Raw genomic sequence first — 55,045 nt, 5'->3', positions numbered from 1 at the left:
TCATTCCACATCGCCTCAAGACTGGCTTCCAGACGTTCCCATGCGGCTTGTACGTCAACAGCCGCACCGTCTGAGGTGCCTTGGGCAAACGGTCCTGACAGCCCGAAAAGCAGGTTCGTGACCCTCTCGATTGCGGATGCGTGATTAAGAGCGAGGGCGCGCTCCTCAATGTCGCGATAGCCATCGCGGACGGCCCCAATGTCGTCGAACCAGTGCAGTGCCGTCCAAAGCTTCTCGTAGCGCGCCGCGAGGCTGTGTCGGTCCGCTCCATGGCGGTCGGCGAGCCGTATGGCACGCTCAAAGCGCCCGTCAGTCTCATATCGTGGTCGCTCCAGTTCTCGGGACACGATTGCGGCGTCCAGCGCGCATTTCACTACGGCCAGCGGCGCGTCCGCTGCCTGGTCGGGAGCTTCGAGGTCACGATCCAACGACGCCAACCGTTCCCGGCGTTCCCTGTCGCGCGGCCCAATCTTCGATTCCTCGACCTTTTCGCCAATGCCGAGATGGATATAGGCGAGATCGCGGGCATCCTTTTCAATGACGTTGTCGACAATCCAATTCCGGTCGAGGATTTCCACCAAGATGCCATGTTCGGCTGCCAGCGCATCTTGCATCTCAGAGCGATCTTTTGATCGCGCGTAACGAGATGTGACGAAGAATGCCGTCTTGTAGCCTCGCCCAGTTGCGACCATCCCAGCCACATCAGCGCGTGCCTTTGCCTTCCAATCCTTCTTGGTACTGAAAGCAAAACCCCACCTCTCGGTGCCGCGGTCAGCGCGACCATCGAAGTGGCGCTCGACGACCTCCTCGGCAGTCCTGATGCTCTCGGTATCGACCTTGCCATCTCCCCCACCTTCCGGACCCGTTGCCGGCTTGAGGAACGGACAGACAAAGCGCTCGCAGAGAGCCTTCGCGAACCGCTCGAACGCCTGCATGTCGTTGCGTGCAGTAAGGTTCTCCAATCGTTGTTCCAGGACGTCCCGCGACAAACGATAGAGCGAGCGTTCAGAGCTGTCCGAAAACTGCTCTGGGCGCCGCATGCGCATGAACTCCGAAGGAGAGGGCACTTCGTCGGTCATCATGGAGACTTTTTCGCTCGCCACGCCAATACTCGCATTTCCTAACCCTAAAGCCACAACCGGTTGAGGTAAGGCCTTCTTCGGGATCCCAGATATAGTAACAATTGGAGAGGTGTTCGCATACCGGATTTGTCCTTTCTCTCGTGACCGAAGCCGACGAGGCAGCCAGCAGTTTCTGATTTGCCGGCACTCAGACCATCTGCCTGCCTGATTGCCTGTCCCAACCTCCCCGGTGGCCCAACCCTGTCCCAACCTCCCGAGGGGGTTGGGGACACGAAAAGCCGTTCAAAAACAACGGTGTCCCCAACCTCACCCTGTGGTCCCAACCTTTTGCTACACATTCATGTGGGAGAACGGAAAAGGTCGGGAACATGTTTTTCTATACGAAAAGAGAAGGACCCCCGTTGGGGACACCGAGGTTGGGGCCGCATCCGGTCAAATCATTGAAGTAACACGATAAAGGACTGTCCCAACCCCCTCGAAGGTTGGGACCAAGCGGTCGGAGGTTGGGACCGGGACGGGCGGCGCGTCGATCTTCGCAGGCCTCGTCGTCCCTCGTCGTTTTCGCTTTGGCCGAGGACCGGCGGATGCTACATCTTGCGGCGACCAAAGCCGAAGGCCCACAGCTTATGAGCCTTCACGATGAACACACCGATCCCCGCGCAGGACGTCCGCCCCGAGCCGGACGCGATCAACCGGTCCTGCATCCTCGCCCTCGATCTCGGCACCACGACCGGTTGGGCGCTCCGCAGCCATGACGGATTGACCACCAGTGGCACAGTCAGCTTCCGCCCCGGTCGCTTCGACGGTGGCGGCATGCGCTACCTCCGTTTCACCAACTGGCTGACCGAACTCGACCGTCTGTCAGGGCCCATCGCCGCGATCTGGTTCGAGGAGGTGCGTCGCCACGCTGGGACCGACGCGGCCCACATCTACGGCGGGTTGATGGCAACCCTGACCTCGTGGGCCGAGCTGCGCGGCATCCCCTACCAAGGCGTTCCGGTCGGAACGATCAAACGCCACGCCACCGGAAAGGGCAACGCGCCGAAGGAAGCGATGATCGCCGCGGCGCGAGCACGAGGGTTCTCACCCACCGACGACAACGAGGCCGACGCGATCGCCATCCTGCACTGGGCGATCGAGACGAACGGGGGCCTGGGATGAGGTGGCACCCTAAAGGCTACGGCGGTACGCGCCGGGATCCCGACCAGGTGAAGCGCGATGGCTGGCATGACGAGGGTGTGCTGGCCGTCTCCGTCGACGACCACCGCCTGACCTGGCCGGAGCGCGAGCGGGTCCGTCAGCTTGGCGAGAAGCTGTACGGGCCTCGCACGCACGACCGGGAGGCTGCGAATGGCTGATTGGACGCCTACCATGGTCGAAGACCGGCTCGAGAGCGCGGCCGACGTGTTCCGTTCGCTGCCTGAGGTGAAGCCGCAGGGCTACTTCAACGCCTGGCCCGAGTACTTCCACAGCTTCGCCGATCAGGTCGGCCAGGAGCCCCGAACCCGCCGGCCGAAGCCAGGACCGCGCGACATCACGCAGGCCGAGGATGCGCTGCTCTGGCTGCGCTGGCTCGACCCCGCCGACGCGCGCTTGCTCTGGCTCCGGGCGAACCGGAAGCCGTGGAAACCGATCTGTTGGGAGCTCGGCATCAGCCGTGCCACCGCAAACCGGCGCTGGCAGTACGGGATCGCGGTCATCGTCTGGCGGCTGAACGGGAGGCGCGTGCCGCAGAAGCGGTCGATGGAGTTCGTGGTGGCGCACGCGTCGCACTGACTATGTCAAGGCTCGACGGGCGCGTGAGACACTTTTCGGCGAGACACCGGGCGGCGAGACGGATCGCCCTTCTGACGGTATCCATGGCGATATACTCGGGGTCGTGCGCTCGGATGGACCGACGCTGATCCCGAGGTGGACACCGGGGCTGGCTTCCGGGGTCCAGCCGGGGTCCAGGCCGCCAAGCCATTGTTTTCCGGTTCCTTTCCTGGCCGAAACGTATGCTGGCGGGCTTGGCTCGGCATTTCGCTAGCGACAGGGCTGGATTTTTGGGAAGCCACCGGAATCCAGCATCCAGCCACGGCGCCCTGAAAGCATTGTGAATTCAAACATCTGACCGGCCGCCCCGGGTGGATACCCCGCGGATACCGGAGTCCAACCAGAAGCCGGTGGCCCCCTCCGTGCCGGGGTCCACCCGGCGGATGCCGATCGACCATCGACAGGAACCTGCATGACCCTCGCCTTCGCCCCCGAGCGGATCGAGACCTGGCCGCTTGCGCGCCTGCAGCCCTACGCGAAGAACGCGAAGGCGCATGGCGCGGACCAGGTGGCGAAGATCGCCGCCAGCATGGCCGAGTTCGGCTGGACCGTGCCCTGCCTCGTGGCAGAGGACGGTGAGTTGATCGCGGGCCATGGCCGGGTGCTGGCCGCGACGCAACTCGGGCTGACCGAAGCGCCGGTGATCGTGCTGGGGCACCTGACCGAGGCGCAGCGCCGGGCCTACCGGATCGCGGACAACAAGCTGACGGAACTCGGCACCTGGGACGAGGCGCTGCTCTCGGTCGAGCTGCAGGACCTGCTGGCTGACGATTACGACCTGTCGCTGGTTGGCTTCTCCGACGGCGAACTCGACAAGCTCTTGGCCTTCGATCCGGACGGGGGCGGCGAAGAAGAAGGTGGCGCCGGGGGCTCCGTGCCGCCGGTGACCATCCCCGAGCCGCCGCGTAATCCCGCGTCGCGCACGGGCGATCTCTGGATCCTCGGCGATCACCGGCTTCTCTGCGGGGACTCGACCTCGCACGACGACGTGCGCCGCCTGATGAACGGCGAACGCGCGGTGCTGTTCGCGACAGACCCGCCATACCTCGTCGATTACGACGGCTCGAACCATCCGACGCGGAACAAGGACTGGTCGCAGTCCTACGGCGTCACCTGGGACGACAGTAGCCAGGGGGCCGATCTCTACGATGGGTTCATCGCCGCCGCCGTCGCGGAGGCGATCACGGACGACGCGGCCTGGTACTGCTGGCACGCCTCGCGCCGCCAAGCGATGCTGGAGGCCTGCTGGGAGAAGGCCGGGGCCTTCGTCCACCAGCAGATCATCTGGGTGAAGGACCGCGGTGTTCTGACCCGCTCGCACTACCTGTGGAAACACGAGCCCTGCTTCATGGGCTGGCGCCGCCCGAACCGCCCGCCGAAGGTGGCCGAGGAAACGCTGCCATCGACATGGGCGCTGCCCAGCTTCGCCAAGGACGACCGTCCCGATCACCCGACGCCGAAACCGCTCGACGCCTTCGGGATCCCGATGCGCCAGCACGTCGCCCGTGGCGGGCTATGCTACGAGCCGTTCTCCGGCTCCGGCTCTCAGATCATGGCCGGCGAGGCCAACAGCCGTCGCGTCTTCGCGATGGAGATCAGCCCGGCCTATGTCGATGTCGCCGTGGAACGCTGGCAGGCCGAGACCGGCAAGGACGCAATCCTCGACGGCGACGGCCGGACCTTCGCGCACGTGAAGGCCGAGCGGCTTGGCGAGACCCCGGCCGCGGCCGAGGCGGACGTCCAGGCGGTGCCTGGCTGAAGTCATGGCCGCGCATTTCGTCAACATCAGCGGTGGAAAGGATTCCACCGCCGTCTACCTGCTCGCGCTCCGCCGCGGTCGTCCGTTCCGAGCCATCATGGCCGACACGGGCCATGAACATCCGGTAACGCTGGAATATGCCGCGCAGCTCTCTGAGCGCACCGGCGGCCCCGTGGTCGAGATGGTGCGCGCCGACTTCTCTGCCGAGATCGCACGCAAGCGACGGTACGTAGAGACAGTCTGGCGTGAAGAGGGCGTACCGGAGACGACGGTCGAGAGGGCGTTGGCGGCGCTAGTCCCCACGGGCATCCCGATGCTGGACCTCTGTTTGTGGAAAGGGCGTTTCCCGAGTCGGAAGGCGCAGTTCTGCACCGAATACCTGAAGGAACGGGCGGTATTCGACACGTGCGTGGGCCCGGCACTCGAGACAGGCCCCGTCGTTCAATGGCTCGGCGTACGCCGAGATGAGAGCCGCAATCGTGCTCAGGCGCCCTTCACGCAACGCGTCCGGTTCTCGGATCGGCACGACATGGTGCTCTTTCGGCCGCTGATTCACTGGAGCGCCGACAACGTCTTCGCCTTCGCGCGGGCGCACGGAATGCCGCCAAACCCGCTTTACCTGCAGGGCATGGGACGGGTTGGCTGCTTCCCCTGCATCAATGCGGGCAAGGTGGAACTGGCTGCTATCGGCCGACGGCATCCTTGGGCGATCGACCGTCTGCTTGAGTATGAAGCGGCGGTTATGGCCGCGTCCAAACGCGGCATCGCCACGTTCTTCGCAGCCGACAAGACCCCGCAAGGGGCGGCACTGGTCAAGAAGCTCAAGCGCCGCGCGATCGCGGAGACGCAGGGAGCCCATCCAGATCTGGACCCGGAGAGCAAAGAGTTTGACCGGGAGCGGCGGCGGCGACTGTCGGACCTCTGCAACGACGCGGAGTGGCCGGGAGCCGATGCGGTGTTCCGATGGGCCAAGACCGCGCGCGGGGGGCGGCAGTACGATCTTCTCAGCTGGAGCGACGAGGGGCTGTCCTGCTCGAGCCAGTATGGCCTTTGCGAATGATGACGGGGACAGCAGGGATGAAACAGAGCCGGGCCATGTCGCTGGTCGAGGCTATTGCAAACGTTGCCGTGGGCTACGGCGTCGCAGTCGTGACGCAGATCCTGATCTTCCCAATCTTCGGGCTGCACACGACGCTGGCGCAGAACCTCAAGATGGGCGCGATCTTCACCGTGGTGAGCATCGCGCGCTCCTTCGCCCTGCGGCGGCTGTTCGAGGCGATCCGGGTGCGGAGCGCGGAGTGAGAGACCGCCGCCCGGCGTTAGGCGGCGGCATCTGTTCGTTTCATTGCACAGCGTCAGTCACGGATGGCGTAGACGCGCCCCCTTCCATCGACCTTCTCGGAGGTGATCGTCAGGCCGAGCTTCTTTTTCAGCGCGCCGGACATGGCACCCCTAGCGGTGTGAGCTTGCCAGTCGAGTGCCGCCACGATCTCTTCGATGGTCGCGCCACTCTCGGCGCGGAGCATCGCGATCAGTTGCGCCTGCTTGGTGCCCTCGCGCGGCGTGTGCGCCTTGGGCTCGGTCTCGGGTTGGCTGGGGGTGTCCGTCGCGGGCGCGTCGCTTGGCACCACGTCGGCGCCCCTGTGCGCGCTGGGTGCGTCTTCCGACTCGATGCCGATGGCGGCGAGCCCTGCGTCGGTGGCGACCAGCGTGACGCCGGGGCCATCGCCGGTTTCGCGCCACATGGGTTCGCCCTTGCGCGTGTCGGCGTCGACCTCTTCGAGGAAGCCCTTGGCGAGCATCGCGCCGACCACCTTGGCGGCGGCGCCGCCGCGCAAGCTCTCGGGCAGCGGCAGGGCAATGTGCTCGGGCCGCTGGGCGGCGGCGCTCAGGATCAGGGCTTGGGTGTCGGAAAGTTTGGTCATCGTCGTCTCCGGTATCGGGGCGCGCGGAATGCGGGCCCTTCTACGAGGTCGAGCCCGCCAGTCGGCGAGCGGGACCGGGAGCGGGAGCGGGTAGTTTCACTCGGCGTGTTCGCCTTCGCTGAAGGCCATGTCGGTGATCTCGCGCAGCTTGGCGCGGTAGTGGTTCAGGGTGCCGACATGGCCCCAATTGATCTCGTCGGGGCTGGTCTCGAAGTGGTCGGCGCTGAAAGCGGCGAGCCGCTCCAGCATCGCGTCGATCTCGGCCTTGGCGGCGATGAAGGCGTCGAGGGCTTTGTCGTTGGTGGCGGTGGCGCGGCGGGTCATTCTGGTGGCTCCGTGGTGAGTTGCATCGTCCTTCTGGAGACACATTCGCTCCGACCGCGACGCCTATCAACGAGATAAGCACATGATCTTGAATGATAATCGGAGCCGTCGATGGAGGGTCTGAGCGAGCGCCAGTACGCCGCCCGTGTCGGGCTGTCGCGGGGCGCGATCCAGAAGGCGAAGGCCGCCGGTCGGCTCGTCCTGCACGAGGACGGCAGCATCGATGCCGCAGCCTCCGACAAGCGGCGGGCCGAGACGACGGACCCGTCGAAGACCAGAAAGGCGCCGGCGCCCAAGCTGAAACCGGTGCCCGAGGCCGCCGTCGCCGCCGTCGGCGACACGCTGCGGGAACAGGGGCTTTCCGCCCCGGCCGTCGGCGGCGGCACGACGTTCCTGCAGGCCAAGACCGCGAACGAGGTGCTGAAGGCGCAGGAGCGGCGAATCCGGCTGCAGAAGCTGAAGGGGGAGCTGGTCGACCGCGCCCGGGCAGAGACGCTGATGTTCCGGCTCGCGCGCGACGAGCGCGACGCCTGGGTGACCTGGCCGGCGCGGGTCGCCGCGCTGATGGCCTCGGAGATCACGGCGGCGCTCGGGGAAGGATGCGAGGTGGAGGCGGCGCAGATGCAGAAGGTTCTGGAGGCCCATGTCCGCGCCCAGCTCGACAGCCTCGCGGAGATCCGACCCGGGCTTGGATGACGATCTCTTCGGGTTTGATGGGTCCGCCGCGCTGATCCGCGCCTGGTCGCGAGGTCTGCGCCCCGATCCGGACCTGACGGTCTCGAGCTGGGCCGACCGCCACCGGAAGCTCGCCTCGCGGGCCTCGGCCGAGCCGGGTCAGTACCGTACCGCGCGCACGCCCTACATGCGCGAGATCGTGGACCGGCTTTCGCCCGGCGATCCCACGCAGCGGATCGTGTTCATGAAGGCAGCGCAGGTCGGCGCGACCGAAGCCGGCAACAACTGGATCGGCTTCGTGATCCATCAGGCGCCGGGGCCGATGCTCGCCGTCCAGCCGACGGTGGAGCTGGCCAAGCGCAACTCGCGCCAGCGGATCGACCCGCTGATCGACGAGAGCCCGGACCTGCGGGAGCGGGTGAAGCCCGCCCGCTCGCGGGATGCGGGCAACACGATGCTGTCGAAGGAGTTCGCGGGCGGCATCCTGATCATGACCGGCGCGAACTCGGCGGTGGGACTGCGCTCGACCCCGGCGCGCTACATCTTCCTCGACGAGGTCGACGCCTATCCGGCCTCGGCCGACGAGGAAGGCGATCCCGTCACGCTGGCGGAAGCCCGTTCGCTGACCTTCGCCCACAGGCGCAAGGTGTTCCTGGTGTCGACCCCGACGATCCGCGGGCTCTCCCGGATCGAGCGGGAGTTCGAGGCATCCGATCAGCGGCGCTACTTCGTGCCGTGCCCGCATTGCGACGCGATGCAGTGGCTGAAGTTCGACCGCCTGCGCTGGGAGAAGGGGCGCCCGGAGACGGCGGAGTATCACTGCGAGGGCTGCGAGCGGCCCATCGCCGAGCACCACAAGACGAGGATGCTCGAGCGCGGCGAATGGCGGGCGACCGCCACTGCCGCCGATCCGACGACGGTCGGCTACCACCTCTCGGCGCTCTATTCGCCGGTGGGCTGGCTCAGCTGGCAGCGGATCGCACGAGCGCATGAAGCGGCACGGGGCAGCGACGAGGCGATGCGGGCGTTCCGGAACACCATCCTCGGCGAGACCTGGATGGAGACCGGCGAGGCGCCCGACTGGCAGCGGCTGGCGGACCGGCGCGAGGCATGGGCCCCGGGCACGGTGCCCGAGCGCGGTCTGTTCCTGACGGCCGGAGCGGACGTGCAGAAGGACCGGATCGAGGTCGATGTCTGGGCCTGGGGCCGCGGTCTGGAAAGCTGGCTTGTCGATCACCTCGTGATCGAGGGCGGCCCCGGCGATCCGGCCTGCTGGCAGCAACTGACCGACCTGCTGGGGCGGACATGGGCGCATGCCTCGGGTCAGCCGATGGCGCTCGCCCGGCTCGCGATCGACACCGGCTACGAGACCAGCGCGGTCTATGCTTGGTCGCGCCAGGTGGGGTTCGCGCAGGTCGCGCCGGTGAAGGGCGTCGAGGGGTTCACCCGGACGAGTCCGGTAACCGGACCCACCTATGTCGACGCCACCGTCGCCGGCAAGCGGCTCCGGCGCGGGGCCCGGCTCTGGACCGTGGCCACCTCGACCTTCAAGGCCGAGACCTATCGCTTCCTGCGGCAGGACCGGCCGACGAGGGAGGAACAGACGGTGGGCGCGCTGTGCCCGCCCGGAACGATCCATCTGCCGGACTGGGCGGACGGCGAATGGCTGAAACAGCTGACCGCCGAGCAGCTGGTGACGGTGAAGGGCAAGCGTGGCTTCACGCGGCTCGAATGGCAGAAGCTCCGCGAGCGCAACGAGGCGCTGGACACCCGGGTCTATGCCCGCGCGGCCGCGTGGATCCTCGGGGCGGATCGCTGGCCCGAAGCACGCTGGGCCGATCTGGAGGCTCAGCTTGGGGTGGCAAAGCACGACGTGCCAACGGACGGCACGGCAACTGCGCCGCCCGTCCCGACACGACCAATGCCGCGCCGGCGCACGGTGCGCTCGAGCTACATGAGGTGATCCATGGCCACGGCCGCAGAGCTCCGCGCCCGCCGCGACGCGCTGACCGCGCAGCGGTCCTCTGGCGTGGCGCGGGTCAGCTACGACGGCAAGACCGTGGATTATCGTAGCGTGGCCGAGATCGACCGGGCCATCGAGGCGCTGGACCGCGAGATCGCTGCGGCCGAGGGGCGCCGGATCGTCCGGCAGGTGCGCGTGACGACGGCGAAGGGGCTCTAATCGATGGGCCTCTTCGACCGTTTCCGCCGCCGCGCCGCCGGCGGCCCCGCTGCCGTGCGGGCCCGGCTAGAAGGCGCCATGGCGAAGCGCCGGCTGCGCGGCTGGAACCCGCCGCTCGAGAACATCAACGCGCTGGTCGCCTCCGGCGGGCCGCGTCTGCTCGCGCGGTCCCGCGAACTCGTGGTGACCAACGGCTATGCCGCCAACGCCTGCGAGGCCTTCGCCGCGAACCTCGTCGGCGACGGGATCAAGCTCTCGTCGCTGATCGGGGACGCCGACTTGCGCGACCGGGTGCAGCTGCTCTGGCTCGCCTGGACCGACGAGGCCGATGCGGACGGGCTGACCGATTTCTACGGCCTCCAGGCCATGGTTGCGCGTGAGATGTTCGTCGCCGGCGAGTGCTTCGTCCGGCTGCGCTCAAGACGCGCCGAGGACGGACTGCTCGTCCCGCTGCAACTACAGCTTCTCCAGTCGGAAATGCTGCCCTTCGAGAAGACCGAGACGGCGGCCAACGGCAACCGCATCCGCTGCGGGATCGAGTTCGATGCCATCGGCCGGCGCGTGGCCTATCACTTCCGCCGGCGCCATCCGGGCGACAGCACCGATCAGGGCGCGGTGATCCCGGAGACGGTGCGCGTGCCCGCGGCCGACGTGCTGCACATCTACCGCCCGATCGACGCGGGCCAGATCCGGGGGCTGCCGCATATCGCGCCGGCGATGGTGCGGCTGTTTCTGCTCGACCAGTACGACGACGCCGAACTCGACCGGAAGAAGACCGCGGCGATGTTCGCGGGCTTCATCACCAAGACCGCGCCGGAAGAGCCCATGATGGGCGAGGCGGAGGCGGATCTCGACGGGGCGGCCATTGCGAGCCTCGAGCCCGGCACGATGCAGGTGCTTCTGCCGGGCGAGGACGTGAAGTTCTCGTCCCCGGCCGATGTCGGCGGCGGCTACGAGGCGTTCCAGTACCGGACGCTGCTGGCGGTCTCGGCCTCACTGGGGCTGCCCTATCACCTCGTCACCGGGGATGTCCGGCAGGCGAACTACTCGTCCCTGCGCGCAGAGCTCGTGGAGTTCCGTCGCCGCATCGGCCAGTTGCAGCATGGCGTGATCGTGCACCAGCTCTGCCGCGCGGTCTGGCGGCGCTGGCTGGAGACGGCGGTGCTCGCTGGCGCGCTCGATGCCGATCCCGCGACGGCGCGACCGGTGCAATGGATCCCGCCGCGCTGGGACTGGGTCGATCCGCTGAAGGACATCCAAGCGCAGGTACTGGCAATGGAGGCCGGCATCACCTCGCGGCGCAAGGTGGTCGAGGCGACCGGCTACGACATCGAGGAAGTCGACCGCGAGAACGCGGCCGACGCCGCGCGCGCGACAGGTCTCGGCCTGCGCTACCGCACGAGCCCGGGCGAGACGCAGGGCGCCCGCGCGACGCCCACGGCGCGGCCTGACCCGGGCGCTGGCGCCGGCAACGACACGGACGACGGCGCGGCGACGACCGATCCGGCCACCGAACAGGAGTGACGGCATGACAAGCCGGTATGCGATCCCTTTAGCGGTTGCGAGCTTCTCCACCGGTCGGTGACGGAGAGCCCTAATTTGCAGGCGGCCATGGCGATCCCAAGCCTGGCAACCAACAGATCGTTGCTCGCTGCAAATCAGAGAGGTGGTTGTTCACGTGAGTAAGTGGATTCGGTGGCCGAAACCAAGCGAGGCCACGCTCTTGCGGATGGCAGTGATGGACGAAATGGGCAGGGCGAGGGCAACGAGAGTTAAATAGATCCCGTGCTTTGGCTCCGAGGGCTAAGATCACACGATTTGGGTCATCCAGAATGAGCTGTCGGACGACTTGTCGCATAACGGGTCGCCAGACCCTTAAATTAACCCGGAGTTGTTCAGGCCCTTCTCCGGTGAATGTCCAGGCGGCGTTCAAAAAGATCACACCTTGCGATGCCAACCCATCGAACATCTCTGACATGCTAGGGAGCGTGAACTCCTGGGTGATTGCATTCCAACCAGCATCTGCTTGCGCGAGGTCTGCTCGTTCTAGCAAATCCGCAGCCGCAACCTGAACAAGCCGTCTCAGGCTCGGGCTCGCAGTTTCTTCAACTTGCGGTACAGCACCGTCCTCAAACGCACGTCCCGTTGCTCGGAGCGGAGAGGGATACGGATCCTGTCCGATAACGATCACGCGAACATCAGCTGGGGCTAACCCGGCGAAGGCTCGGAGGAGGTAGCTCATTCCGTCAGGATTGTCCCTGCGAAGTCGGGGAAAGACCTCTTGCGGCGCTGGAATGTCCGGAGCAACAGCTTCAAAGTTCGCTGCCGTCCGGTCGAAAACTTGGACCCACGGGCCAGGTATCTCGTCTCGCCAATCGTGAAAGTGCTGTTGAAGAAAATCTCTCATGTTCTGGTCCCTTTCGACATCAGCCGCAGTACGCGAGCGAAGTCTCGATAGTGCCGGTTCTAGTTCTTGGCGGCATTCCTGGCAGTTCCGTTGATTGGTCTGCCCAAAGACACTCAGGAGTGACAATATGACAAGCTGGTATGCGATCCGCGCCCGCGGGACGGGCGCGGAAGTGGCAATCTATGACGAGATCGGCGCCTATGGGATCTCGGCGAAGGGGTTTCTGAGCGAACTGGGCGCGCTGCCCGAGGGCACGCCCGTCGATCTGCGGCTCAACAGCCCCGGCGGATCGGTCTTCGACGCGGTCGCGATCCACAACGCGCTGAAGCGCCACGAGGGCCCGGTCACGGTCTGGATCGACGGCATCGCCGCCTCCGCCGCCTCCTACATCGCGATGGCGGGCGACGAGATCGTCATGCCGGAGAACGCTTTCCTGATGATCCACGACCCCGCCGGCCTCGTGATGGGCACGGCCGAGGACATGCGCGCCATGGCCGAGGCGCTCGACAAGGTGAAGGGCAGCCTCGTCTCGGGCTACGCCGCGAAATCCGGCCGGCCGCGGGAGGATGTCTCCGCGCTGATGGCCGCCGAAACCTGGTTCGACGCCGCGGACGCGGTGGCGCAGGGCTTCGCCGACCGGCTGATCGAGCCTGTCCGGATCGCCGCGAACTTCGACATCGGGCGCTTCCGCAACGCGCCGCCTATCCTGGTCGACGCTATCGAAACCGAGCCGGAGCTCGATGACGAAAGCGACGGCGGTGAGATCGAAGCGGACGAGGATACCGACGACGCCAACGAAGGTGACAAGTTCGCGGACGCCGAGGACGAGCCGGCCGCCGCCTCCAATGCCCCGCAGCCGCCCGCCGAAACCCCGCCGCCCAGTGGCGCGCCGCCCGATCCGGCCGCCATCCGCGCGGAGGCCATTGGGCACGCCCGGGCCGTTGTCGACCTCTGCCGTCTCGCGGGTCAGCCGCAGATGGCGGGCCGCTTCCTCGAACAAAACGCCAGCCTCGACGAGGTGCGCGCGGCGCTCCTCGCCGCCAAGGCCGAGGCCGAGCCCGAGATCGCGCCCCATCACCCGCAGCCCGGCCGGTCCTCGGCCGCGCGCCCCTGGGGCGAGGTCGTCGCCCGCACCTTCAAGCTGAAAGGATGACATCATGACCACGCTGGTCGAAGGCACCCATCCCGGCGGCTTCCTCGTCTGGGAAGCCTTCCGCGACTACACCCGCGAGACGATCACCGTCGCCGCCGGCACGCTCGAGCCCGGCACCGTGCTGGGCAAGATCACTGCCTCGGGCAAGTACGCCGCGCACGATCCGGCCGCGGTCGACGGCACCGACACCGCCGTCGCGCTGCTCTGGGGCAAGGCGGATGCGAGCGCCGGCGACGCGCCGGCCGTCGCGCTCATTCGCGGCCCTGCCATCGTCAACCGGCATGACCTCGTCTTCGCCGGCACGCCCAGCGAGGGAGAGATCGCGGCTGCGCACGCCGCGCTCCTCGCCGCGGGCATCCTCGTCCGCTGATCCAATCCTGACAGGAGGCATCCTCATGGCCACCATGGACATCTTCGAAGGCGATGCCTTCACCATCGTCGAGCTCACCCGCGCGCTCGAGAACATCCCCTACAAGCCCGCGTTGCTCTCGGGCTCGGCCCTCTTCAGCCCGCGCGGCGTGCGCTCGCGCACCGTCGTGATCGAGAGCCGCGACGGCACGCTCTCGCTGATCCCGTTCTCGGAGCGCGGCTCGGCCTACGAGCAGCAGGTGCCCGACCGGCGCGAGATGCGCGCCTTCGTCTGCCGGCAGTTCAAGAAACAGGATGTGCTCTGGGCTTCCGAGATCCAGTCCGTCCGCGACTTCGGCTCGGAGAGCGCCACCCAGCAGGTCCAGACCGAGGTGGCGTACAGGCTGCGCAAGCTCCGCCAGGACGCGGAGACGACCTTCGAGTATCACCTCCTGAACGGCATCCAGGGGCTGGTGAAGGACCCGAAGGACCACGCGACGGTGGTGAACTACTTCACCGAGTTCGGCATCTCTCCGGCGGCCGAGATCGACTTTGACCTCGACAACGCAAGCCCGGCCTCGGGGGCGCTCCGCAAGCGCTGCCAGGCGCTCATCGAGAGCGTGGAGGACTCGATGGGCGGGCTCTCGGCCGGCGCCGTGCAGGTGCGCGCCGAATGCGGCTCGGCCTTCTTCGCCGATCTCGTGGCCCACAAGGAGGTGCGCGAGACCTATCTCAACACCGCCGCCGCGGCCGACCTGCGCGGTCGCGTCGCCGATGAGGTCAGCTTCGGGGGAATCACCTTCCGCCGTTATCGCGGCGGCGTCGGCTTCACCGTGCCGACCGACAAGGCGTTCTTCTACCCCGAGGGCATCGAGGGGCTCTTCGAGATCTACTACGCCCCCGCCGACACGTTCGAAACGGTGAACACGCTCGGCCAGCCGCTCTATGCCCGCACGATCCCCGACAGGGATCGCGACGAATGGGTGCGGCTCGAGATCGAGAGCAACCCGCTCCCGATCTGCACCCGCCCGCAGGTGCTGCGCTCGGCGCGGCGAACCTGATGACCGTCTTCGCCGCCGCCCTCGACGCGCTCTTCGCCGATGCGCATCTCGCACGTGACGTCGTCTACACCGCCGAGGGCGGCGCGCCATCGCTGGTCCGCGCGATCCTGCGCCGGCCCGACGACGTCACGAACTTCGGCGACGCGCGCATCTGGTCGGAGACCACCCGGCTGGATCTACGCCTCGCCGAGGTGGCGAACCCGCGGCCCGGCGACCGCATCGAGATCGACGGCGACGCCTTCCTCGTCCAGGGCGAGCCCGTCCGCGACCGGGAGCGGCTCGTCTGGACCGTGGAATTGCGCCCGGCCTGATCGCGATGAAGCTGAAACTCGACATTACCCCGGACCTCGTCGTCGCGATGGCCGCAGAGGTGAAGGCGGGCGAGAAGGCCGTCACCGCCGCCATGCGCGAGGCCGGGACCGGGCTCAAGGCCGCCTGGCGCGGCCAGATCACCGGCGCGGGGCTCGGACGGCGGCTGGCAAACTCAATCCGGCTCGCCACCTACCCGAAGGCCGGCGAGAGCCTGAACGCCGCGGCGCTGGTCTGGTCCAAGGCCCCGGTCATCGTCGGGGCCCACGACTCCGGCCCGCTGATCCGCTCGAAGGAGGGGTTCTGGCTGGCGATCCCGACCGAGGCCGCCGGGCGGGGCCTGCGTGGCGCCAAGCTCACCCCCGGCGAATGGGAACGCCGTCGCGGCCTGCGCCTCCGCTTCGTCTATCGACGCCGGGGCCCGAGCCTGCTCGTCGCCGACAGGGCTCGCATCAACACCCGCGGCCAAGCCGTGGCGTCACGCTCGAAGACCGGCCGCAACCAGGTCACAGCGCCGATCTTCCTCCTCGTCCCACAGGTCAAGCTGCCGAAGCGGCTCGATCTGGACCGCGATGCCGCGCGGGCCCACGACAGCGTGCCGGGGTTGATCGTAGCGAACTGGGTGGAGAGCAGATAAGTTGCCCGCCCCTTCAGCATCGAAGGAGGCCTCTTCTCTCCTTGAAAACGTGCGGACATGGCCTTGGGGCCAACTTCTCACTCGTCAGCCGACTTCGCCCACTCGAAGCACTTGGCCCGCTCGGCCTTTTCCACCGCAAGCGGGTGCTGATCCTCGCTCACTACTCCCCGCCGAACCAAAGATTCAAAGAACCCTTCCCCGCATGTCCCGGTGTCAACCGAAACAATCAAAGCGCTAAGCAGTGGCCACCTGCGGCGTTCGCATTCCAGCTGAACTTCCTCGAGATAGTGGGGAACCTGACGATGGAGCTGCCCCCATGATCGGCCGTGGGTGCAATGGTCAGTGAAATCCTTGTAGCCAGCCGTGCGCTCCTTCTTTGCCAGGGACCTGAGATAGGAGAGAGCGCTGTCCATGCAGAAATGCGTCTCCCGCCGAGCAAGGATCTCACCGACCTCAGCCCGCTGCTCTGGGTGAGAGTCGTAAATGCGCTTGAGGGCTTCGCTGGAGAAACCTGCAAATCTACTGACCATTCCTCACCTCCGAGTGGCAATACATGGGGTCGCGCAAGCTTTGCGATGCATCCCTCTACTCACCGACATATATCGCGGTGATCCGTTCATCGTTCTGCGCGTTTCCGCCAATCTCTGGAAGTAATGACCCGTGTCTACCCCCCGCGAGACCATCCTCGCCGCGCTGCGCGCGCGGCTCTCGGCGCTGCCCGCCACGGCCCTGCGCGGCGAGGTGCTGCCCGAGCGCGTGCCGGCCGATGGCCTGCTGATCCTGCGCGACGGCGAGCCGGGGGAGCCAGAGGTAACCCTGTCGCCGCTGGCCTATCACTATCAGCACCGCGCCGAGATCGAGGCTGTCGTGCAGGGCGCCGACCGTGACGCCGTCTTCGACACGCTGACCGTCAGCATCGGCGCGGCGCTCGCGGCCGACCGCACACTGGGCGGGCTCTGCGACTGGATCGAGGCTGAAGCGCCGCGGGTAGTGGACCTGCCAGTCGAGGGTGCCGCGAGCCTCAAGGCGGCGGTGATCCCCGTTTTGCTTCACTACTCCACGGCTGACCCGCTCGGGTAGAGCCGACGGGTCAGTTGCCGCGACAGGTGCCGTAGTAGCCGCCCGAGAAGTAGCAGTATTCTCGGGCTACTCCGGCAGCAATCATCTGGGCTGCAACATCGCGGCCATCGGCGAGGAAGCACTGCCCGACGATCCGTCCGTACCGGTCGATATCGCGCACGCGACAGGTCAGGCTTTGCCCGGTGACCAGCCGCCGCAGAGTAGACGTCGCAGCGGAAGCACCGCGCTCGTTGCGCTCCGGAGCGTCGAGGCCCCAGACGCGGATCGGCCGTTCAACGCCGCGAAGTGAGAAGGTGTCGCCGTCCGTCACATAGCGGACCGCGCCGCTCACGGTATTCGTCTGTGCCGAGACGGGGCCAACCGAAAGAACCATGATCGCGAGGACAGAAACGATCATCCTGGTAATGATCGACCGACCGAAAATACTGAGCGGGGAATTGGGACGAGTACTGCGCATGACCTTCATGTGCGGCACGGCCTGACCGAACGCAACCGCGCTTCGACACCATCAAGGAGTTCACCATGGCACGAGCCCAAGGGGCGCGGGCGCTGATGGCGCTTGCGTTCGAGACGACCTATGGAACGCCGCCCGCCAGCGGCTACACGCGCATGCCCTTCGCTAGCACCTCGCTGGGGGCGGAGCAGCCATTGCTGAACTCGGAGTTGCTCGGCTACGGCCGCGATCCGCTGGCGCCGATCAAGGACGCGGTGACGGCCGATGGCGATGTCGTGGTGCCGCTCGACGCGGAGGCCTTCGGGTTCTGGCTGAAGGCCGCGTTCGGCGCGCCCACGACCACGGGTGTGGAAGCCCCCTACAGCCACGAGTTCCAGTCGGGGTCGTGGACGCTGCCGTCGATGTCGATAGAGACCGGCATGCCGGAGGTGCCGCGCTACGCGATGTATTCCGGCTGCGTGCTCGACCAGATCACCTGGCAGATGCAGCGCTCGGGTCTGCTCACGGCCACAGCGCGGCTGGTGGCGCAGGGCGAGACGGTCGGGACGACCACCAGCGCCGGAACGCCGACTGCGCTGGAGCTGAAGCGGTTTGGCCATTTCAACGGGGCGATCACGCGCAACGGCACGGCGCTCGGCAACGTGGTCTCGGCCGAGATCACCTATGCCAACAACCTCGACCGGATCGAGACGATCCGCTCGGACGGGCGCATCGACGGTGCAGACCCAAGCATCGCGGCGCTCACCGGCCGTATCGAGGTGCGCTTCGCCGACCAGACGCTGGTGACGCAGGCGATCAACGGCGAGGCCTGCGAGATGGAGTTCGCCTACGTCCTGCCGTCGGGCGAGAGCTTCACCTTCACGGTGCACGCCGTCTACCTGCCGCGCCCGCGCATCGAGATCTCCGGGCCGCAGGGCGTGCAGGCCACCTTCGACTGGCAGGCCGCGCGCGACAGCGTGGTTGGCCGGATGTGCACCGCCACCCTAGTGAACGACGTGGAGAGTTACTGATGCTGACGCTCGACCTGACCAACGCGCCGCGCTGGCATGACCTCGCCCCCAGCGTCCGGGTGCAGCTGCGCCCGCTGACCACTGCGCTGATGGTGGCGACGCGCAGCGACCCGGCCGTCGAGGCTGTTCCCGAGGAGGCCTCCGACGAGGAGCGCGCCGTCGCCTTCGCCAAGGCGCTCGCGCGCCGCGCGGTGCTCGCCTGGGAGGGCATCGGCGATGCTGACGGGAAGCCCATCGACCCGGGCCCCGAGGCCATCGACGCGCTGCTCGATGTCTGGCCAATCTTCGAGGCCTTCCAGCTGACCTACGTCTCCAAGGGCCTGCTGCTGGAACAGGAAAAAAACGCCTCCGCGCTCTCGCCGACTGGTCCTTCGGCGGGGGCGACCGATACTGCGAAGCCTGCGCACCCTACGAGGGCAGCGAGCAAGCCTGCCCGGACTGCCCGGCGCGGCTGAACCGTCCTTTGACCCTTGAGGGCTGGCAGGTCTGGGACCTCGTCGGCCGCCTCGGCGGTCAGCTGCGCGTGCTGCCGGGCGCGGTGATCGGCTGGGACCTGTCAGCGGCGCTGGCGCTCGGCGACGCGCTCGGCGTCCCGCCGCTCGAGATGGCCGAACTGCTGCCCGTCATCGAAGCGGTGATGGTGCGGAAGCTGAACGAGGAGCTGAGTGCGAACGGCGGCCCGGGTGTCAGGCCTTGATCTTCTCGATCAGGGTGACGCCCGGCAGTCCTTCGAAATGTGCGTCGCAGGTCAGGAGCGTCGCGCCCTGTGCGCGGGCGGTTGCGAAGATGATCGCGTCGGCAGTAGCGAGCTTGTGCTCCCGGCACGACTCCGCCGCCGCCAGCGCGATCTCAGTGTCGAGCGGCACCACATGGCAGACCTGCGTGAAGGCGATGACCTGATCCGCCTTGTCCTCGCCGACCTCGCGCGTCAGCCATTTCGCCAGCTCGAGCTGGACCATTGTCGGGACCAGCCACTCGGCCTGTTCGGGCAGATGTTCGGACAGCTTCTCGCCGGTCGGCGAGCCGATGAGCCACTCGATCCACGCCGACGTGTCGACGAGGATCATCAGAACCGATCCGTCCGGTCGCGATAATCGGTGGCGGACGCGCCGCGCGCGAGCCCCTTCAGCGCCTCCCGCTTGGGCACCGGCACAAGCAGGACGCCCGTGCCTTTCGGGATGAAGGCAAAGGTCAGCCCGGCCTCCCAGTGCTGGGCGGCCCGGATCGCCTTGGGAATCGAGATCTGGAACTTCGAGGACAGGGTCGCGGTCTCGGCCATGGTCATACCTTCACTTGATCGATGGCATAAACGTAAGACGCCGATACGGCGAAAGCAAGGAGTCTGACCGATGGCCGAGAAACGCGTCAGCGTCCGCCTTGCTGCGGTCGGCGGGCGACAGGTGCGGGCCGAGCTGGAAGGTGTCGGCGAAGCCGGTTCGCGAGGCTTTGGACGGCTAAGCCGCGAAATGGAGGCGGCGAACGCCCGACTCGCGGCCTTCTCGCGGCGGGTCCGGGTCGCAGCCGCCGCGGCCGTGGCAGCCGCTGCCGCCGCAGGCGTGGCGATGGTTCGCTCCGGCCTGCAGACGGTCGATGCGCAGGCGAAACTCGCGCAGTCCCTCGGCACCACGGTCGCCTCGATCCAGACGTTGGAGCGCGCGGGGGAACTTGCGGGCGTGTCGATGTCCGGCATCGAGCAGGCGACCAAGGATCTGACGCGCCGTCTCAGCCAGGCGGCCGCCGGGACCGGTCCCGCCGCCGACGCGCTGGACCGGCTGGGGCTCTCGGCCACCGAGCTGATTGCGCTGCCGCTGGACCAGCGCGTGGGTGCGATCAACGCCGCCATCGAGAGCTTCGTGCCCGCCGCAGAGCGCGCCGCCGTGGCGGGGCAGCTCTTCGGCGAGGAAGGCTCCATCGCCATGAGCCGGATCGACACGGCGACGCTGCGCCAGGCGACGGAGGACGTTCTCGCTTTCGGTGTCGTGGTCTCGGAGCAGGACGCCGACCAGATCGAGCGGACGAACGACGCGATCTCCCGGCTCGGGTTGATCTGGCGCGGGCTGTCAAACCAGCTCGCGGTCGCCGCAGCGCCCGCGCTGGAGGCCGTTGCCGACGCCATGGCGGCGGTCGCCAGCCGCACCGGGCCGCTTGGCATCGCGATCCGCGGCCTCTTCGACAACATCGGCCGCCTGACCAGCTATGCCGCCACCTTCGCAGCCTTCCTCGCCGGTCGCTGGGTCGCCGGCATGGCCGCCGCGGCCCTGTCAGTTCGCGGCCTCGCCACGGCGCTGGTCGTCCTGCGTGGGGCGCTGATCCGCACCGGCATCGGCGCCCTGATCGTCGGCGCGGGCGAGCTCGTCTACCAGTTCACCCGGCTTGTCTCCGGCGTGGGGGGCTTTGGCGAGGCGATGTCGCTCCTGAAGGACCTCGCCGTTGAGGTTTGGGAGCGGATTCGCATGGGCGCGACGGCGGCTGGTGCCGCCGCCACGGCGATGTTCTTCGACCTGAAGGCCGACGCCGCCTCCGGAATGCAGAGCGCCATCGAGAGCGTCGTGGCGTTCGGCAACACCGCCGCGAACACGTTTGAGGGCGCCTACGAGGCGATCAAGGCGATCTGGGGTCTGCTGCCCGCCGCCATCGGCGATCTGGCATTCCAGGCGGCCAACAGCCTCGTCGACGGCGTCGAGGCGATGCTGAACGGCGTGGTCTCGCGCATCAACGGCTTCATCGGCGGCATCAACCAGGGGCTGGAAGCGCTCGGCTCCGAGCGCCGCATCTCGCTGGTGCCCGACCTCGACCTCGGCGAGATCGAGAACCGCTTCGAGGGCGCAGCCAGCGCTGCGACGACGGCGGCGCAGGCAGCGTTCGACCGCGCCTTCGAGGACGACCCGCTCACCGCGCCCGATCTCGGACTGACGGACGCGGCCGCCCGTACGCTCGAGTCGGCGAATGTCTATCGCGGCGCCGCGCGCGATCTGGCCGAAGGGGCCCGCGCGCCTCTCGAAAGCTGGCAGGCCCTGCGCGATGCGGTGCGCGGCACCGATGAGGACGGCGCCGATGCGCTGGCCGAGGCCACCGGAGCGGCCGAGCGGCTCGAGACGGCGCTCGGCGATGCCGGGCGCGCCGCGACGGATGCTGGTGCGGCGGCCGGAGCTGCCGCTGCGGCAGCGGAGCCCGCGACCGAGGCCGCCGTCACCGGGTGGCAGGCGGTCACGGCGGCGCTGTCGGATTACGCCAGCAAGGCCCGCGACATCGGTGGCGACATCGGCCAGAGCCTTGTCGGCGCCTTCCAGTCGGCGGAGAACGCGGTCGGCCAGTTCGTGAGGACCGGGAAGCTGAACTTCCGAGACCTGGTCACCTCGCTGCTGGCCGATCTCGCCCAGCTCGCGGCGCGGCGCTTCATCCTCGGGCCGATCGCCAATGCGCTCTCCGGCGTGTTCTCCGGCGCAGGCGGCATCTTCGCCAACGTCCTGCATGCGGGCGGGATGGTGGGGGCCGCAGGACCCGCGCGTTTGGTGCCCGCCACGGCCTTCGCCGCCGCGCCGCGCATGCATGGCGGCGGCATGGCCGGACTGCGCCACGACGAGGTGCCAGCCATCCTGCAGCGGGGCGAGCGGGTTCTTTCGCGTCGCGAGACACAGGTCTACGGCGCGGGCGGCGTCAGCATCACCATCATGGCGCGTGACGCCGAGAGCTTCCGCCAATCGCGCACGCAGGTCGCGGCCGACATCGCCCGCGCCGTCTCGCTCGGCCGCAGAGGGCTCTGAGCCATGGCGTTTCACGAGGTCCGGTTTCCCGACAACATCAGCCGCGGCGCGCGGGGCGGGCCGGAGCGGCGCACCCAGATCGTCGAGCTCGCCTCGGGCGACGAGGAGCGTAACGCCAGCTGGGCCAACAGCCGCCGTCGCTACGACGTCGCCTACGGCATCCGCCGCGCCGACGACCTGGCGGCGGTCGTAGCCTTCTTCGAGGCGCGCAACGGCCGCCTGTATGGATTCCGCTTCAAGGACTGGGCGGATTACAAGTCCTGCCTGCCGTCGCAGACGCCGGGGCCGACCGACCAGGCAATCGGCGCCGGTGACGGCACGACGACCGCCTTCCAGCTGGTGAAACGCTACGCCTCGGGAAGCCAGACATGGGTGCGCACGATCACCAAGCCGGTCGCCGGTACGGTCCGCGTCGCCCTCGATGGCGCGGAGCAGTTAGTCGGCTGGTCAGTCGATACCACGACCGGCGTCGTGACCTTCGACAGCGCGCCTGCGGGCAGCGTCGCAATCACCGCGGGCTTCGCCTTCGACGTGCCAGTCCGCTTCGACACCGACGCGCTCGACGTGACGCTCGACCTCGAGCGGCTCGGCTCGATCACCTCCATTCCGCTACTGGAACTGCGCCGATGAAGACCCTTGATCCCGCTCTGCAGGCCCATCTCGACGACGGCACGACGACGCTTGCCTGGTGCTGGCGGATCGCCCGCGCGGACGGCACGAGTTTCGGCTTCACCGACCACGACCGGACGCTGAGCTTCGACGGGACCGACTTCGAGCCTGAGAGCGGCCTGACGGCCTCCGAGGTCCGTTCCGGCTCGGACCTCTCGGTCGATGCGCAGGACGCCGAAGGCGTGCTGACTTCCGACCGCATCACCGAGACCGACATTCTCGACGGCCGCTGGGACAACGCCGAGGTCGAGGTCTGGCGCGCGAACTGGGCCGATACCGGCCAGCGCGTGCTGATGCGGCGCGGGGCCATCGGCCAGATCCGGCGCGGGAGGCTGGCCTTCGTCGCCGAGGTCCGCTCGCTCGCGCATGTCCTCGGCCAGACGGTGGGGCGGACCTTCCAGGCAACCTGCGATGCCGCGCTCGGCGATGCGCGCTGCGGCGTCGATCTGGAGGCTCCCGCCTTCAAGGGAACGGGCGCCGTCATCGATCTGCTGCGCGACCGAGCGTTCACCGCCTCTGGCCTCGGCGGCTTCGCGTCCGGCTGGTTCACCTTCGGAACAGTCGAATGGACGAGCGGTGCGAACGCGGGGCGGCGCGCCGAGGTGCTGGGCCATGACGTCACGGATGGCATCGCCGTGCTGACCCTGCTCGAAGCGCCGGTGCGCGCTATCGTCGAAGGCGACGCCTTCACCATCCGCGCGGGCTGCGACAAGCGGATGGAGACCTGCGGGGCGAAGTTCGCCAACACCGCCAACTTCCGCGGCTTCCCGCACATCCCGGGGCAGGACACGGTCCTCCGCTACGCCACGAAGGACGGCGGCCACGAAGGGTCTGTGCTATGAACGCCGATCCGACGCGCGTCGTCGCCGTCGCACGCTTCTGGCTCGGCACGCCGTATCACGATCAGGCCAGCCTGCGCGGCGTCGGCTGCGATTGCCTCGGGCTCGCCCGGGGAGTCTGGCGCGAGGTCGTCGGTCCCGAGCCGTTCCCGATCCCGCCCTACAGTCGGGACTGGGGCGAGACCGGACCGCGCGAGGTGCTGGCCGAGGGCGCGCGGCGCATGATGATCGAGGTGGAAGCGGCGGTGGCCGGTCCCGGCGCGCTGCTCCTGTTCCGCATGAAGCCCCGCGCCATCGCCAAGCATGTCGGGATCGTCACCGGTTCCGGCTCCTTCATCCACGCCTATGAGCGGCTCGGCGTGATCGAGGAACCGCTCACCAACGCCTGGCGGCGGCGCATCGCCTTCGCCTTCCTGTTCCCGCAACGCTGAGACCCTGACATGGCCACTCTCGTCCTCGGTGCCGCTGGCACTGCCATTGGGGGCAGCATCGGCGGCGCGATCCTCGGCGTCAGCGCCGCGACCATCGGCGGCTTCATCGGCTCCAGCATCGGCTCGGTGGTCGACAGCTGGATCATCTCGTCGCTGGCGCCCACGCAGCGCATTGAGGGCGCGCGGCTCGACACCCTGCGCATCACCTCGGCCACCGAGGGCGCGGTGATCCCGCGGCTCCATGGCCGGATGCGGATGGGCGGCAACATCATCTGGGCGACCGATTTCCGCGAGGAGACCAAGACCACCACGCAGGGCGGCGGCAAGGGCGGTGGGGGCGGCAAGGTCAAGACCACCGAGTATCTGTACTATGCCAGCTTCGCGGTGGCCTTGTGCGAGGGGCCGATCACCGGGATCGGGCGCATCTGGGCCGACGGCAAGCCGATGGGCCTCTCCGGCGTCACCTGGCGCTGGTATCCCGGCGACGAGGCGCAGACGGCGGATCCGTTCATCGCGGCCAGGATGGGCGCGGCCAACACGCCTGCCTATCGCGGCACCGCCTATGTCGTCTTCGAGGAACTGGCCCTCTCGACCTACGGCAACCGGCTACCTCAGCTGTCCTTCGAGGTGTTCCGCCCGCTCGCCGATCCCGACACCGCCGAGGGGCTGACCCGCGCCGTCACCATGATCCCCGCCTCGGGCGAGTTCACCTACGCGACGCAGGCGATCCGCAAGACCGACGGCGGCGCGACGGTGCCCGAGAACCTGAACGCGCTGGCCGACTCCACCGACATGGTGGAGGCGCTCGACCGGCTGCAGGCGATGGCCCCTGCGGTCGAGAGCGTCAGCCTCGTGGTGGCGTGGTTGGGCGACGATCTGCGCGCGGGGTCCTGCAAGGTGCGGCCGGGCGTCGAGGTGTCGGCCAAATCCACCACGCCCACCAGTTGGTCGGTGAACGGCGTCAGCCGGGCCAGCGCCTTCCTCGTCAGCCGTGACGATCAGGACCGCCCGGTCTATGGCGGCACGCCCGCCGACTTCGCTGTGGTGCAGGCGATCCAGGAGATGAAGGCCCGCGGGCTTCGCGTCACCTTCTACCCGTTCATTCTGATGGACGTGCCCCCGGACAACACGCTGCCGAACCCGTATTCCGACAACGCCGCCGAGACGGGCCAGCCTGCTTTTCCCTGGCGGGGGCGGATCACCTGTTCTCCAGCTGCGGGCTTCGCCGGGACCGTGGACAAGACCGCCACGGCCGCAAGCCAGGTCGCGGCGCTGTTCGGTGCGGCCACGCCCGCCAGCTTCAGCGTCTCGGGTCAGTCGGTTTCGTGGACCGGCGCGCCCGGCGACTGGGGTCTGCGGCGCATGGTGCTGCACTACGCCCTTCTCTGCGCGGCGGCTGGCGGCGTCGATGCCTTCCTGATCGGCACGGAGATGCCGGGGCTGACGACGATCCGTTCGGGCGTCAGCACCTATCCGGCGGTGCAGGCGTATCGGGACCTCCTCGGCGATGTGCGCTCGATCCTCGGGTCCGACACCAAGATCGGATACGCGGCGGACTGGTCGGAGTATTTCGGTCACCAGCCGGGTGACGGCTCGGGCGATGTATTCTTCCACCTCGATCCGCTCTGGGCCGATCCGGAGATCGATTTCGTCGGAATCGACAACTACATGCCGCTATCAGACTGGCGCGACGGCTTCGAGCATGCCGATGCCTTGCAGGGCTGGCCCGCGATCTACGACCGGGCCTACCTGCAGGCGAACATCGCGGGCGGTGAAGGCTTCGACTGGTTCTACGCCAGCGCGGCAGACCGGTCGGCGCAGATCCGGACGCCGATCACGGACGGCGCGGCGGCCAAGCCGTGGGTGTTCCGCTACAAGGATCTGCGCGCCTGGTGGTCGAACCCGCATTACAACCGCCCCGGCGGGGCGGAGAGCGGCACGCCGACGGCATGGGTGCCGCAGTCCAAGCCGATCTGGTTCACCGAGCTCGGCTGCCCCGCCATCGACCGGGGCACCAACCAGCCGAACGTCTTCTTCGACCCGAAGTCGTCCGAAAGCTTCACGCCACATTTCTCGCGGGGCCGGCGCGATGATGCCATCCAGCGCGCCTATCTCGAGGCGACATATCTCTGGTGGGGCGAGGCCGCGAACAACCCACTGTCCTCGGTCTACGGTGGCCGGATGGTGCACGTCCCCGAGTGCGCCGCCTGGACCTGGGACGCGCGACCCTATCCGTTCTTCCCGGCGCTGACCGACGTCTGGACCGACGGCGCGAACTGGCGGCTCGGCCACTGGTTGACGGGACGGCTCGGCGCGGTGTCGCTGGCCGCGCTCGTCCGCCACCTCTGCCTGCGCGCCGGGCTGCCCGAGTCCCGGATCGACGTCACCGGCCTCTGGGGCGCGGTCGAGGGCTACGCCATCACGGCGCTGGAAAGCCCGCGCGCCTCGATCACCACGCTGTCGCGGCATTTCGGCTTCGACGCGGTGGAGACCGAGGGCGTGATCCGCTTCGTGATGCGCAGCCGGGCCTCCGTCGCCACCCTCGGGCTCGACGATCTCGTCGCTGCCCGCGAGGGCGACGTGCTGGAACTGACCCGCGGCCAGGAGACCGAACTGCCGCAGGCGCTGAAGTGGCAGGTCGCCCGCGCCGACGAGGATTACGACGCGGCCCTCGTCGAGGCGCGGCGCATCACCGTCGACACGACACGGATCGCCTCGGAGAGCTTCCCGATGGCGGTGCCGCCCGAGGAAGCCGAGCGGCGCTGCCGCCGCGCGCTGATGGAGGCGTGGGTGGGGCGCGAGACGGCGGCATTCCGTCTGCCGCCCTCGCGGCTCGCGCTCGATCCGGCGGACCCGATCCGGCTCGCCCATGACGGGCGGCTGGTCGACCTGCGGCTCGTCTCCATCGCCGACGCGGAGGCTCGCGGCATCGAGGCGGTCCGCCAGGATCGCGCGACCTACGACCTGCCGCCCGGCGATCCCCGCGCGGCGTCGCTGACGCGCGCCGTGGTGTTCGGCGCGCCGGACGCGGTGCTGATGGACCTGCCGCAGCTGACCGAGGACCAGCCCGCGCATCGGCCGATGGTCGTCGCGCATGCGGTTCCCTGGCCCGGCGAGATTGCGGTGTTCCGCAGTCCTTCGACCGATGGCTTCGAGCTGCTGACGACGTTCGGCAGTCGCGCCCGGATTGGCCAGCTGGTCTCCGACTTCTACGCGGGCCCCACCTCGCGCTTCGATTTCGGAAATGCGCTTGTGGTCGATCTGCTCACCGGCACGTTGGAAAGCGTCACCGACCTGACCCTGTTCGGGGGCGCCAACGCGCTTGCCATCGAGAGCGCGCCTGGGGTCTGGGAGATCGTGCAGGCCGGCGCGGCCGAGCTGCTCGCGCCCGGTCGATATCGGCTCACCCGGCTTCTGCGCGGACAGCGCGGCACGGAAGGTGCCATGGGCAACCCGGCGCCCGCCGGCGCGCGGGTGGTGGTGCTGGACGACAGCCTCGCGTCGCTGCCGATCGCCGAGGCCGATCTTGGCATCCCGTGGAACTGGCGCATCGGCCCGGCCAGCCGCCCGGTCAGCGACGAGACCTATGTGGCGCAGACCTTTACCCCCGCGGGCGCGGGACTGCGGCCCTTCTCTGTCGCCCATGTCGAGCAGCCGTGGCGTCGCCCACGCACGCCCGGCGATCTGACCATCCGCTGGACGCGCCGGTCCCGCGCTCTTTCCGCCGACAGCTGGGGCGGGCTGGAGGTGCCGCTGGCGGAGGAACTGGAAACCTACGAGGTCGAGATCCTCGACGGCGCGGCCGTGAAGCGGGTGCTGAGCGCGGCCACCACCAGCGCCGTCTACACCGCCGCCCAGCAGAGCGCCGACTGGGGCGCGCCGCTCGCCCCCGGCGACACCGTCAACATCCGCATCTACCAGCTCTCCGCCCTCGTCGGGCGGGGCGCGCCGAAAACTGTCACGCTCACGTTCTGAAAGCCAACCCATGTCCGACGCCACCACCCATCTCCTGCTGCCCCATATCCTGGCGGCGCAGGCCCAGAAGCACGTCACCCACAACGAGGCGCTGCGGATCCTCGACGGGCTCGTTCAGCTCTCTGTTATCGATCGGGACCTGGCAGCACCCCCTGCGAGCCCCGCCGACGGCGACCGCTACATCGTCGGCTCGGGCGCGACAGGCGACTGGGCCAGCTGGGACCTAAACGTCGCACTCTGGACCGATGGCGCCTGGCTCCGCCTGCCCCCACGGACCGGCTGGCGGGCGTGGGTCGAGGACGAGGGGCTGCTGCTGGTCTATGACGGGTCAGGTTGGGTAGGAACCACGCCGGCCGCGCTGCAGAACCTTGCGCTGCTGGGACTCGGCACGACGGCCGATGCGTCGAATCCGTTCTCGGCCAAGCTGAACGCGGCGCTCTGGACCGCGAAGACCTTGGCCGAGGGCGGCACCGGCGATCTGTTCTACACCATGAACAAGGAGGCTGCGGGCGACGATCTCGGCCTGACGCTGCAGACCGGCTTCGTGACCAAGGCGCTGGTGGGGCTGTTCGGCTCGGACAGTTTCCGGCTCGCCGTCTCCGCCGACGGCAGCACCTTCTTCGACGGGCTGAGCGTCGACAACGCGAACGGCATCGTCGATCAGCCCCGGCTGCCGCGGTTCAAGGCGTACACCAACTACGACAACTATGTCGGCGTAGGAACCTGGACGAAGATCGGCCTGAACAACACCGACTATAACGATCAGGGGGCGTTCGACGCCGCGAACAACCATTTCGTGGCGCCTTCGGATGGCACCTACCTCTTCGGCGCGACGCTGCTTTACAAGATCAACGCCAGCGCCACGGCCCGCATGCGCGGGCGGCTCGTGCTGAACGGCACGACGGAAATCCGCGGCTCCCTCGGCGAAATCTCCGCCACCCATGTCTCGCTAGCCACCGCGATCTGGCTGCAGACCATGGTCCCGCTCACTGCGGGCGACACCGTCGAGTTGCAGGGGTATTTCCGGGTCGCGGACGGCTACTTCGCGGCTGACCACACCTCGTTCTGGGGCGCGAAGATCGGCTGAGCGGCAACAACGGGATTGCACACGCCCCTTTGACCTGTGCGGCGCTAGCGGAAAGAAATGCCTTGAAGCTCTAGTTGGTGGAGGTTGCATATCGAGACACGAAAGCGCTGCTCGTGCCTCGCGAGCCTGCGCAAATGCCCAGAACAAAGGCTGCCAAATGCTGACAAGACGACACTTCGTTCGATCAACCACAGCGCTGTTTTCAGCGTCGGTCTCCGGCCCACTCCTCGCCGATACCTGGCCCACCGAGGCGCAGAAGGCTGCCTGGGATGCACAGGTGACGCCTCCAAATTATGTCCCCGAAACCTCCAATCCTTGGGGTCTGCACCCGCGGTTCCTGCCGCAACGAGTCGTCGCGAAGGACGGTCTCGTACCGGGAGATATCCATGTCGATGCGGTCGCGCGATATCTCTACCATATCGAGGAGGGTGGAACCGCTATGCGTTATGGCGTGGCGATCGGGCGTGGCGACCTCTACGAACCGGGTATCTATACGATACAGCGCAAGGTCGAGTGGCCGCACTGGACCCCGACCCAGAACATGATCGAGCGGGAACCGGAGATTTATGCGCAGTTCGAGGGTGGTGTGGAACCCGGGCCCGAGAACGCGCTCGGATCGCGGGCCATGTACCTCTACGTCGGGGATCGCGACACATATTTGCGGATTCACGGTACCCCGTTTCCGCAAAGTATCGGCAGCCGAGCCAGCTCGGGTTGCGTCAGGATGGTGATGGCGCACATCAACAGTCTCTATCCACGTGTCGAGATCGGCTCGACGGCGTATCTCTATTCGGCGGAAGGCAGCCTTGCGGCACCAGAGGTTGGCGACCTGTGGTGATGCGCGCCGAGCGACGGATGCTGCCGTTCGCATTCGTCAGGCCTGCGCCTGCCGACAGATAGCCGCTCCGTTTCTTGCCCGAAGTGGCAGGAGCGTTGTCTCGACCTGACCGCGATGCTCGTACCAGTAACACCCGTCGTCAGGCAGCAGGCGGACGGTTGAGAGATCCTGACCGTCCGCCGCCAATTCGAGAACGATCTCGGGAACGCCGGACTCGGGTTCAGTGGCAGGCAACTGGCCGACCTCCTGCGAGCCGCAGCTTGCGGTCAGAAAGAGTGCGACGACAGCCATCTTCATCCGTGTCCGAGTAATACTCAGCATTGTTGTTCCTTCCGCTTATGCCACTCCTCGCGACGGTTTTCATGGGTAGTGCTAAAACCGCACGGATCACCGCACTTTCTAGCAAAAATACAAACTGAAATACCACCGTATTTTGCTCTTGAAGCTCTAGCTACTGTAGGGGCTATGTCATGGTGATGCACCCGAATCCAGAGGTCCATTCATGCCGTCCGACACCCATCACCACGATCACGATCATGCCGAAGACGACCAGGCAAACGGCGGCAACTGTTGCGGGAGCGCGGGAACGTGCGGCGACATCGAGCCGACGACGCCCGCGCCGACGGGCGGGCGCAGTTTTCAGGTGTCCGGCCTCGATTGCGCCGAGGAGGTCGCGATCCTGAACAAGGTGGTTGGCCCGAAGATCGGCGGGGCCGAGCATCTCGCGTTCGACGTGATCAATGGACGGATGACTATTCTCGACAGCGCCAAGAGTGTATCGGACGGCGAAATTGCAGAACTGGTCGCAAGCACCGGCATGACCGCCAAGCCCTGGGATGCCGAAAACGCGTCGGTCGACCAGGCGGCCCATCTTGCACGACAGCGGCTGTTTACGGCGCTCAGTGGCGGCTTCTGGGCCGCGGGATTTCTGTGGCACATCATCGAGACCGGCATGGGGGGGGCACTCGGCCTCTTCGCAGGGCACGGCGAAGCGCCGATGCCACTGGTCGAGGCAGGGCTATTCGCGGTTGCGATCCTGTTCGGTGTCTGGCTCGTGGCACCCAAGGCATGGTCGTCCGCACGGAGGCTGTCGCCCGACATGAACCTGCTGATGGTGGTCGCGGTGGCCGGTGCCATAGGGCTTGGCGAATTCTTCGAGGCGGCGACGGTTGCGTTCTTCTTCTCGCTCTCGCTCTACCTCGAAAGCTGGAGCGTCGGGCGTGCGAGGAATGCGGTCTCGGCGCTCTTGGATCTTGCACCACCGACGGCGCGCGTGATCCGCGAAGACGGAAGCGAGGCCGACGTTCCGGCGGCTCAAGTCGCCGTAGGCTCAAGCTTCATAGTACGCGGTGGCGACCGTATCCCCCTCGATGGTGAGGTGACGGACGGCGCGGGCGCGGTCGATCAGGCGCCAATCACCGGAGAGAGTGCGCTGGTCCCAAAGGAACGAGGCGACGAAGTCTATGCCGGCACGATCAACGGCGAAGGCACATTGACGGTGCGCGCCACGAAGGCCGCCTCGGACACCGTCTTGGCCAAGATCATCCGCATGGTCGGCGACGCCCATGCCCGCCGCGCGCCGGTGGAGCAATGGGTGGCGAAGTTCGCCCGCATCTACACGCCTATCGTCATGGCTCTCGCCATTGCAATTGCCCTGCTGCCGCCGCTCATTTTCGGTGGGGCCTGGGATTATTGGTTCTACAATGCACTCGTGCTGCTAGTGATCGCCTGCCCGTGTGCTCTGGTCATCTCGACACCGGTCTCCATCGTCGCCGCACTCACCGCTTCAGCGCGGGCCGGAGTGCTGATCAAGGGCGGTGCATATGTTGAGGCACCGGGCAAGACCACTGCACTGGCCATGGACAAGACCGGCACGATCACCATGGGCGAGCCCGAGGTGGCGGCGGTGCATCCGCTGGGTAGAGCATCGGCGCAGGATCTGATGACCCTCGCCGCGGGGCTCGAGGCACGTTCCTCGCATCCCTTGGCGCGCGCCATTCTCGCGCGGGCAGAAGCCGACGGCATCAAGGTGTCCGCCGCAGAAGATACCCGAACCGTTCCTGGTAGGGGACTTGAAGGACGCACTGACGGCCGGTCGATCTGGCTAGGGTCGGACCGGTTTGCCGAGGAGAAGGGTTTCGGTGACGCCATTCCGAAGGATTTGCGCGACCGCATCGAAGGGGCTGGCAGCACCCTTGTTGCCGTGGGCGACGACACCGGCGTGACCGGCATCCTGGAATTGCGCGACCGTATCCGCCCCGACGCCAAGGGCATCGTGGCACAGCTCCACGCGCAAGGCGTGAAGACCATCGTCATGCTGACGGGCGATAACGAGCGGACGGCGCGCGCCGTTGCAGCCGAGGTCGGCATCGACGAGGTCCGCGCCGAGCTTCTGCCCGAAGACAAAGTGACAGCCATCGAAGAACTGGTCGAAACGCATGACATGGTGGCCATGATCGGCGACGGGGTGAACGACGCCCCCGCCATGGCGCGGGCGCATTACGCCATCGCGATGGGTGCTGTTGGTTCGGACGCGGCAATCGAGACTGCGGATATTGCCCTGATGACCGACGACCTTGGCAAGGTGCCTTGGCTGATCGGTCATTCGCGCCGGACAATGTCGATTATCCATCAGAACATCGGTATTTCCTTGGCGACCAAGGGCGTTTTCGTTGTCGCTACCGCGTTTGGAGTGGCATCGATGTGGGGCGCTATTGCAGCCGACGTAGGAGTGTCATTGCTGGTGGTGGCCAACGCCCTGCGCCTGCTGAACAGCCAAGAGGCCAAGGCGCCTCCGTCCGGCGGTGAACAGGTTGGTCCACAGATGACAAAGGCCGCGCTTGCCCATGCACATTGATCACGCAGCATTTGCAAGGTACCGTAATATCCATATCCGACCTCACCAAAGAGGCATGAGCAGTGAAAACCATCCGATTTCCCCGCCGCGCCGTCCTGTTGGGCGGGTTCGCAGCGTTTTTGTCCGGCTGTGCCAGCAAGTTCCGCAGCTATGGCGGACCCGAGGTGACCCGTGTTCGGCTTTATAAGGGGCAGCGCTTGCTTGTTCTCGACGGAGCCGATCGCGTATTGCAAACCTATCCGGTCGGGCTGGGTTTCGCTCCTGAGGGTCACAAGCAATTCGAGGGAGACGGCCGGACCCCGGAGGGCACCTACATAGTCGATAAGCGCAACCCTGAAAGCACTTATCATCTTTCGGTTGGCATCTCTTATCCGAATGAGGCCGACATCGCTTTTGCCGAGGCGCAGGGCCGATCCCCCGGGGGCGACATCTTCATCCATGGTGGTCCACGACCCGGCATCGACCCAACGGACGTCCGCGACTGGACAGCTGGCTGCATCGCGGTCACAGATCGGCAGATCGAGGACATCTATGCAATGGTGAAGGACGGAACACCTATCCACATCTTTGCATGACGGTGTTTCTCATGCGGCGGTAGCGCGCCGTCGCATTGGTCGCCGTTGCCCAGCTCCACGAAGCCAAGATGAGCGCCAGCAGCATCCAGTCCCCGAAGCTCGCGTAGAGTGTCGGCGGTCGCGCGGAGGGCAGGCTAGCGTCGATGATGCCCGTTTCGCCGGTATCGAGCCGCGCAACGATCTCTCCGCTCGTGTCGATGACCGCAGAGATGCCCGTATTCGCGGCTCGAATGACAGGAAGGCCTTCCTCTACGGCGCGCATACGTGCGGAAGCCAGATGCTGCTCAGGTCCGATGCTGGTGCCAAACCAGGCGTCGTTGGTTGCGTTGAAGATCCAGTCTGGCTTGAACAGGTCGTCGACCACATGGCTTGGGAAGATGATCTCATAGCAGATCGCTAGGGCGACCAGCGGCACACCCGGAAGCGCAAGCGTTCGCGGGCCCGGTCCGGGCGTAAAATCGCCCAGACCCGCCGTGAGCCGCTCGATGGGCGACCAGCCGCGGAATGGCACATATTCGCCGAAGGGTACGAGATGATGTTTCGCGTATCCGGTCAGGATTCTGCCGGTCGCGCCAAAAGCCTGGACCGTGTTGAAATATCGGGTGCCATCTTCGCTCGGTACACGGTCCGGCACACCGGTGAGCAGCACCCTGCCGTCTGGTAGCGCAGCGGCAATGCGATCCCGTGCCTCCGTATCCTCATCGAGGAAACCCGGAAAGGCGGTTTCCGGCCAAAGAAGAACGTCGAAATCGCCGGGCTGGGTTGAAAGCTCAAGATAGCGCGCGAAGGTCGCCTCGCGGTTCTCGGGCGCCCATTTCTCCTCTTGTGGAATGTTGCCTTGGACGATGCGCAGGTCGACACCGGGTGGCTGTTGTGCATCCGACTGGAGGCGAAGCGTGCCGACAGCCCACATCGTCGCGATGCCCGCCAGCGCCATGAGCGAAACGGTCAATCGTTGCCGCCCGGACGCCATGACAGCCGCGCCGGGAAGTGCCGCGACGAACACGGTGAGAAAGCTTAGCCCATAGCTTCCGACCCAGGCGGCGGGTTGGCGAGGAGCGGCGTAATCGACCAAAGCGTAGCCGGCGAGGTTCCATGGAAAACCTGTCAGAACGTGACCGCGCAACCACTCGGCCACGGTCCAGGAGGTCGCGAACAGGAGGCAGGCCAAGAGACTGCCCATGGCTCCACGCCGCGCGATTTCGGCGAAAAGCGCGGCGGCAATGGCCGGGAAAATCGCGAGACCTGCGGACAATCCCGCGACGGCCGGGATCGCCATCGCCCCGAACCGCTCGGCCTCGACGTAGAAACTCTCTGCAATCCACGAAATCCCGAAACCGAACTGGCCGAGACCAAACGCCCAGCCGACGAGGAAAGCGCGCCCGAAGGAGAGATCGCGAAGCCCGACAAACAACGCGGAATAGGCAACGGGAACAAGCAGGAGAATCGAAAGAGGCGGGAAAGTCAGAACCGTCAGCGCCCCGGCGGCGAAACCAAGCGTCATCCGCGAAAGCAAACAGGGGCGCAGAGCGATGCGGTTCAGAATTTCCGTCTTCACGACTTGATCGGACGCCGCGCGCTGATCCATGGCGCGGCGAGCAAGAGCCCTACGCCACTGACGACAAATACATCGGCCATGTTGAAGGCAGGCCAATGTGTTGTGCCAATGTAGAAATCGAGAAAGTCTGTTACAGCCCGATAGCGCACACGATCGATGACATTGCCCAGCGCTCCGCCAATGATCGCGCCGTAGGCAAGTGTTTCGGCCGCATTTTCGACGCGAAACAGCATGACAGCAAGCCAAACACAGATGGCAAGAGCGAGAGCGGTGAGGCTCCACCACGGCGCGCCGCCCAGCATCCCGAAAGTCACGCCGTCATTACGAGAAAAGACGAGGTTGAATCCCGGAAACACGGAAATCCCGGCGCTAAAAGTGGCGGCATTCGCAACGACAATGGCTTTGGTGATCTGATCGATTGCGAACGCAGCAAGCGCGGCAAAGACGCCGATCACTTTGGGTAGTGACATTGCCTCACCCCAACCAGACATCGAGAAACAGCATCAGAACGAGCCCGACAGCCAGGCCGAGCGTCGCCCTGTTCTGATAGCCGCTGCGATGGGTTTCGGGGATAATCTCGTGGCTGATGACGTAGAGCATTGCGCCCGCGGCAAAGGCCAGTCCCCATGGAAGCAGCGGTTCCGACAGTGTGATGATGCCGGCCCCGAGCAGACCGCCAATCGGCTCGACCATGCCAGTCAGCGCCGCAATGCCCCAGGCGCGCAGCTTCGGATATCCCTCGCCCAGCAGCGACACCGCGACGGCCAATCCTTCGGGCGCGTTCTGCAAGCCGATGCCGATGGCGAGTGGGAGGCCACCTTCCATGCCACCGGAACCGAACCCGACCCCGACCGCGAGACCCTCGGGAAAGTTGTGGATCGTGATCGCGATGATGAACAGCCAGACCCGCCGCAATGACGCCGCTTCGGGCCCTTCGCGTCCCGTCTTGAAATGCTCGTGCGGCAGCTTTTCGTTCATCAGGGCGACAGCCCCCATGCCCAGAAGGATCGAGACGCATACGATGGCCGCAGGCATCGCGCCGTTCTCGAACATCGGCTCTGCGGCATCTAATGCCGGGATGATCAGCGAAAAGAACGAGGCTGACAGCATGACACCGGCAGCGAAGCCGAGCGACAGATCGCGCGTGGCCCGGGACGGGATGCGCCCGAACAGCACGGGAGCTGCTCCGACTGCCGTGAGCGAACCGGCGGCGAGACTTCCGAGAAAGCCGAGCATTATCGGGGACAGATTTTCCATGGGCGGGCCAGATTATCCTTCGGCGTAGCTTGAAAAGACTTCCGTCGACCCGTCCTCGCGGATGAGGAAGACATCATAGGCTTCGCGGTCATCTTCAGGCCCCATACCGGGCGAGCCATAGGGCATCCCCGGAACGGCGAGGCCTACGGTGTCCGGGCGCTCCTCGAGAAGGCGGCGGATGTCAGCGGCCGGGACATGGCCCTCGATCACGTAGCCATCAATGACCGCGGTGTGGCAGGAGACCATGCGCTGCGGCACGCCGTTGTCGAACTTGAAGCGAACCAGCGATCCACCGAACATGTCCTGGCCCGTCGGCGCAAAACCGTTTTCTTCGAGATGGTTCATCCACGAGAGGCAGCAGCCGCATCCGTTCGTCTTGCGGACGTCGATCGCCGTTGCCTCTGCGAGGGCCTGTGCCGCCGGGAAAAGGGCGAGCGTGATGGCCAGAGCTTGGGTCATGCGTTTCATGGATCAGAGCCTTTCGGTTATCGTTTCGGCAATCTCGCTGCCGAGGTTTTCATTCAGAAGCGCCCGCGCCTCGGCCAGACGCGAGAGCGCGGCGGTATCATCCGCTTCGCGCTCGGCTGCTTCGGCGAGCCGGTCGTCAGAGAGGGGGTCAGTCGGGCGCCCATCCACGAGCACCTCATAGTGCAGGTTCGGACCTGTCGCCGTGCCAGTCGCGCCGACGCGGCCGATCACGTCTCCCGCCGCAACGCGTTGGCCTTGTGCCAAGTCTTCCGGCACGGCGCTCAGATGCGCGTAGCGCGTCATGGTGTCGGAGCCGTGCAAGATTTCGACCACGCGACCATATCCGCCGCGCCAGCCGATGAAATTGACCCGCCCCGGTGCCGTCGCTTGAACCGGTGTCCCACGTGCCGCTGCGAAATCGACGCCGGTGTGCATCCGGACGTTGCCAAAGACCGGATGCGTGCGGCGTCCGAACACCGAGCTCAGGCGCGCACCCTCGACCGGCTGTGCGAAGACGCGCAGCACCTCGCCATCGACGTAGATCGTCGCCTGACCGCTGCCGTCGTCCGGCCATACGATCTCGTAAAGCGAACCGCCGATCTCCAGTGCGGCGAAGGCGAGTTCGGGCTGTCCGATCCTGTCCTCGCCGACCCGCGCCTCACGCCAGAGAAGCCTTAGTGCTTCGCCGCCGGCCATCTCGCGGCGGAAATCCACGGTCCCACCCAGCATCTGCGCAAGGTCCACGGAAAAACGGGCGGGTATGCCGGCTTCGTCGAGTGCCGCGAAGATCGAGCTGTCGATCACGGCTTTGCCGGCAAGGGTTACGATTTCCGGATCCGGAGTCACGACCTGTGTGGACAACTGCTCGCCGAAAATCACCTCGATCCGAACCCCGTCCTCGACGGCAAGTGAGACGGTGCGGGGGCTGCCGTCCATGGTCGAAGCGACAGTGACCGAGTGCCCCGGCCGCAGCCGTCGCAGATCGTATTCCGCGCCAAGCGCGAGGGCAACTTCGGCTCTGTCAGAAGCCGCAAGTCCAGCTTCGGACAGCAAGAAATCGAGCGTCTCGCCTGGTAAAATGTCGCGCGACCACGTCGACAGCGGTGGCTCGATCGCCCTTACCGGCCTGTCGGCAAACGCGACCTGCAGAAGGGGCAGCGGGCTGAGGTCGGATGCATCGTCTGCCCATGCCGCCGCGGGCAGCATCACGGGGATGTCAACGTTCTGGGGGGCTTCAGGACCTTGGGGCATCCAGCTACCTGCCTGGGCAAGTTCCGGCGGCACGGGTTCTTTCGACAAAAGATCGGAGATCGCGATAGCTGCCCCGGGAACTGTCCCCGCAATTGCGACACAAGCCGCCAAAGTTCTGAGCCTCATGTCGCCCCCTCCATTTCTTCTTCCAGCGCGCGGCGAATTTTCGGCACCGCGAATTCTCTGGGTTCGTGATAGTCGATCATGGTGACGAACCGCCCAGAGGCTGCGAACAGGAAGACGCTCGCGCTGTGGTTCATCGTGTAATCGCCGCTCTCCGTCGGCACCCTTTCGTAGGTGGCGTGGAAGCCGTCCGCGACGCGCGCTATCTGCTCCTCCGGCCCCGTCCAGCCGCGAATCGCCGGATGGAAGTAGCCGACATATTCGGCCATCGTTTCGACAGTGTCGCGCTCGGGATCGACCGTGATGAAAACCACGTTCATCTCGTCGGCCTCGTCTCCCAGATCGTCGAGCCATCCCGAAATGTCCGAGAGCGTGGTCGGGCAGACATCGGGACAGTAGGTGAAGCCGAAGAACGCCATCGTCGGTCGCCGGATCAGGGTTTCCGGCCCGACCGCGTTGCCCTCATGATCCGTCAGACGGAAATCCATCGCGGTCAGAGCCACAGGCCGCTGCCCGATAGGCTCAGGTCCACCGGGGCCATCGACCTGCCACCAACCGGCAAAGAGCATCAGGGCGACCACCCCGACACCAGCCGCGCCGTACCCCAGGATCGCCCGTCGCCGCATCAGTCCTCCGGCCCCCGCGCGGCGATGCCGAGGATCGTCACCTCGACCGTCACTTCGCCTCCGTCGTCGAAAAGCAGGGTCAGCGGAAAGGTTTCCCCTTCTGTCATCGGTTCTTGCAGCCGCATTAGCATTGCGTGCAGGCCCCCCGGTTCGAGCGCGACGCTCTCGCCCGGGGCGATCGCGATTTCCCCCGCCGGGCTCATGGAACTCACACCCTCGGCATTGGTCTTCGTCTCGTGAATTTCGGGCATCATCGCGAGCGGTGTTGTAAGGCCGATCAGCGTCACCGGCTCGTCGCCAGTGTTGCGGATCGTCATGTAAGCGGCCCCGGGACGGTTCACCCCGATGGAGGCGCGGGACCACGCGTTCTCGACGACAACATCCTCGGGTGCGGCCAGCGCGGGCACTGAGAGCCCTCCAAGGGTCAAAAGCGCCGCCAGTGTGCTGGTCAAAATATACTTTTTCATCGTTTTGATCCTGCCCTTTCCATTCAGCTTTGCGCGGCAGCGACTTCGGCAGCCACCAATCGCCGCAGTTCTGCCTCCCCGAATGGATCGAGCGGCTTGCCGTTCACGAAGAATGTGGGCGTCTGGCGAACTCCCACGGTCTCTACATCGGCACGATCCTGATTCAGGATCGCCACGACATCGGGTGCCAGCATTTGCGTGCGCGCGGCCTCGGCATCGAGTCCGGCCGTGGTGGCGATCTGAAGGATCAGGCCAGGCGCCGGGGCACCGTGTGACGCCCATCTCGGCTGTTCCCGCAGAACGGCCTCGAGCACCGGCACGTAAACGTCCTGCATGTGCGCCGCCTCGAGCACGCGGATGGCTTCCTCGGATGCCGCGCCGTGGAAGGGCGTGTAGCGGATCACGACGCGGACAGCATCCCCATGCTCGGCCATGATGTCCTTCACGATGGGATGAAAGGCGCGACAGGCCTCGCAGGCCGGATCGAAGAATTCGACGATCGTGACGGGCGCTTCCGCAGGCCCGAGGATGGGCGAGTAGGGGCGGATCATCGCGTCCGCGAGTTCCGGCGCAACAGGCTCCGCTTCGGCCACCGGGCCGGGGCGGGTTGCAAACCAGGTGGCTCCGCCGAAACCGGCGACGCCGAGGGCGAGAACGGACAGGATCAGGCCGCGTCGGTTCATGTTCGTGTGTCCTTCAATGAAAGGGCCGACAGCGCCCCGATCAGCGCGAAGGCGGCGAGCGCCATCAGCGGGATCGGGACGCCGAAGACCAGTTGGTTGTCATCGGTGCAAGAGGGGCCGGTGGCCGTGCAGGGCTGGATGCGTTCGGGAACAAGACCGACGTACAGCCCTATGTGCCAGAGGGCGATTGCGCCGCCGCCAAGCGCCAATGCGATGCCGTAGCGCCCCACGCGGCCGTCCCGCCACCAAAGGCCGAACCCGAGGACGATGGCCAAGGGGAACATGAAGGCGCGCTGGAACCAGCACAGCACACAGGGCGTCTGCCCCAGCACCTCGCCGATGAAAAGCACGGCAAGCGAGGCGACGAGCGCGATGATCCACGCCAGCCCGAGGGCTATTTCTCCGGATATGCGGTTCATTTCGGTCAGATCCTCTCTTCCAGATCGGCGAAGATCTCTTCGGCGGAGGTGCCGTAGGGCCACGAGTCGGCGAAGCCCGCGTCGGGATCGAAGAGGAACAAATGCGACGTGTGGCCCATCGTGTAACCATCCGGCGCCGCAGCCTCTTCGACGCGTTCAAAGAAGATCGGAAACGTCTCGGAGGTGGCGGCGATCTGTTCCGGCGTGCCGGTCAGACCGATGATGCCCGCATCGAACAGCGGGACGTATTCGGCGAGTGCGGCGGGCGTGTCCCGTTCGGGGTCGATGGTGATGAAAATCGGCTGGACCTTGGCGGCATCGTCGCCCAGACCGTCCATCACCGCCGCGACCTCAGATAGGGTCGTCGGGCAGACGTCGGGGCAGTTGGTAAAGCCGAAAAAAACAAGCATCCAGCGCCCCGCAAAGTCCTTCTCGGTTCGAACCATACCCTGGTGGTCCGTCAGTTCGAACTCAGCGAAGAAAGGCGGCTCGGCGTCAGTTCGGGCGCTGTCGGCACGATAGTCGGACCAGAGTAAAAGCCATACGAAGGCAAGCGCTGCCACGCCTGCCAAAACCCAAAGAAACTTCTGTGCCGATGTAAGAGACAATCCTGTTCGCCTGCCATTGATCCTTGTGTGTCTGCGCGTCTACATCCTCTAGCCACTGAAGGTTCAAGCATGAAGATGGCGCCTTGATGCGACATCACGCGCCTGTGAATCCCGCACTTGCCCGCTCACACCGCAAAACCTACAAGGACTGTATACTTTTTCTGGAGGTGAGAATGCTCACGATCGGCACTCTGTCAAAGAAGACCGGCACGAAGGTGCAGACCATCCGGTACTACGAGCAGATCGGGCTCATGCCCGAACCTGGCCGGACCGAGGGCGGACAGAGGCGCTACGACGGTTCACAACTCGATCGCCTGTCCTTCATCCGCCACTCGCGGCAACTCGGCTTCTCGCTCGATGCGATCCGCGAGCTGCTCGACCTCAGCGACCATCCCAATCGGCCCTGTGATGAAGCTGATGCCATCGCGCGTCGCCAGCTCAAACGGGTGGAGCAGCGCATGGCCCGCCTGAAGGCGCTGCGCACGGAACTGAAACGCATGGTCCACGAGTGCAGCGGCGGGCGGACAGCGGATTGCCGGGTGCTGGAGGTATTGCGGGACCATTCTGAATGTCTGACCGAGCACGACGAGATTGGGGCCTGATTGGACCATGCCAATGTCGCGGCAGGAACTTAGACCAGCCGCAGGAGTTCTTCGATCGTAAACCACGAGCCGAAAACGAGAAATGGCCGCAGAACAAGATTCAAAAGAGAGACGCACGCTCTGGATCGTTCTGGCGCTCAATATCGGTCTGGCCGTGGCTTTTTTTGCAACCGGTGCGTTCGGCGATTCCAGCGCCTTGATCGCCAACGGCCTCGACAACCTTTCCGACAGCTTCGTCTACGCTATCAGCCTGTTTGCGCTGTCCCGGTCCGGCAAATGGAAACGCGGAGCGGCGAACATCTCCGGTGGGCTGCTGATCCTGTTCGCTGCAGGCATCCTCTACGATGCATGGCGCCGCTACATCGGCGGGTCAGATCCGCTCGGGACGATCATGATCGCCATGGCCCTGATCGCCGCGGCGATCAACGCGGTCTGCGTCTGGTTGCTCGCCCGACTCCGCGAACCGGACGTCAACATCCGCGCGGCGAACACCTTCAGCTGGAACGACTTCGCCGCGAACCTCGGGATCGTCGTGGCTGGCGGTCTCGTCGCCTGGCTGGGAACGAACTGGCCGGACCTGGTCGTGGGTGTGGTCGTGGCCGGGATCGCGGCGTGGGGCGGTATCGACATCCTGCGCGATGCACACGGCGAACACCACAAAGCCGTTCATGCCGACGACCGGTAGCGATTGATCGCCTTCTGAGAAAAAGGACTTGAAGCTACAGTCGCTGGAGCATTTATGTAGATCCTCGCCAGACTCGAGGAGATGCATCTTGCCCGCCATTGACCCCTTGCTGACAGCCACGCGGCTGCTGGATTTCGAAGCCGCTCCTATTGCGGATCTGGTCGCGGGCCGCGGCTGGCAGGCTTTTGGCGAGCATGACCGGATCGGTGCCGCCTATGATTTCGTCCGAAACGAGATCGCTTTCGGCTACAATCGTGCCGACGACATCCCGGCCTCAGAAGTGCTGTCGGACGGCTACGGCCAGTGCAACACCAAGGGCACGCTGCTCATGGCGTTGCTACGTTGCCTTGGCATTCGGTGTCGCCTGCATGGCTTCACCATCCACAAGGCGCTCCAGCGCGGTGTCGTGCCCGAGTGGGTTTATCCGCTGGCCCCCGCGGAAATCCTCCACTCCTGGGTAGAGGTCGAGACCGAGAATGGATGGATCAATCTCGAAGGGTTCATCCTGGACACGCCCTTTCTGAAATCGCTGCAACGGGCGTTCATCGAGATGGAAAGCCTTTGCGGCTACGGGGCCAGCACCGACTGCTTGAGCGGCCCACCGGTCGAGTGGACCGGCGACGACACATATATCCAGAAGACCGGCATCGCCCGCGATCTCGCAACATACGCTATACCAGACGAGTTCTACCGGGGGCATCGCCAGGACTTCGGCGCCTTGCGCGACTGGCTCTATCGCCACGTCATCCGCCACTGGATGAACAGACGCGTGCGCGCAATTAGGCGGGGCAAGGTGCCGCAAATCCCCGGCCTCGCTCGCCCGAACCATCTTCATGAGGAGACGCACCGTGCCGCATGATCACGGCCATGCCCACATCGATCCCGCATCCGGTGACCGGCGCGTGTCCATCGCGATCTGGGCGAACGCCCTTCTGACCGTCGCACAGATCGCGGGCGGCGTCGTTTCGGGCAGTCTCGCGCTGATCGCGGATGCGCTGCACAACTTCTCGGACATGGCGTCGCTGGTGATCGCTTTCGCGGCGCGCAAGATCGCGCGGCGGCCCGCCGACGAACGCATGACCTTCGGATACGGCCGGATCGAGATTGTCGCTGCACTGATCAACTACACGACACTCATCCTCGTCGGCGTTTACCTGATCTACGAGGGCGGTATGCGCATGATCGATCCGCCCGAGGTTCAGGGTTGGACCGTCGTGATCCTCGGCGGCGTGGCGCTCGTGGTCGACGCTCTGACTGCGGCGCTCACCTGGTCCATGCAGAAGGGCAGCGTGAACATCCGCGCGCTCTTCCTGCACAACCTCTCGGATGCGCTCGCCTCGGTCGCCGTGATCGTCGGCGGCACGCTGATCATTCTCTACGACCTGCGCTGGGTCGATCCCGCAATCACCATCGGTATCGCGCTGTATATACTGTATCTCGCACTGACCGAGATCGGCGGCCCGATCCGGACACTGATGCTGGGCAGCCCGCCGGATATCGACAACTCGGCCGTGATTGCCGCGATGCGGGACGTGGACGGCGTTACGGATGTCCACCACGTGCATCTATGGCAGATGCAGGAACACGAGGCGGCGCTCGACTGCCACGTGGTCGTCGCCGAAGATGGATGGACAAGAATTGAGGCCATCAAGGGCGAGATCAAAGCACGACTGAGCGAGCGCTTCGGCATCGCTCATTCCAGCCTCGAATTCGAGAATGAAAGGAACGCCCACACCAACGCCAACCTCTACGGTCACGGTAGTAATGGCCATGAATGATCAGGAGCACGAATTGACGGAAGAACGATATTATCTCGCACCTTCATACACTTAAGCGCAGGGCGGGCAGTGTCAGCTTGGTGGAGAAGGTTGGATATCAGGCCCATCCCCTCCGCCACTTGCCCTCGCGAACTGTTTCTCTGGGCCCGGGGGTGCGCGACTTTTATCGTGTTTTCAAAGGGGTTTGCGGGACAAGCTGAGTACTGCTTCCTCCGCTAGGAGGCACGGAAGCGGTCTCTCAGGGCCGATATTCTCCGGACCTCATGACTACGCGGATATGGTGAATAGCTTGTAACCCGCTGTAAAGAAGCTTTTTTTGCGAGGCTGCAGCTGAACACTTCGATTCCAGTCGCTCTCGCCGAGATGGAACCGAAGCCCAAAGCTCTCCGAGCCATATCGCACAGGACGCGGCGCTCACTCAGCCGAAACTGCTTCGAAACTCGCTAGAGCAGAACGAAGGTTCTCCATTATTTCCTCTGCCAAAACCTCCGGTTCCGGCAGGTTCTTGAGGTCGGTCATCGACGCATCCCGCAGCCAGAACAGATCGAGGCTAGCCTTGTCGCGGGCCAGAAGTTCTTCCCGGTCGAACGGGCGCCAGCGTCCGTCGGGGCTGTCCTCGCTCCACGTTGGGCTGCGCTCATGTCGGTTCCGTGGATTGTAGCAGGACACAAAGTCCTCGAGATGCGCGTAGGTCAGGGGCTTCTGCTTCAACGTGTGATGCACGTTGGTCCGGTAATCGTAGTACCAAACCTTAGAGGTCTGTGGATCAGGGCTGGCTGCGCGGTTGTCGAAGAAGATCACGTTCGCCTTCACGCCCTGTGCATAGAAGATGCCTGTGGGCAGTCGGAGAATGGTGTGCAGATCAGTCGTCTGAAGCAGTTTGCGCCGTATGGTCTCTCCCGCGCCGCCCTCGAACAGGACATTGTCGGGCACGACCACGGCAGCCCGCCCCGTTGTCTTCAGCATGGTCCGGATGTGCTGGACGAAGTTCAGCTGCTTGTTCGACGTGGTCGCCCAGAAATCCTGGCGATTGTAGGTGAGGTCTTCGGTCTCCTGCTCGCCTTCCGCGTTCGTGAAGCTCATCGAACTCTTCTTCCCAAAAGGCGGGTTCGCAAGAACGTAGTCGAAGGTCGCCGACGGCGGCGAGATCAGTGCGTCGGCCGGTGACACCAACGTGTCCCCGGTCATCTCGCCGATCCCGTGCAGGAACATGTTCATCAGGCAAAGGCGCCGAGTACCGGCGACGATCTCGTTGCCGAAGAAGGTCGCGTGCTTCAGGAACGCCTTCTGATCCTTGTCGAGCGGATAGTTGTCCTGGTCGGTCAGGAAATCATGCGCGGCGAGGAAGAAGCCGCCGGTCCCGCAGGCCGGGTCGGCGATGGTCTTGCCGGGCTCAGGACGGACGCATTCGACCATTGCGCGGATCAAGGCACGCGGCGTGAAATATTGGCCGGCGCCCGATTTCGTATCCTCAGCGTTGCGCTCGAGCAGCCCTTCGTAGATGTCGCCTTTGACATCGGCCCCAAGCGTCACCCACTTCGTGCCGTCCACCATGTCGATCAGACGGAACAGCTTCGCCGGATCGGTGATCTTGTTCTGCGCCTTGGTGAAGATCTGGCCGAGCATGCCTTTCTGCTCGCCCAGCTTACGCAGCAGCATGACGTAGTGCGCTTCCAGTGCCGCCCCGCGGCGCGAGGTCAGGCTGGCCCAGTCGAACCCATCTGGGATGCCCACATCGCGGCTGTAGGGGGGCTTGGCGTATTCGTCCGCCATCTTGAGGAAGATGAGGTAGGTTAGTTGCTCGAGGTAGTCGCCGTAGCCAACGCCGTCGTCACGCAGCGTGGTGCAGAAACTCCAGACCTTGGAGACAATCGGTGAAGTGTTCATTGTTTACCCTACGCCGTCGTCAAAACGGCTTCGATTAGTGGATTTTCTCGATGCCAATTCAGCACCCTTCTGGCGAACACCGAATACGTTGCTTGTGGTTGGATTGCCCGATGAAGATCCGAGATTGCATCATCGAGTCGTGTTCTCGCGTCAAGATTTCCGGCGGCATAGCTTTCATGCGCGACGCACGCAGCCTTTATCTTTTCCTCCAAGATAATTGCGTGCTTCCTCCGTTCTTCAACGAACGCTGTGTGATTCAGATGATATGCATTAATTGACACCTTACCGCGTTCAAACCGTTTATCCCCCTCATCTGCGTAAGCTGGCACTGCTCGGCCATCCGAAGAAAAGTCGATTTCCAAAGGATCGCCCGCTCTACATGGATCAATGAGCTTTGGTTGCTCGCAGCATTCTTCTGCGCAACAGGTCGCTCTTGGGGCTTCCTCGAACAAAGGAAACTGGTTTCCTTTTCCTCCGGTCTTCCCAGTCTCTTTGTCCTTACGAAGACTGTTGCAGAACGTACACGCAAACCGAAAGTTCGAAAACGTGAACGCAGACCAAGGATAAACTGATTTCGGTCGGAAGTGATCTACGGCTCCGTCGGACCGTAGGTCCTTGGACTCACAGTAAAAGCACTTTTGGTAAGAAGCTGCCTTGAGGTGATCCTTGCAGTCGCGCCATACGCTTGAGTGATCATCAATTCTCGCGGGCCCGTCCGCAAGCGCGGCAGCTGCGCGCTCGTCAAAGGCTTCAGGTCTGCTAGTAAACGCAAGATCAATGTATCTCACTGATCCGCCTTTCCCGACGATCTCGTTAAAGCGCCTTCCACGAGTTTCCGGGCCTCATCTGGATCTAGACTTTTCGCTTTTTGAACAGTGTCGGAAGCCACTAGTGCTGTGCGTTCCGCACGAGCACGTAGGTATTCTGTATAAACTGGATCTCGCATCTGGTAGTGAAATCCAAAATCTTCGAGCTTATTGGTTGCCTCTAAGAGTTCTTCTTTCTCTGTCTTGGTTAGGCGACTTTTCGCAGAGAGTGTACGCTGAGTTTCCAGCAGTTTCTGGGTCGTGGTGTCCACTGCAGCGTTCAGGTCAAACATCTCACTCGTTACCACGCCGGCATATCCCATACCCATCGGGTCCACGCTTGGTTCTTCTGCAGAAATGTTGAGCGTTTCGTCGTCACGCTTCAAGATCTGTACTTGCTCCTTCAGAAGCTCAGCAACTGCAATCGGGTTGTGCGTGGCCAGAAGGACATGGCTGGATTGAGTATTGTCGTTGTCATCCTTGAGAAAATCTCGAATATGCTGGATGTACTCGACGCTCCAGCGTGGGTTGAGATGAGTATCGGGTTCGTCGAGGAGGAACAGGCTTTCTTCGGCGGAGGTGAACTGCAGCAGGCCTAGAACCGTAAGCAACTGTTGCTCCCCCTCGCTCAATTCGCGGAAAGTCACCGATCCATCATTTTTCTTTAGTTTGACCCTGATCCGAACTTCGTCGATCAGATCGGAAACGTGTGTGCTCTCAAGATCGCGGAAAAACTCAGCCGACGTTTTTCCCTTTGCCAGCTCTCGCAGGGCATCAATATCCTTGGCATACAGGTACAGGTACTCTAAAGTTCTGGATCGTCGAACATCATACATCTCCCGACGCTTGATACGAATCGGGGCGAGCGAAATTTCATATAGCTTGCTCAAGAAATCGCGGACGACTCCTTTTGAGTTCCAGAAGCGACTATCGCCTCCTGTCGCCTTATTATTGTACCAATATGGCTGCTTCAGGACGAACAGAACGGATTCTATGCCACCGTCTTCCAGGCCAAGTTGCTTTTGCAGAAATGCGTCGGTCTGAGCTTTGTTGTTCACAATGAACGACAGCAGCACGAAGTTGCTGTGAACAGGCTCGGCGAAGAACATTCGCTTCAGGCCAGGGTCGTTATCCGCGATCAGCTTGTCGTCGTAGTTCTTGAGGTAGGCGCGGAAAACCTCCCTCATCCGCTCGCTTTCACCTGAGTAATAACCGAACAGGAAGCGCGGCAGATGCTCTGATGCTTCGCCGATGAGTTTCGTTCTGCTGATCGTTTTTCCCTCAAGATCATCGAAAGATGCGCCGACAGGATAGGGTTCTGGATGCTCGTCCTTCCTGACTGTCTTTGCTCGGTAGACCTCCTTTCGGTTGGGGTCAGCGTCGATAAATACCCAGCGGTCCTGGATTTCATAGGCGATGCGATACTTGAGCGATGGCACACGCTCCGACATCAAGAGGTCGCGAAAGATGACAGTCAGGGCTTCGAGAACATTGGACTTGCCGGTACCGTTCCGACCGATCAGCACGGTAATCAGGTGATCCTGAGAGAAATCAATTGTCAGGTCCCTGAGGTTCTTGTACTCGTCCACCCAAAGCCAATCGATGCGCATCAGCTCACCTCGGTTTTCGCAAGGCGCAACCAATCTTCGTTACCGCGCCTTTCAACGTCGATGGCACCGTCTTCGACAAAATCTTTGAGCTGGAGATAAAACGCCTCGACGTCGTCTGAGGTCGATCCATCGCCGATCCCCAACTCCTGGGCCGCCTTCGCGGCCGAGATCCAGCTTTTCTGCTCTTCGAGCACTTCGATCAGGTCGGTCAATGTCGGCCTCCTTGCCTTGGGTGTGCGTGGTGGCGCAGATTTTCTGTCGCGTTTGGCCGCTTGGTCTCTTTCGGCCTTCTCAGCCTTGATCCGCTCCAGCAGAGCGGAGGCGGGTTCGTCGTTGGGGTCCTGGGGGACGAGGTGGCCGGAGAAGGCTTTTTTCAGGATGGATTGGCGCAGGGCGTCGGCGCGGGTTAGGGCGGCGTCGATCTCGGCTTCGAGTGCGTCGGCGGCTTCGAGCCGTGCGTCGAGGATGCGGACGATTTCGGATTGCTCGTCAGCGGAGCAGATTGGGACTTGTAGTTCCTGCAGCTCCTTCGCGTTGATGTTGTTGACGCCGCTCGTGGACTTCGCCTTGTTCTCGATTTGGCCGCGAACGGTCGGCTCCATCATCAGATAGACGAGGTTCTTGGGAACCAGCGATCCGGGTATGGGGCGAAGGCGTATCAGATAGCCTGCATAGACGAATTGCGTGTCAACTGGTCGAACCAATGCTGGCTTGCCGACCAATGAAAGGCTTCCGTTCGATCGAATGGTCAGCACGTCGCCTTCGATCAATTGGTATTGCTCAAGCTCCGCCTCGTCGAAGTTCGAAGACTTGAGGTCGGTCGCGTCTATCACCCCAGCCGCGATGTTAGGGATGCGCAGAACGCCTTTATTACCACCATCGTAGTCGCTCTTCTTCGACGTCCCGTATGCCGGTTCGTCGATAAGCAGGCCGAGCGGCATCATGGTCCATCCGTGTATACCGATGTCAGTTGCTTTGGCTGCAATGTCCCGCGGCCGCTTTGGCTTCGCGGGTTTCTTGCCCTTCTCACCATAGGCGCGCCACTGGGCGAGGGCGTCTTGCCAGGCGTCGAGGGCGGCTTTGTAGCGGGTGTCGCGTTCGTGCTGGATGCGGGCGAGGAGGGTTTTGGGGGCTTCCAGTTTGTCGGCGTTCTGCGCGCGCCAGTCGGCGGTGAGGCGGCCTTCGAAGGCGGATTTCAGCAGGGACTGGCGGTAGAGGCTGAGGGTGGTGCGCGCCGCTTGCAGGCTCTCGACCCCCTTGTCGATCTCGTCGAACATCGCCTCGATCTTCTCAACGATGCGGCGTTGTTCGTTGGTAGGAGGGAGCGGAGCCGGAAGCACACCGAAGGCCGCGCCAGAGAGTTCTTTGAACGTCGTGCCGGTCGCGCGTTGCTCGGCCATTTGTTTGGAGGCTTTGAGATAGTGATACAGGTATTCGTTGAAAATGCCGGTGTACGGAACCACCGACTTGAACCCCTGATTTGTTGCAGCCGGCACCGAATTAATAGCGACGTATCCAACCGGAGCGCGGGATGAAAACATCACACTGCCAGCGGGCATGATCCGCGCCGACGAGTTTGCAAGGCCCTCTTCGGTCAGTGTTTTTGCGCCGCGCGCTATGAATTTCTGTCTATATCCAGTGAGGTCAGATGGCGCGAACCAGATGATGTCTCCGTCCCAATAGTCGCGGACCTTGGTTGAAGGAGTGGCACCGGAAACGATGTCCCCGAGTACCTTGATGACTGTCCATTCCCAAGACGAAGGGACTTCCCACAAATGCTCCGTCATGCCGAGAGCGCCTCATTCATCTCGGTCATGACCTTGTCCATCCCGTCCCCGAAGAGCGCGTACATCTGCCCCATCCCGCCCTTGCCGTCAAAGGGAGACATGTCCAGATCGTCGCGCTCGATGGTGAAGGAGGTGGCAAGGTGGTCGCGGATCATGCGCAGCCAGTCCATCTGCTCCTCGGTGAACTTCTCGCCCGCGCCTGAGTGGCGGTTCAGGATCCAATTCTGGAAGTTGCGCCGCACCCGTTCGGAATGGCGGGTGAGGGTTTCATCGAGCCCGGTGACCCGGCGGATCAGCGCCACCAGCGCGGTGAGGTCGCTGGCGGGGTTGCTGCCCTTGTAGTCGTCAAGATGCGCATAGGCACGCCAGACAATGAGTGGGGCGAGGCGCGGGCGATCCTCGGTCAGCTTCTTCATCACGTCCTTGATCATTGCGAAGGTCACCTCGGACCGGCGGGCGGGGGTGTTGAAGTAGATGGCCAGCGCCTCGATCTCGTCCCGGTTCTCGGTCAGGTACGCCTCGAACTCCTGCGCGATCTGTTTGGCGTTCTCCGCCACATTGCCCGCCCACTCGGCGCGCAGGAGCGTGTCGAGGTTGTCATGGTCTATGGTCTGTTCGTTGTCGCGGCGGATCGTGTCCATCAGGTTGATGAGCGGCCCGGTGAAGACGTTGGCGGCGTGTTTGATCCGTTCCTCGCGCGCTGCCTGCATCGCGGTATCGTCGGGCTCTGGGTGGCCGGCGGCCTTGGCGTCGGCCTCCACCTTGTCGGGGTCGATGGCGTCGAAGAGGTCGCGCACTATGGCAGTGAGGGATGTGCCGGCCTCGGTCGTGATCTTCTCCTGATCCTCGGCGCCGAGCTTGTTGTCGAGCCGTGACAGGCGGGCGGCGAGGGAGCTGACGGTTTCCTCGGACCGGTCGCCCATCATCAGCCCCATGGCGAGGTCCTTGAAGGTGATGGAAGGCTTGGTGTCGAGCGGCTGGCTGGCGGTCTTGAGCGACTTGGTGACGCCGACGGCATCGACGATCACGTAATGGGTCTTGGCTTTAGCCGAGGGCGTGACAAGTTGCAGGCGGTCGGGATCGATGACCCGGGTGCCACGTCCCTTCATCTGTTCGAAGTAGTTTTTCGACTTCACGTCGCGCATGAAGATCAGGCATTCGAGCGGTTTGACGTCGGTGCCGGTGGCGATCATGTCCACGGTCACGGCGATGCGCGGGTAGTAGTCGTTGCGGAAGGCCGAGAGTGAGGATTTCGGGTTCTTGGCCCCGTTCGTGATCTTGCGGCAGAAATCGTTGCCCTCGCCGAACTCCTGCCGGACGGTCTGGATGATGTCGTCGGCGTGGCTGTCGGTCTTGGCGAAGATCAGGGTCTTCGGCAGTTCCTTGCGTCCGGGGAAGATCTCGGGCCATTTGTCATGGAAGGTGCGGATGACGGTGCGGATCTGGTCCGGGTTGACGACGGATCGGTCAAGTTGGGTCGCAGCGTAGGCTTGTTCGTCGTCCTGCGTTTCCCAACGGCGCGCGCGGGTTTCGCGTTCGCGTTTCTCGACCAGCTGCTCGGCCTTGAGCGTTTCGCCGCCTTGGGTGATCTCGGTCTCGATCAGATAGATTTCGTTGCCCACGTTGACCTTATCGGCGACGGCCTTCTCGTGGGTGTATTCGCTGACGACGTTCTTTTGGAAAAACCCGTAGGTGCGGTTGTCGGGCGTGGCGGTCAAGCCGATCAGGTAGGCGTCGAAATACTCGATGACCTGGCGCCAGAGGTTGTAGATGGAGCGGTGGCATTCATCGATCACGACGACGTCAAAGTATTCCGGCGGCAGCTTGGCGTTGTAGACGACCGGCAGCGGCTCCTTGCGGCGCCATTTCTGTTCGGCCGGGTTTTCGTCTTCGGCGCCCTCGTTCAGCTCCTCGCCCTTGAGCGTGGCGTACATGCGCTGGATCGTGGAGATGACGACCTGGCTGTCGTTCGCGATGGAGGGCGAGGTGAGGCGCTGGACGTTGTAAAGTTCGGTGAACTTGCGGTTGTCGTCGTTCGGGATGAAGGCCATGAACTCCTGTTCGGCCTGCTCGCCGAGGTTCTTGGTGTCGACGAGGAACAGGATGCGGCGCGCGCCTGCTTGCTTAAGCAGGCGGTAGACTTGCGTGATCGCCGTGAAGGTCTTGCCCGAGCCGGTGGCCATCTGGACAAGTGCACGGGGCTTGTCGGATTTGAGCGAGGTTTCAAGGTTCGTGATTGCCTTGATCTGGCAGTCACGCAGGCCATTTGGATTGAGCGCCGGAAGGGCCGCGATGCCCGCACGCAGGCTCATTGGAGCTTGTGCCCAGGACTTGAGGGTTTCGGGGCGGTGAAAGGTGAAAACCTCACGCGAACGAGGATTGGGATCGCGGGCATTGGTGAAGCGGGTCACCTGACCGGTACTCTCGTAGAGGAACGGGAGCGGTTCGGCATTGGTGACCCATTTCAGCTTGGCGTTGGCGTATCCTTCGGATTGCTCCTCGACCGAGGTCAGGCGGACACCCCAGTTGTCGGGCTTGGCTTCGACCACGCCGACCGCCTGCCTGTCGACGAAAAGGACGTAGTCGGCGGGTCCGATGTCTGTCTGGTACTCGCGGACGGCCACGCCAAGGCCGGCGTTGAAATCGAGCGCGTCCTTGTCCTGGACATGCCAACCGGACGCCCGCAGGCGTTCATCGGTCCGGTCCCGGGCGAGCTGCTCGGGGGTTTGGTTGACAGCCGGTGGCACGCACTAAGCCTTGAAAAATCTCATCTTCTGCGAGAATGCTTCCAGCGCAAAAGAAATGCAAACACCTCTCGTTTGTCGAGAGGAGTAGTCCTACGCTGGCATGCCGCGTACGACTTGAGACGACCACTCCATCGGAAATGGCTCCAACAGCCGCGACAGCGTCATCTCCGGTCCCTGCTTCCCGTCCAGGATCGCCTCGACGATGTTGGGCGCGAGCAGGGTCAGCCGCAGGACGCGGGTCATGTAGGAGGGTGCGATCCCCTCGCGCTCGGCCAGTTCGGCGATGGTCGCGAACTCGCCCGACTCAAGCATCCGCTTCCAGCGGAACGCGCGAGCCAGTGCCTTGACCAGCGTGTTGTCGGTCTTGCGGGGCTGGGTGGCGCCTTCCGGCAGCTGCATCTCCTTCCGCCCGCCGCGCTTCACTACGCGGAACGGCACATGGAGCGTCACCGTCTCGGGGACCGGCGTGCCGCGGGTCATGCAGCCGCTCCCATTTCTCCGGCCAGCATCTCGCGCGCGAGGCTGCTGAGTCCGTCGACGCGGAGCCCGACGTTCAGCCCGTCGGTGCCTATGTCGACACGGTCGACCAACAGCGCCACGATGCGCGCCTGTTCGCCGGGGAAGAGTTCGCCCCACAGCGGGTCCAGTTGCTGCAGCGCCGTGCGAGCGTCGGCTTCAGAGATATCGCCGGCATGGACACGTGCCGCCTTCCACGTCCCCGCAACGATCTCGGGCTGGCGGAACACCGCGCGAAGCTGGTCGATTACGGCGGCCTCGATCTCACCTGCGGGAACGCGTCCGACCGGACACGCCCCCGCGCCGTGCTTCAGCACCGTCTGGCTGACATAGTAGCGGTAGAGCCTGCCGCCCTTGCGGGTGTGGGTCGGCGAGAACGCGGCGCCATCGGGACCGAAGAGTAGTCCCTTCAGCAGCGCGGGCGTGTCGGCGCGAGTCCGGGCGGCGCGCTTGCGGGGGCTTTCCTGCAGGATGGCGTGAACCTTGTCCCAAGTCTCGCGGTCGATGATCGCGTCGTGTTCGCCGGGATAGCTGTCGCCCTTGTGGACCGACTCCCCGAGGTAGGCGCGGTTGCTGAGCATCCGATAGATGAACTTCTTGTCGATCCGGTTGCCGCGCGGCGTCCGGATGCCGCGTGCGCCGACCTCCCGCGCCAGTTCCGTGCAGGACCCGATCTCGACGAACCGGGCGAAGATCCAGCGGACATGCTCCGCGTGTTCATCGTCAATGACGAGCTTCCGGTTCTCCACTCGGTAGCCGTAGGGCGGCACCCCGCCCATCCACATGCCCTTCCTGCGGCTGGCGGCAAACTTGTCGCGGATGCGCTCGGCGGTGACCTCGCGTTCGAACTGGGCGAAGGACAGCAGGATGTTCAGCGTCAGCCGCCCCATGGATGTCGTTGTGTTGAAGCTCTGCGTCACCGAGACGAAGGTCACGCCGTTCCGGTCGAACACCTCGACCAGCTTGGCGAAATCCGCCAGCGAGCGGCTGAGGCGGTCGATCTTGTAGACGACGACCACGTCGACCAGCCCGTCCTCGATATCCTCCAGGAGTCGCTGCAGGCCGGGACGCTCGAGCGTGCCACCGGAGATCCCGCCGTCGTCGTAATGATCGCGGACCAGCACCCAGCCCTCGGAGCGTTGGCTGGCGATGTAAGCCTCGCATGCCTCGCGTTGAGCGTGCAGGCTATTGAATTCCTGCTCCAGCCCTTCCTCGGAGGATTTCCGGGTGTAAACTGCGCACCTCAGCTTGCGGACGAACTTCGATTTTTCGGGCGGCTTTGTCATCTCCGCCCCCTATGGTTCTTGAGGCCAAAGAACACCCACCCGTTCCAGCGCGTGCCGGTGATGGCGCGCGCGATGGCGGACAACGATTTGTAGGGGCGGCCCTGCCACTCGAAACCGTCCGCCGTGACGGTGACCGCGTGATCGACGCCCTGCCACTCGCGGATAAGCTTGGTGCCGGTGATCGGCATGGCGTCGGCACGGATCCGGCTCTTCTTGCGATCGCCGCCGTCGAGTTCTTCCCCGAGCCGCTCGAGCCGCCGAACCGTCTCCGATTTCAGCCCGCCGTAGGCCAGTTCTTGGATCCGGTAGGCGAGCCGGCTCTCCAGGTAGCGCCGGTTGAAGGATGGCGGCTCACTGTCGAAGAGATCGCGCCATTGCTGTTTCAGGTCGGGCGTCGTTGCGGTCCTCAGCGCGGCTAGGCGCGCAGGAATGGGATCGGGATTGTTCATGCGGTTCTCCGTTGAGTTGGAGGTGCATGGCGGCATCGGTCGGGCGGATAGTGTAGGGAACTTTCTCCAAGATCGTCACATCGTTCGCTTGCCTCCCGCAGCCGCAACCGAACGAGCCCTAGTGCCAGAAGACGGCACAGCTCGGCACGGCGTTCGAGTGGCCGGAGATGACGGGG

Annotated in this window: 58 protein-coding genes (1 of these 58 cut by a window edge); 32 read left to right on the top strand and 26 right to left on the bottom strand. The window is 64.9% G+C overall.

Annotation, left to right across the window (positions count from 1 at the left end; translation table 11 throughout):
• Window positions 1-1,082, bottom strand: the start of a protein-coding gene (locus tag MLD63_RS13945) for a hypothetical protein (RefSeq protein WP_255330522.1). Its footprint begins 2,089 nt before the window's first position; the window shows 1,082 of its 3,171 coding nt (coding positions 1-1,082); it begins with the start codon at window positions 1,080-1,082; its stop codon lies off the left edge, out of view.
• Window positions 1,083-1,721: 639 nt separating this feature from the next.
• Here MLD63_RS13945 and MLD63_RS13940 point away from each other — a divergent pair.
• The 6 genes from MLD63_RS13940 to MLD63_RS13915 all read left to right on the top strand — a co-directional run bounded on the left by MLD63_RS13940 (window position 1,722) and on the right by MLD63_RS13915 (window position 5,958).
• Window positions 1,722-2,243: a crossover junction endodeoxyribonuclease RuvC gene (locus MLD63_RS13940; protein ID WP_255330521.1), complete on the top strand. Its 522-nt coding sequence runs from the start codon at window positions 1,722-1,724 to the stop codon at window positions 2,241-2,243.
• Window positions 2,240-2,440, top strand: a complete 201-nt coding sequence (locus MLD63_RS13935; RefSeq protein ID WP_255330520.1) for a hypothetical protein — start codon at window positions 2,240-2,242, stop codon at window positions 2,438-2,440. The genes MLD63_RS13940 and MLD63_RS13935 overlap by 4 nt, the downstream gene beginning before the upstream one ends.
• A gap of 13 nt (window positions 2,441-2,453) precedes the next feature.
• On the top strand, window positions 2,454-2,858 hold the full coding sequence (locus MLD63_RS13930) for a DUF6362 family protein (RefSeq protein WP_255330519.1): 405 nt from the start codon (window positions 2,454-2,456) through the stop codon (window positions 2,856-2,858).
• Window positions 2,859-3,309: 451 nt separating this feature from the next.
• The gene (locus tag MLD63_RS13925; RefSeq protein WP_255330518.1) at window positions 3,310-4,656 is read left to right on the top strand and encodes a site-specific DNA-methyltransferase; all 1,347 of its coding nucleotides are present in this window, start codon (window positions 3,310-3,312) and stop codon (window positions 4,654-4,656) included.
• Between the two features lie 4 nt (window positions 4,657-4,660).
• A complete protein-coding gene (locus MLD63_RS13920; protein ID WP_255330517.1) occupies window positions 4,661-5,716 on the top strand; it encodes a phosphoadenosine phosphosulfate reductase domain-containing protein in 1,056 nt (351 codons plus the stop codon).
• 17 nt (window positions 5,717-5,733) lie between these two features.
• Entirely contained in the window at window positions 5,734-5,958 is a 225-nt protein-coding gene (locus MLD63_RS13915) for a DUF7220 family protein (RefSeq protein ID WP_255330516.1), read from the top strand.
• Between the two features lie 53 nt (window positions 5,959-6,011).
• Here the strand turns inward: MLD63_RS13915 and MLD63_RS13910 are convergent, their stop codons facing one another.
• Window positions 6,012-6,581 (bottom strand): DUF3489 domain-containing protein, encoded by a 570-nt coding sequence (locus MLD63_RS13910; protein ID WP_255330515.1) that lies wholly within the window; start codon window positions 6,579-6,581, stop codon window positions 6,012-6,014.
• Between the two features lie 96 nt (window positions 6,582-6,677).
• A complete protein-coding gene (locus MLD63_RS13905; protein ID WP_255330514.1) occupies window positions 6,678-6,905 on the bottom strand; it encodes a vacuolar protein sorting-associated protein 35 in 228 nt (75 codons plus the stop codon).
• Between the two features lie 111 nt (window positions 6,906-7,016).
• Between MLD63_RS13905 and MLD63_RS13900 the strand changes: the two genes are divergently transcribed.
• From MLD63_RS13900 to MLD63_RS13885, 4 genes are read left to right on the top strand one after another with little or no spacing between them, the layout of a single operon-like run.
• Window positions 7,017-7,601, top strand: coding sequence for a hypothetical protein (locus MLD63_RS13900; protein ID WP_255330513.1), 585 nt, complete (start codon window positions 7,017-7,019; stop codon window positions 7,599-7,601).
• Window positions 7,549-9,543, top strand: a complete 1,995-nt coding sequence (locus MLD63_RS13895; protein ID WP_255330512.1) for a phage terminase large subunit family protein — start codon at window positions 7,549-7,551, stop codon at window positions 9,541-9,543. Before MLD63_RS13900 ends, MLD63_RS13895 begins: the two co-directional genes overlap by 53 nt.
• A gap of 3 nt (window positions 9,544-9,546) precedes the next feature.
• Window positions 9,547-9,762: a phage head-tail joining protein gene (locus MLD63_RS13890; RefSeq protein ID WP_114076593.1), complete on the top strand. Its 216-nt coding sequence runs from the start codon at window positions 9,547-9,549 to the stop codon at window positions 9,760-9,762.
• 3 nt (window positions 9,763-9,765) lie between these two features.
• Window positions 9,766-11,286, top strand: coding sequence for a phage portal protein (locus MLD63_RS13885; protein WP_255330511.1), 1,521 nt, complete (start codon window positions 9,766-9,768; stop codon window positions 11,284-11,286).
• Between the two features lie 70 nt (window positions 11,287-11,356).
• Here the strand turns inward: MLD63_RS13885 and MLD63_RS17980 are convergent, their stop codons facing one another.
• Window positions 11,357-12,004, bottom strand: a complete 648-nt coding sequence (locus tag MLD63_RS17980; RefSeq protein WP_369697011.1) for a uracil-DNA glycosylase family protein — start codon at window positions 12,002-12,004, stop codon at window positions 11,357-11,359.
• A 292-nt stretch (window positions 12,005-12,296) separates the two neighbouring features.
• Here MLD63_RS17980 and MLD63_RS13880 point away from each other — a divergent pair, with 292 nt between their 5' ends.
• Genes MLD63_RS13880 through MLD63_RS13860 form a run of 5 tightly spaced genes read left to right on the top strand, consistent with a single transcriptional unit; the run spans window position 12,297 to window position 15,677 of the window.
• Window positions 12,297-13,322, top strand: coding sequence for a head maturation protease, ClpP-related (locus MLD63_RS13880; protein WP_255330510.1), 1,026 nt, complete (start codon window positions 12,297-12,299; stop codon window positions 13,320-13,322).
• A gap of 4 nt (window positions 13,323-13,326) precedes the next feature.
• A complete protein-coding gene (locus tag MLD63_RS13875) occupies window positions 13,327-13,692 on the top strand; it encodes a head decoration protein (protein ID WP_255330509.1) in 366 nt (121 codons plus the stop codon).
• A gap of 25 nt (window positions 13,693-13,717) precedes the next feature.
• Window positions 13,718-14,731 (top strand): major capsid protein, encoded by a 1,014-nt coding sequence (locus MLD63_RS13870; RefSeq protein ID WP_115754726.1) that lies wholly within the window; start codon window positions 13,718-13,720, stop codon window positions 14,729-14,731.
• Entirely contained in the window at window positions 14,731-15,042 is a 312-nt protein-coding gene (locus tag MLD63_RS13865; protein ID WP_255330508.1) for a head-tail joining protein, read from the top strand. Before MLD63_RS13870 ends, MLD63_RS13865 begins: the two co-directional genes overlap by 1 nt.
• Window positions 15,043-15,047: 5 nt before the next feature.
• Window positions 15,048-15,677: a DUF6441 family protein gene (locus tag MLD63_RS13860; RefSeq protein ID WP_255330507.1), complete on the top strand. Its 630-nt coding sequence runs from the start codon at window positions 15,048-15,050 to the stop codon at window positions 15,675-15,677.
• A 77-nt stretch (window positions 15,678-15,754) separates the two neighbouring features.
• Here the strand turns inward: MLD63_RS13860 and MLD63_RS13855 are convergent, their stop codons facing one another.
• The gene (locus MLD63_RS13855; RefSeq protein WP_255330506.1) at window positions 15,755-16,207 is read right to left on the bottom strand and encodes a hypothetical protein; all 453 of its coding nucleotides are present in this window, start codon (window positions 16,205-16,207) and stop codon (window positions 15,755-15,757) included.
• Window positions 16,208-16,337: 130 nt separating this feature from the next.
• Here MLD63_RS13855 and MLD63_RS13850 point away from each other — a divergent pair, with 130 nt between their 5' ends.
• Complete coding sequence (locus tag MLD63_RS13850; protein WP_255330505.1) at window positions 16,338-16,757, top strand: acyl-CoA transferase; 420 nt, start codon at window positions 16,338-16,340, stop codon at window positions 16,755-16,757.
• A gap of 10 nt (window positions 16,758-16,767) precedes the next feature.
• On the opposite strand, the gene MLD63_RS13845 is transcribed toward MLD63_RS13850, so the two are convergent.
• On the bottom strand, window positions 16,768-17,223 hold the full coding sequence (locus MLD63_RS13845) for a thermonuclease family protein (RefSeq protein ID WP_255330504.1): 456 nt from the start codon (window positions 17,221-17,223) through the stop codon (window positions 16,768-16,770).
• 56 nt (window positions 17,224-17,279) lie between these two features.
• Here MLD63_RS13845 and MLD63_RS13840 point away from each other — a divergent pair, with 56 nt between their 5' ends.
• Genes MLD63_RS13840 through MLD63_RS13830 form a run of 3 tightly spaced genes read left to right on the top strand, consistent with a single transcriptional unit; the run spans window position 17,280 to window position 18,918 of the window.
• Window positions 17,280-18,221 (top strand): phage tail tube protein, encoded by a 942-nt coding sequence (locus MLD63_RS13840; RefSeq protein ID WP_255330503.1) that lies wholly within the window; start codon window positions 17,280-17,282, stop codon window positions 18,219-18,221.
• On the top strand, window positions 18,221-18,676 hold the full coding sequence (locus MLD63_RS13835; RefSeq protein WP_255330502.1) for a hypothetical protein: 456 nt from the start codon (window positions 18,221-18,223) through the stop codon (window positions 18,674-18,676). Before MLD63_RS13840 ends, MLD63_RS13835 begins: the two co-directional genes overlap by 1 nt.
• Window positions 18,677-18,684: 8 nt before the next feature.
• Window positions 18,685-18,918, top strand: coding sequence for a DUF7697 family protein (locus MLD63_RS13830; RefSeq protein WP_255330501.1), 234 nt, complete (start codon window positions 18,685-18,687; stop codon window positions 18,916-18,918).
• Here MLD63_RS13830 and MLD63_RS13825 read toward each other — a convergent pair.
• Both MLD63_RS13825 and MLD63_RS13820 read right to left on the bottom strand, forming a co-directional pair.
• Window positions 18,908-19,288 (bottom strand): type II toxin-antitoxin system VapC family toxin, encoded by a 381-nt coding sequence (locus tag MLD63_RS13825; RefSeq protein WP_255330500.1) that lies wholly within the window; start codon window positions 19,286-19,288, stop codon window positions 18,908-18,910. The genes MLD63_RS13830 and MLD63_RS13825 overlap by 11 nt on opposite strands.
• Window positions 19,288-19,500 (bottom strand): AbrB/MazE/SpoVT family DNA-binding domain-containing protein, encoded by a 213-nt coding sequence (locus tag MLD63_RS13820; RefSeq protein ID WP_036179405.1) that lies wholly within the window; start codon window positions 19,498-19,500, stop codon window positions 19,288-19,290. The genes MLD63_RS13825 and MLD63_RS13820 overlap by 1 nt, the downstream gene beginning before the upstream one ends.
• Before the next feature lie 70 nt (window positions 19,501-19,570).
• On the opposite strand from MLD63_RS13820, the gene MLD63_RS13815 reads away from it, so the two are divergent.
• The 7 genes from MLD63_RS13815 to MLD63_RS13785 all read left to right on the top strand — a co-directional run bounded on the left by MLD63_RS13815 (window position 19,571) and on the right by MLD63_RS13785 (window position 29,824).
• The gene (locus MLD63_RS13815; RefSeq protein ID WP_255330499.1) at window positions 19,571-21,985 is read left to right on the top strand and encodes a phage tail tape measure C-terminal domain-containing protein; all 2,415 of its coding nucleotides are present in this window, start codon (window positions 19,571-19,573) and stop codon (window positions 21,983-21,985) included.
• Between the two features lie 3 nt (window positions 21,986-21,988).
• Complete coding sequence (locus MLD63_RS13810; RefSeq protein ID WP_255330498.1) at window positions 21,989-22,615, top strand: DUF2460 domain-containing protein; 627 nt, start codon at window positions 21,989-21,991, stop codon at window positions 22,613-22,615.
• On the top strand, window positions 22,612-23,496 hold the full coding sequence (locus tag MLD63_RS13805) for a phage/gene transfer agent baseplate hub protein (protein WP_255330497.1): 885 nt from the start codon (window positions 22,612-22,614) through the stop codon (window positions 23,494-23,496). Before MLD63_RS13810 ends, MLD63_RS13805 begins: the two co-directional genes overlap by 4 nt.
• The gene (locus tag MLD63_RS13800) at window positions 23,493-23,924 is read left to right on the top strand and encodes an NlpC/P60 family protein (RefSeq protein WP_255330496.1); all 432 of its coding nucleotides are present in this window, start codon (window positions 23,493-23,495) and stop codon (window positions 23,922-23,924) included. The genes MLD63_RS13805 and MLD63_RS13800 overlap by 4 nt, the downstream gene beginning before the upstream one ends.
• Before the next feature lie 9 nt (window positions 23,925-23,933).
• The gene (locus MLD63_RS13795) at window positions 23,934-27,899 is read left to right on the top strand and encodes a baseplate multidomain protein megatron (protein WP_255330495.1); all 3,966 of its coding nucleotides are present in this window, start codon (window positions 23,934-23,936) and stop codon (window positions 27,897-27,899) included.
• A 10-nt stretch (window positions 27,900-27,909) separates the two neighbouring features.
• Window positions 27,910-28,986: a DUF2793 domain-containing protein gene (locus tag MLD63_RS13790; protein ID WP_255330494.1), complete on the top strand. Its 1,077-nt coding sequence runs from the start codon at window positions 27,910-27,912 to the stop codon at window positions 28,984-28,986.
• Between the two features lie 157 nt (window positions 28,987-29,143).
• Entirely contained in the window at window positions 29,144-29,824 is a 681-nt protein-coding gene (locus MLD63_RS13785; RefSeq protein WP_090735029.1) for a L,D-transpeptidase, read from the top strand.
• A 36-nt stretch (window positions 29,825-29,860) separates the two neighbouring features.
• Here the strand turns inward: MLD63_RS13785 and MLD63_RS13780 are convergent, their stop codons facing one another.
• Window positions 29,861-30,145, bottom strand: coding sequence for a hypothetical protein (locus MLD63_RS13780; RefSeq protein ID WP_040610620.1), 285 nt, complete (start codon window positions 30,143-30,145; stop codon window positions 29,861-29,863).
• Between the two features lie 181 nt (window positions 30,146-30,326).
• Here MLD63_RS13780 and MLD63_RS13775 point away from each other — a divergent pair, with 181 nt between their 5' ends.
• Together MLD63_RS13775 and MLD63_RS13770 are read left to right on the top strand one after the other, a co-directional pair.
• Window positions 30,327-32,681 (top strand): heavy metal translocating P-type ATPase, encoded by a 2,355-nt coding sequence (locus tag MLD63_RS13775; RefSeq protein WP_119001071.1) that lies wholly within the window; start codon window positions 30,327-30,329, stop codon window positions 32,679-32,681.
• Window positions 32,682-32,743: 62 nt separating this feature from the next.
• Entirely contained in the window at window positions 32,744-33,256 is a 513-nt protein-coding gene (locus MLD63_RS13770; RefSeq protein WP_040611036.1) for a L,D-transpeptidase family protein, read from the top strand.
• Here MLD63_RS13770 and lnt read toward each other — a convergent pair.
• From lnt to MLD63_RS13720, 10 genes are read right to left on the bottom strand one after another with little or no spacing between them, the layout of a single operon-like run.
• Complete coding sequence (lnt, locus tag MLD63_RS13765; RefSeq protein WP_119001072.1) at window positions 33,237-34,844, bottom strand: apolipoprotein N-acyltransferase; 1,608 nt, start codon at window positions 34,842-34,844, stop codon at window positions 33,237-33,239. The genes MLD63_RS13770 and lnt overlap by 20 nt on opposite strands.
• Window positions 34,811-35,269 carry a signal peptidase II gene (lspA, locus tag MLD63_RS13760; protein WP_090735086.1) on the bottom strand — a complete coding sequence of 153 codons (459 nt, stop codon included), beginning with the start codon at window positions 35,267-35,269 and terminating at the stop codon, window positions 34,811-34,813. The genes lnt and lspA overlap by 34 nt, the downstream gene beginning before the upstream one ends.
• A 19-nt stretch (window positions 35,270-35,288) precedes the next feature.
• The gene (locus MLD63_RS13755) at window positions 35,289-36,071 is read right to left on the bottom strand and encodes a ZIP family metal transporter (RefSeq protein ID WP_101498978.1); all 783 of its coding nucleotides are present in this window, start codon (window positions 36,069-36,071) and stop codon (window positions 35,289-35,291) included.
• A gap of 12 nt (window positions 36,072-36,083) precedes the next feature.
• Complete coding sequence (locus MLD63_RS13750; RefSeq protein WP_119001073.1) at window positions 36,084-36,539, bottom strand: DUF411 domain-containing protein; 456 nt, start codon at window positions 36,537-36,539, stop codon at window positions 36,084-36,086.
• A 3-nt stretch (window positions 36,540-36,542) separates the two neighbouring features.
• Window positions 36,543-37,916 (bottom strand): M23 family metallopeptidase, encoded by a 1,374-nt coding sequence (locus MLD63_RS13745; protein WP_119001074.1) that lies wholly within the window; start codon window positions 37,914-37,916, stop codon window positions 36,543-36,545.
• Window positions 37,913-38,539 (bottom strand): SCO family protein, encoded by a 627-nt coding sequence (locus MLD63_RS13740; protein WP_119001075.1) that lies wholly within the window; start codon window positions 38,537-38,539, stop codon window positions 37,913-37,915. Before MLD63_RS13740 ends, MLD63_RS13745 begins: the two co-directional genes overlap by 4 nt.
• Window positions 38,539-39,006 (bottom strand): copper chaperone PCu(A)C, encoded by a 468-nt coding sequence (locus MLD63_RS13735; RefSeq protein ID WP_119001076.1) that lies wholly within the window; start codon window positions 39,004-39,006, stop codon window positions 38,539-38,541. Before MLD63_RS13735 ends, MLD63_RS13740 begins: the two co-directional genes overlap by 1 nt.
• Before the next feature lie 23 nt (window positions 39,007-39,029).
• Complete coding sequence (locus MLD63_RS13730) at window positions 39,030-39,689, bottom strand: DsbA family protein (protein WP_119001077.1); 660 nt, start codon at window positions 39,687-39,689, stop codon at window positions 39,030-39,032.
• Window positions 39,686-40,108 carry a disulfide bond formation protein B gene (locus tag MLD63_RS13725; RefSeq protein ID WP_119001078.1) on the bottom strand — a complete coding sequence of 141 codons (423 nt, stop codon included), beginning with the start codon at window positions 40,106-40,108 and terminating at the stop codon, window positions 39,686-39,688. The genes MLD63_RS13730 and MLD63_RS13725 overlap by 4 nt, the downstream gene beginning before the upstream one ends.
• A gap of 5 nt (window positions 40,109-40,113) precedes the next feature.
• The gene (locus MLD63_RS13720) at window positions 40,114-40,716 is read right to left on the bottom strand and encodes an SCO family protein (protein WP_255330492.1); all 603 of its coding nucleotides are present in this window, start codon (window positions 40,714-40,716) and stop codon (window positions 40,114-40,116) included.
• Between the two features lie 173 nt (window positions 40,717-40,889).
• On the opposite strand from MLD63_RS13720, the gene MLD63_RS13715 reads away from it, so the two are divergent.
• From MLD63_RS13715 to MLD63_RS13700, 4 genes are all read left to right on the top strand, one after another.
• The gene (locus tag MLD63_RS13715; protein ID WP_007426244.1) at window positions 40,890-41,318 is read left to right on the top strand and encodes a MerR family transcriptional regulator; all 429 of its coding nucleotides are present in this window, start codon (window positions 40,890-40,892) and stop codon (window positions 41,316-41,318) included.
• 82 nt (window positions 41,319-41,400) lie between these two features.
• A complete protein-coding gene (locus tag MLD63_RS13710) occupies window positions 41,401-42,003 on the top strand; it encodes a cation efflux transmembrane domain-containing protein (RefSeq protein ID WP_090735048.1) in 603 nt (200 codons plus the stop codon).
• An 88-nt stretch (window positions 42,004-42,091) separates the two neighbouring features.
• Window positions 42,092-42,862, top strand: coding sequence for a transglutaminase-like domain-containing protein (locus tag MLD63_RS13705; RefSeq protein ID WP_137457499.1), 771 nt, complete (start codon window positions 42,092-42,094; stop codon window positions 42,860-42,862).
• The gene (locus MLD63_RS13700) at window positions 42,852-43,781 is read left to right on the top strand and encodes a cation diffusion facilitator family transporter (RefSeq protein WP_090735052.1); all 930 of its coding nucleotides are present in this window, start codon (window positions 42,852-42,854) and stop codon (window positions 43,779-43,781) included. Before MLD63_RS13705 ends, MLD63_RS13700 begins: the two co-directional genes overlap by 11 nt.
• A gap of 414 nt (window positions 43,782-44,195) precedes the next feature.
• Here MLD63_RS13700 and MLD63_RS13695 read toward each other — a convergent pair whose 3' ends face one another.
• From MLD63_RS13695 to MLD63_RS13665, 7 genes are all read right to left on the bottom strand, one after another.
• Window positions 44,196-45,668, bottom strand: a complete 1,473-nt coding sequence (locus MLD63_RS13695) for an HsdM family class I SAM-dependent methyltransferase (RefSeq protein WP_255330491.1) — start codon at window positions 45,666-45,668, stop codon at window positions 44,196-44,198.
• Between the two features lie 784 nt (window positions 45,669-46,452).
• On the bottom strand, window positions 46,453-48,084 hold the full coding sequence (locus tag MLD63_RS13690) for an AAA family ATPase (protein ID WP_255330490.1): 1,632 nt from the start codon (window positions 48,082-48,084) through the stop codon (window positions 46,453-46,455).
• On the bottom strand, window positions 48,084-49,871 hold the full coding sequence (locus tag MLD63_RS13685; protein ID WP_255330489.1) for a restriction endonuclease subunit S: 1,788 nt from the start codon (window positions 49,869-49,871) through the stop codon (window positions 48,084-48,086). Before MLD63_RS13685 ends, MLD63_RS13690 begins: the two co-directional genes overlap by 1 nt.
• Complete coding sequence (locus MLD63_RS13680; RefSeq protein ID WP_255330488.1) at window positions 49,868-52,618, bottom strand: type I restriction endonuclease subunit R; 2,751 nt, start codon at window positions 52,616-52,618, stop codon at window positions 49,868-49,870. The genes MLD63_RS13685 and MLD63_RS13680 overlap by 4 nt, the downstream gene beginning before the upstream one ends.
• Before the next feature lie 90 nt (window positions 52,619-52,708).
• Window positions 52,709-53,098, bottom strand: a complete 390-nt coding sequence (locus MLD63_RS13675; RefSeq protein ID WP_255330487.1) for a ParB/RepB/Spo0J family partition protein — start codon at window positions 53,096-53,098, stop codon at window positions 52,709-52,711.
• Window positions 53,095-54,420 (bottom strand): recombinase family protein, encoded by a 1,326-nt coding sequence (locus MLD63_RS13670; protein ID WP_255330486.1) that lies wholly within the window; start codon window positions 54,418-54,420, stop codon window positions 53,095-53,097. The genes MLD63_RS13675 and MLD63_RS13670 overlap by 4 nt, the downstream gene beginning before the upstream one ends.
• Window positions 54,417-54,869 (bottom strand): DUF2924 domain-containing protein, encoded by a 453-nt coding sequence (locus tag MLD63_RS13665; protein WP_255330485.1) that lies wholly within the window; start codon window positions 54,867-54,869, stop codon window positions 54,417-54,419. The genes MLD63_RS13670 and MLD63_RS13665 overlap by 4 nt, the downstream gene beginning before the upstream one ends.
• Window positions 54,870-55,045 lie beyond the last annotated feature (176 nt).

This window comes from Paracoccus albicereus, from assembly GCF_024359525.1.
In the GTDB taxonomy this organism is placed as follows: domain Bacteria; phylum Pseudomonadota; class Alphaproteobacteria; order Rhodobacterales; family Rhodobacteraceae; genus Paracoccus; species Paracoccus albicereus.
This window is presented reverse-complemented; position numbering and strand designations above follow the sequence as displayed.

Bases quoted from the DNA above. Each gene is read 5' to 3' on its own strand.
- MLD63_RS13940 (WP_255330521.1), top strand. From the start codon at position 1,722: ATGAACACACCGATCCCCGCGCAGGACGTCCGCCCCGAGCCGGACGCG.
- MLD63_RS13935 (WP_255330520.1), top strand. From the start codon at position 2,240: ATGAGGTGGCACCCTAAAGGCTACGGCGGTACGCGCCGGGATCCCGAC.
- MLD63_RS13930 (WP_255330519.1), top strand. From the start codon at position 2,454: ATGGTCGAAGACCGGCTCGAGAGCGCGGCCGACGTGTTCCGTTCGCTG.
- MLD63_RS13925 (WP_255330518.1), top strand. From the start codon at position 3,310: ATGACCCTCGCCTTCGCCCCCGAGCGGATCGAGACCTGGCCGCTTGCG.
- MLD63_RS13920 (WP_255330517.1), top strand. From the start codon at position 4,661: ATGGCCGCGCATTTCGTCAACATCAGCGGTGGAAAGGATTCCACCGCC.
- MLD63_RS13915 (WP_255330516.1), top strand. From the start codon at position 5,734: ATGAAACAGAGCCGGGCCATGTCGCTGGTCGAGGCTATTGCAAACGTT.
- MLD63_RS13910 (WP_255330515.1), bottom strand. From the start codon at position 6,581: ATGACCAAACTTTCCGACACCCAAGCCCTGATCCTGAGCGCCGCCGCC.
- MLD63_RS13905 (WP_255330514.1), bottom strand. From the start codon at position 6,905: ATGACCCGCCGCGCCACCGCCACCAACGACAAAGCCCTCGACGCCTTC.
- MLD63_RS13900 (WP_255330513.1), top strand. From the start codon at position 7,017: ATGGAGGGTCTGAGCGAGCGCCAGTACGCCGCCCGTGTCGGGCTGTCG.
- MLD63_RS13895 (WP_255330512.1), top strand. From the start codon at position 7,549: ATGTCCGCGCCCAGCTCGACAGCCTCGCGGAGATCCGACCCGGGCTTG.
- MLD63_RS13890 (WP_114076593.1), top strand. From the start codon at position 9,547: ATGGCCACGGCCGCAGAGCTCCGCGCCCGCCGCGACGCGCTGACCGCG.
- MLD63_RS13885 (WP_255330511.1), top strand. From the start codon at position 9,766: ATGGGCCTCTTCGACCGTTTCCGCCGCCGCGCCGCCGGCGGCCCCGCT.
- MLD63_RS17980 (WP_369697011.1), bottom strand. From the start codon at position 12,004: ATGAGCTACCTCCTCCGAGCCTTCGCCGGGTTAGCCCCAGCTGATGTT.
- MLD63_RS13880 (WP_255330510.1), top strand. From the start codon at position 12,297: ATGACAAGCTGGTATGCGATCCGCGCCCGCGGGACGGGCGCGGAAGTG.
- MLD63_RS13875 (WP_255330509.1), top strand. From the start codon at position 13,327: ATGACCACGCTGGTCGAAGGCACCCATCCCGGCGGCTTCCTCGTCTGG.
- MLD63_RS13870 (WP_115754726.1), top strand. From the start codon at position 13,718: ATGGCCACCATGGACATCTTCGAAGGCGATGCCTTCACCATCGTCGAG.
- MLD63_RS13865 (WP_255330508.1), top strand. From the start codon at position 14,731: ATGACCGTCTTCGCCGCCGCCCTCGACGCGCTCTTCGCCGATGCGCAT.
- MLD63_RS13860 (WP_255330507.1), top strand. From the start codon at position 15,048: ATGAAGCTGAAACTCGACATTACCCCGGACCTCGTCGTCGCGATGGCC.
- MLD63_RS13855 (WP_255330506.1), bottom strand. From the start codon at position 16,207: ATGGTCAGTAGATTTGCAGGTTTCTCCAGCGAAGCCCTCAAGCGCATT.
- MLD63_RS13845 (WP_255330504.1), bottom strand. From the start codon at position 17,223: ATGAAGGTCATGCGCAGTACTCGTCCCAATTCCCCGCTCAGTATTTTC.
- MLD63_RS13840 (WP_255330503.1), top strand. From the start codon at position 17,280: ATGGCACGAGCCCAAGGGGCGCGGGCGCTGATGGCGCTTGCGTTCGAG.
- MLD63_RS13835 (WP_255330502.1), top strand. From the start codon at position 18,221: ATGCTGACGCTCGACCTGACCAACGCGCCGCGCTGGCATGACCTCGCC.
- MLD63_RS13825 (WP_255330500.1), bottom strand. From the start codon at position 19,288: ATGATCCTCGTCGACACGTCGGCGTGGATCGAGTGGCTCATCGGCTCG.
- MLD63_RS13820 (WP_036179405.1), bottom strand. From the start codon at position 19,500: ATGGCCGAGACCGCGACCCTGTCCTCGAAGTTCCAGATCTCGATTCCC.
- MLD63_RS13815 (WP_255330499.1), top strand. From the start codon at position 19,571: ATGGCCGAGAAACGCGTCAGCGTCCGCCTTGCTGCGGTCGGCGGGCGA.
- MLD63_RS13810 (WP_255330498.1), top strand. From the start codon at position 21,989: ATGGCGTTTCACGAGGTCCGGTTTCCCGACAACATCAGCCGCGGCGCG.
- MLD63_RS13805 (WP_255330497.1), top strand. From the start codon at position 22,612: ATGAAGACCCTTGATCCCGCTCTGCAGGCCCATCTCGACGACGGCACG.
- MLD63_RS13800 (WP_255330496.1), top strand. From the start codon at position 23,493: ATGAACGCCGATCCGACGCGCGTCGTCGCCGTCGCACGCTTCTGGCTC.
- MLD63_RS13795 (WP_255330495.1), top strand. From the start codon at position 23,934: ATGGCCACTCTCGTCCTCGGTGCCGCTGGCACTGCCATTGGGGGCAGC.
- MLD63_RS13790 (WP_255330494.1), top strand. From the start codon at position 27,910: ATGTCCGACGCCACCACCCATCTCCTGCTGCCCCATATCCTGGCGGCG.
- MLD63_RS13785 (WP_090735029.1), top strand. From the start codon at position 29,144: ATGCTGACAAGACGACACTTCGTTCGATCAACCACAGCGCTGTTTTCA.
- MLD63_RS13780 (WP_040610620.1), bottom strand. From the start codon at position 30,145: ATGCTGAGTATTACTCGGACACGGATGAAGATGGCTGTCGTCGCACTC.
- MLD63_RS13775 (WP_119001071.1), top strand. From the start codon at position 30,327: ATGCCGTCCGACACCCATCACCACGATCACGATCATGCCGAAGACGAC.
- lnt (WP_119001072.1), bottom strand. From the start codon at position 34,844: ATGGATCAGCGCGCGGCGTCCGATCAAGTCGTGAAGACGGAAATTCTG.
- MLD63_RS13755 (WP_101498978.1), bottom strand. From the start codon at position 36,071: ATGGAAAATCTGTCCCCGATAATGCTCGGCTTTCTCGGAAGTCTCGCC.
- MLD63_RS13750 (WP_119001073.1), bottom strand. From the start codon at position 36,539: ATGAAACGCATGACCCAAGCTCTGGCCATCACGCTCGCCCTTTTCCCG.
- MLD63_RS13745 (WP_119001074.1), bottom strand. From the start codon at position 37,916: ATGAGGCTCAGAACTTTGGCGGCTTGTGTCGCAATTGCGGGGACAGTT.
- MLD63_RS13740 (WP_119001075.1), bottom strand. From the start codon at position 38,539: ATGCGGCGACGGGCGATCCTGGGGTACGGCGCGGCTGGTGTCGGGGTG.
- MLD63_RS13735 (WP_119001076.1), bottom strand. From the start codon at position 39,006: ATGAAAAAGTATATTTTGACCAGCACACTGGCGGCGCTTTTGACCCTT.
- MLD63_RS13730 (WP_119001077.1), bottom strand. From the start codon at position 39,689: ATGAACCGACGCGGCCTGATCCTGTCCGTTCTCGCCCTCGGCGTCGCC.
- MLD63_RS13725 (WP_119001078.1), bottom strand. From the start codon at position 40,108: ATGAACCGCATATCCGGAGAAATAGCCCTCGGGCTGGCGTGGATCATC.
- MLD63_RS13715 (WP_007426244.1), top strand. From the start codon at position 40,890: ATGCTCACGATCGGCACTCTGTCAAAGAAGACCGGCACGAAGGTGCAG.
- MLD63_RS13710 (WP_090735048.1), top strand. From the start codon at position 41,401: ATGGCCGCAGAACAAGATTCAAAAGAGAGACGCACGCTCTGGATCGTT.
- MLD63_RS13695 (WP_255330491.1), bottom strand. From the start codon at position 45,668: ATGAACACTTCACCGATTGTCTCCAAGGTCTGGAGTTTCTGCACCACG.
- MLD63_RS13690 (WP_255330490.1), bottom strand. From the start codon at position 48,084: ATGCGCATCGATTGGCTTTGGGTGGACGAGTACAAGAACCTCAGGGAC.
- MLD63_RS13685 (WP_255330489.1), bottom strand. From the start codon at position 49,871: ATGACGGAGCATTTGTGGGAAGTCCCTTCGTCTTGGGAATGGACAGTC.
- MLD63_RS13675 (WP_255330487.1), bottom strand. From the start codon at position 53,098: ATGACCCGCGGCACGCCGGTCCCCGAGACGGTGACGCTCCATGTGCCG.
- MLD63_RS13670 (WP_255330486.1), bottom strand. From the start codon at position 54,420: ATGACAAAGCCGCCCGAAAAATCGAAGTTCGTCCGCAAGCTGAGGTGC.
- MLD63_RS13665 (WP_255330485.1), bottom strand. From the start codon at position 54,869: ATGAACAATCCCGATCCCATTCCTGCGCGCCTAGCCGCGCTGAGGACC.